The sequence below is a fragment of the Oceanobacillus limi genome (assembly GCF_900111445.1).
GTDB lineage: Bacteria > Bacillota > Bacilli > Bacillales > Amphibacillaceae > Ornithinibacillus > Ornithinibacillus limi.
In genome coordinates this window covers 172,288-229,958 of record NZ_FOHE01000004.1, presented here as the reverse complement: position 1 = coordinate 229,958, position 57,671 = coordinate 172,288, and the positions used below count along the sequence as shown (strand labels likewise).

63 protein-coding genes, 1 pseudogene and 1 riboswitch (2 of these 65 only partly in view) are annotated in these 57,671 nt (G+C 37.1%); of the genes and pseudogenes, 44 read left to right on the top strand and 20 right to left on the bottom strand.

Annotated elements, in window-relative coordinates; genetic code table 11:
- Both BMX40_RS06800 and copZ read left to right on the top strand, forming a co-directional pair.
- Positions 1-2,262 carry the 3' portion of a heavy metal translocating P-type ATPase gene (locus BMX40_RS06800; RefSeq protein ID WP_090868166.1) on the top strand. The gene continues 123 nt to the left of window position 1, outside the view, so the window shows 2,262 of its 2,385 coding nt (coding positions 124-2,385); its start codon lies off the left edge, out of view; the stop codon is at positions 2,260-2,262.
- 73 nt (positions 2,263-2,335) lie between these two features.
- Entirely contained in the window at positions 2,336-2,539 is a 204-nt protein-coding gene (copZ, locus tag BMX40_RS06795) for a copper chaperone CopZ (RefSeq protein ID WP_090868163.1), read from the top strand.
- A gap of 36 nt (positions 2,540-2,575) precedes the next feature.
- On the opposite strand, the gene BMX40_RS06790 is transcribed toward copZ, so the two are convergent.
- Together BMX40_RS06790 and BMX40_RS06785 are read right to left on the bottom strand one after the other, a co-directional pair.
- Positions 2,576-3,022, bottom strand: coding sequence for a hypothetical protein (locus tag BMX40_RS06790; RefSeq protein ID WP_090868161.1), 447 nt, complete (start codon positions 3,020-3,022; stop codon positions 2,576-2,578).
- 101 nt (positions 3,023-3,123) lie between these two features.
- On the bottom strand, positions 3,124-3,561 hold the full coding sequence (locus BMX40_RS06785; protein WP_342028673.1) for a YugN family protein: 438 nt from the start codon (positions 3,559-3,561) through the stop codon (positions 3,124-3,126).
- A 111-nt stretch (positions 3,562-3,672) separates the two neighbouring features.
- Here BMX40_RS06785 and BMX40_RS20135 point away from each other — a divergent pair, with 111 nt between their 5' ends.
- The 3 genes from BMX40_RS20135 to BMX40_RS06775 all read left to right on the top strand — a co-directional run bounded on the left by BMX40_RS20135 (position 3,673) and on the right by BMX40_RS06775 (position 5,466).
- On the top strand, positions 3,673-3,813 hold the full coding sequence (locus BMX40_RS20135; RefSeq protein WP_170840682.1) for a hypothetical protein: 141 nt from the start codon (positions 3,673-3,675) through the stop codon (positions 3,811-3,813).
- A 411-nt stretch (positions 3,814-4,224) separates the two neighbouring features.
- On the top strand, positions 4,225-4,842 hold the full coding sequence (locus tag BMX40_RS06780; protein WP_090868157.1) for a class I SAM-dependent methyltransferase: 618 nt from the start codon (positions 4,225-4,227) through the stop codon (positions 4,840-4,842).
- A gap of 21 nt (positions 4,843-4,863) precedes the next feature.
- A complete protein-coding gene (locus tag BMX40_RS06775) occupies positions 4,864-5,466 on the top strand; it encodes an SAM-dependent methyltransferase (RefSeq protein ID WP_090868155.1) in 603 nt (200 codons plus the stop codon).
- Between the two features lie 38 nt (positions 5,467-5,504).
- Here BMX40_RS06775 and nagZ read toward each other — a convergent pair whose 3' ends face one another.
- Both nagZ and pdxK read right to left on the bottom strand, forming a co-directional pair.
- Positions 5,505-7,172 carry a beta-N-acetylhexosaminidase gene (gene nagZ / locus BMX40_RS06770; protein ID WP_090868153.1) on the bottom strand — a complete coding sequence of 556 codons (1,668 nt, stop codon included), beginning with the start codon at positions 7,170-7,172 and terminating at the stop codon, positions 5,505-5,507.
- Positions 7,173-7,503: 331 nt separating this feature from the next.
- The gene (gene pdxK, locus BMX40_RS06765; protein WP_090868150.1) at positions 7,504-8,313 is read right to left on the bottom strand and encodes a pyridoxine/pyridoxal/pyridoxamine kinase; all 810 of its coding nucleotides are present in this window, start codon (positions 8,311-8,313) and stop codon (positions 7,504-7,506) included.
- Between the two features lie 302 nt (positions 8,314-8,615).
- Here pdxK and BMX40_RS06760 point away from each other — a divergent pair, with 302 nt between their 5' ends.
- Both BMX40_RS06760 and BMX40_RS06755 read left to right on the top strand, forming a co-directional pair.
- Positions 8,616-9,068 (top strand): MarR family winged helix-turn-helix transcriptional regulator, encoded by a 453-nt coding sequence (locus BMX40_RS06760; RefSeq protein ID WP_090868148.1) that lies wholly within the window; start codon positions 8,616-8,618, stop codon positions 9,066-9,068.
- 132 nt (positions 9,069-9,200) lie between these two features.
- A complete protein-coding gene (locus BMX40_RS06755; protein ID WP_090868146.1) occupies positions 9,201-9,761 on the top strand; it encodes an NADPH-dependent FMN reductase in 561 nt (186 codons plus the stop codon).
- A 54-nt stretch (positions 9,762-9,815) separates the two neighbouring features.
- Here the strand turns inward: BMX40_RS06755 and BMX40_RS06750 are convergent, their stop codons facing one another.
- Positions 9,816-10,730: a patatin-like phospholipase family protein gene (locus BMX40_RS06750; protein WP_090868144.1), complete on the bottom strand. Its 915-nt coding sequence runs from the start codon at positions 10,728-10,730 to the stop codon at positions 9,816-9,818.
- 482 nt (positions 10,731-11,212) lie between these two features.
- Here BMX40_RS06750 and helD point away from each other — a divergent pair, with 482 nt between their 5' ends.
- Positions 11,213-13,516: an RNA polymerase recycling motor HelD gene (gene helD / locus BMX40_RS06745; RefSeq protein ID WP_090868142.1), complete on the top strand. Its 2,304-nt coding sequence runs from the start codon at positions 11,213-11,215 to the stop codon at positions 13,514-13,516.
- Between the two features lie 135 nt (positions 13,517-13,651).
- On the opposite strand, the gene BMX40_RS06740 is transcribed toward helD, so the two are convergent.
- From BMX40_RS06740 to BMX40_RS06730, 3 genes are all read right to left on the bottom strand, one after another.
- Positions 13,652-14,209, bottom strand: a complete 558-nt coding sequence (locus tag BMX40_RS06740; protein ID WP_090868140.1) for a 5' nucleotidase, NT5C type — start codon at positions 14,207-14,209, stop codon at positions 13,652-13,654.
- Positions 14,210-14,366: 157 nt separating this feature from the next.
- Positions 14,367-15,455: a bifunctional diaminohydroxyphosphoribosylaminopyrimidine deaminase/5-amino-6-(5-phosphoribosylamino)uracil reductase RibD gene (ribD, locus tag BMX40_RS06735; RefSeq protein ID WP_090868138.1), complete on the bottom strand. Its 1,089-nt coding sequence runs from the start codon at positions 15,453-15,455 to the stop codon at positions 14,367-14,369.
- Positions 15,448-16,203 (bottom strand): GTP cyclohydrolase II, encoded by a 756-nt coding sequence (locus BMX40_RS06730; protein ID WP_090868136.1) that lies wholly within the window; start codon positions 16,201-16,203, stop codon positions 15,448-15,450. Before BMX40_RS06730 ends, ribD begins: the two co-directional genes overlap by 8 nt.
- Positions 16,204-16,442: 239 nt before the next feature.
- Between BMX40_RS06730 and BMX40_RS06725 the strand changes: the two genes are divergently transcribed.
- From BMX40_RS06725 to BMX40_RS06700, 6 genes are all read left to right on the top strand, one after another.
- The gene (locus BMX40_RS06725; protein WP_090868134.1) at positions 16,443-16,799 is read left to right on the top strand and encodes a PadR family transcriptional regulator; all 357 of its coding nucleotides are present in this window, start codon (positions 16,443-16,445) and stop codon (positions 16,797-16,799) included.
- A complete protein-coding gene (locus BMX40_RS06720; RefSeq protein WP_170840681.1) occupies positions 16,780-17,295 on the top strand; it encodes a DUF2812 domain-containing protein in 516 nt (171 codons plus the stop codon). The genes BMX40_RS06725 and BMX40_RS06720 overlap by 20 nt, the downstream gene beginning before the upstream one ends.
- A 146-nt stretch (positions 17,296-17,441) precedes the next feature.
- Positions 17,442-17,756, top strand: coding sequence for a PadR family transcriptional regulator (locus BMX40_RS06715; protein ID WP_090868130.1), 315 nt, complete (start codon positions 17,442-17,444; stop codon positions 17,754-17,756).
- A gap of 1 nt (position 17,757) precedes the next feature.
- Positions 17,758-18,318 (top strand): HAAS signaling domain-containing protein, encoded by a 561-nt coding sequence (locus tag BMX40_RS06710; protein ID WP_090868128.1) that lies wholly within the window; start codon positions 17,758-17,760, stop codon positions 18,316-18,318.
- A complete protein-coding gene (locus tag BMX40_RS06705) occupies positions 18,311-19,120 on the top strand; it encodes a DUF4097 family beta strand repeat-containing protein (protein WP_090868126.1) in 810 nt (269 codons plus the stop codon). The genes BMX40_RS06710 and BMX40_RS06705 overlap by 8 nt, the downstream gene beginning before the upstream one ends.
- A 132-nt stretch (positions 19,121-19,252) precedes the next feature.
- Complete coding sequence (locus BMX40_RS06700; protein WP_090868124.1) at positions 19,253-19,471, top strand: hypothetical protein; 219 nt, start codon at positions 19,253-19,255, stop codon at positions 19,469-19,471.
- A gap of 65 nt (positions 19,472-19,536) precedes the next feature.
- Here the strand turns inward: BMX40_RS06700 and BMX40_RS06695 are convergent, their stop codons facing one another.
- Complete coding sequence (locus BMX40_RS06695; RefSeq protein ID WP_090868123.1) at positions 19,537-20,124, bottom strand: TetR/AcrR family transcriptional regulator; 588 nt, start codon at positions 20,122-20,124, stop codon at positions 19,537-19,539.
- A gap of 218 nt (positions 20,125-20,342) precedes the next feature.
- Between BMX40_RS06695 and BMX40_RS20760 the strand changes: the two are divergent.
- The 6 genes and pseudogenes from BMX40_RS20760 to BMX40_RS06670 all read left to right on the top strand — a co-directional run.
- Positions 20,343-20,510: pseudogene (locus BMX40_RS20760) on the top strand (TetR/AcrR family transcriptional regulator); the annotation flags it as partial.
- A 42-nt stretch (positions 20,511-20,552) separates the two neighbouring features.
- Positions 20,553-20,975, top strand: coding sequence for a hypothetical protein (locus tag BMX40_RS06690; RefSeq protein WP_244513400.1), 423 nt, complete (start codon positions 20,553-20,555; stop codon positions 20,973-20,975).
- Positions 20,976-21,023: 48 nt separating this feature from the next.
- Positions 21,024-21,938 carry an ABC transporter ATP-binding protein gene (locus BMX40_RS06685; protein WP_090868119.1) on the top strand — a complete coding sequence of 305 codons (915 nt, stop codon included), beginning with the start codon at positions 21,024-21,026 and terminating at the stop codon, positions 21,936-21,938.
- Complete coding sequence (locus BMX40_RS06680; protein WP_090868117.1) at positions 21,938-23,539, top strand: ABC transporter permease; 1,602 nt, start codon at positions 21,938-21,940, stop codon at positions 23,537-23,539. Before BMX40_RS06685 ends, BMX40_RS06680 begins: the two co-directional genes overlap by 1 nt.
- 228 nt (positions 23,540-23,767) lie before the next feature.
- On the top strand, positions 23,768-24,895 hold the full coding sequence (gene yfkAB, locus BMX40_RS06675; RefSeq protein ID WP_090868115.1) for a radical SAM/CxCxxxxC motif protein YfkAB: 1,128 nt from the start codon (positions 23,768-23,770) through the stop codon (positions 24,893-24,895).
- A 315-nt stretch (positions 24,896-25,210) separates the two neighbouring features.
- On the top strand, positions 25,211-26,947 hold the full coding sequence (locus BMX40_RS06670) for an ABC transporter ATP-binding protein (protein WP_090868113.1): 1,737 nt from the start codon (positions 25,211-25,213) through the stop codon (positions 26,945-26,947).
- Between the two features lie 62 nt (positions 26,948-27,009).
- Here BMX40_RS06670 and BMX40_RS06665 read toward each other — a convergent pair whose 3' ends face one another.
- Positions 27,010-27,792 (bottom strand): TerC family protein, encoded by a 783-nt coding sequence (locus BMX40_RS06665; protein WP_090868111.1) that lies wholly within the window; start codon positions 27,790-27,792, stop codon positions 27,010-27,012.
- A gap of 554 nt (positions 27,793-28,346) precedes the next feature.
- On the opposite strand from BMX40_RS06665, the gene BMX40_RS06660 reads away from it, so the two are divergent.
- From BMX40_RS06660 to BMX40_RS06585, 16 genes are all read left to right on the top strand, one after another.
- Positions 28,347-29,423, top strand: a complete 1,077-nt coding sequence (locus BMX40_RS06660; protein ID WP_090868109.1) for a hypothetical protein — start codon at positions 28,347-28,349, stop codon at positions 29,421-29,423.
- On the top strand, positions 29,410-31,578 hold the full coding sequence (locus tag BMX40_RS06655; protein ID WP_090868107.1) for a molybdopterin oxidoreductase family protein: 2,169 nt from the start codon (positions 29,410-29,412) through the stop codon (positions 31,576-31,578). Before BMX40_RS06660 ends, BMX40_RS06655 begins: the two co-directional genes overlap by 14 nt.
- Positions 31,579-32,142 (top strand): 4Fe-4S dicluster domain-containing protein, encoded by a 564-nt coding sequence (locus tag BMX40_RS06650; RefSeq protein ID WP_090868105.1) that lies wholly within the window; start codon positions 31,579-31,581, stop codon positions 32,140-32,142. It begins immediately after the preceding gene.
- A gap of 11 nt (positions 32,143-32,153) precedes the next feature.
- Positions 32,154-32,678: a Rieske (2Fe-2S) protein gene (locus BMX40_RS06645; protein WP_090868103.1), complete on the top strand. Its 525-nt coding sequence runs from the start codon at positions 32,154-32,156 to the stop codon at positions 32,676-32,678.
- On the top strand, positions 32,668-32,874 hold the full coding sequence (locus BMX40_RS06640; protein ID WP_090868101.1) for a hypothetical protein: 207 nt from the start codon (positions 32,668-32,670) through the stop codon (positions 32,872-32,874). Before BMX40_RS06645 ends, BMX40_RS06640 begins: the two co-directional genes overlap by 11 nt.
- Positions 32,864-33,172: a hypothetical protein gene (locus tag BMX40_RS06635; RefSeq protein ID WP_090868099.1), complete on the top strand. Its 309-nt coding sequence runs from the start codon at positions 32,864-32,866 to the stop codon at positions 33,170-33,172. The genes BMX40_RS06640 and BMX40_RS06635 overlap by 11 nt, the downstream gene beginning before the upstream one ends.
- Positions 33,165-33,437 carry a hypothetical protein gene (locus tag BMX40_RS06630; protein ID WP_090868097.1) on the top strand — a complete coding sequence of 91 codons (273 nt, stop codon included), beginning with the start codon at positions 33,165-33,167 and terminating at the stop codon, positions 33,435-33,437. The genes BMX40_RS06635 and BMX40_RS06630 overlap by 8 nt, the downstream gene beginning before the upstream one ends.
- Entirely contained in the window at positions 33,438-34,928 is a 1,491-nt protein-coding gene (locus BMX40_RS06625; protein WP_090868095.1) for a nitrate/nitrite transporter, read from the top strand. It begins immediately after the preceding gene.
- A 53-nt stretch (positions 34,929-34,981) separates the two neighbouring features.
- A complete protein-coding gene (locus BMX40_RS06620) occupies positions 34,982-35,650 on the top strand; it encodes a sensor histidine kinase (RefSeq protein WP_090868093.1) in 669 nt (222 codons plus the stop codon).
- Positions 35,651-35,735: 85 nt separating this feature from the next.
- Positions 35,736-36,389, top strand: a complete 654-nt coding sequence (locus BMX40_RS06615; protein WP_090868091.1) for a response regulator — start codon at positions 35,736-35,738, stop codon at positions 36,387-36,389.
- On the top strand, positions 36,379-36,837 hold the full coding sequence (locus BMX40_RS06610; protein ID WP_090868089.1) for a GAF domain-containing protein: 459 nt from the start codon (positions 36,379-36,381) through the stop codon (positions 36,835-36,837). Before BMX40_RS06615 ends, BMX40_RS06610 begins: the two co-directional genes overlap by 11 nt.
- 19 nt (positions 36,838-36,856) lie before the next feature.
- Entirely contained in the window at positions 36,857-38,569 is a 1,713-nt protein-coding gene (locus tag BMX40_RS06605) for a PAS domain-containing sensor histidine kinase (protein ID WP_090868088.1), read from the top strand.
- A gap of 41 nt (positions 38,570-38,610) precedes the next feature.
- Positions 38,611-39,627, top strand: coding sequence for a GTP 3',8-cyclase MoaA (gene moaA, locus BMX40_RS06600; protein WP_090868086.1), 1,017 nt, complete (start codon positions 38,611-38,613; stop codon positions 39,625-39,627).
- Between the two features lie 14 nt (positions 39,628-39,641).
- On the top strand, positions 39,642-40,655 hold the full coding sequence (locus tag BMX40_RS06595) for a MoeB/ThiF family adenylyltransferase (protein WP_090868083.1): 1,014 nt from the start codon (positions 39,642-39,644) through the stop codon (positions 40,653-40,655).
- Between the two features lie 80 nt (positions 40,656-40,735).
- Positions 40,736-41,458, top strand: a complete 723-nt coding sequence (locus BMX40_RS06590; RefSeq protein WP_090868081.1) for an EcsC family protein — start codon at positions 40,736-40,738, stop codon at positions 41,456-41,458.
- Positions 41,459-41,519: 61 nt separating this feature from the next.
- Positions 41,520-41,816, top strand: coding sequence for a heme biosynthesis protein HemY (locus BMX40_RS06585; protein ID WP_090868078.1), 297 nt, complete (start codon positions 41,520-41,522; stop codon positions 41,814-41,816).
- Between the two features lie 302 nt (positions 41,817-42,118).
- On the opposite strand, the gene BMX40_RS06580 is transcribed toward BMX40_RS06585, so the two are convergent.
- Together BMX40_RS06580 and BMX40_RS06575 are read right to left on the bottom strand one after the other, a co-directional pair.
- Positions 42,119-42,556, bottom strand: coding sequence for a VOC family protein (locus BMX40_RS06580; protein ID WP_090868076.1), 438 nt, complete (start codon positions 42,554-42,556; stop codon positions 42,119-42,121).
- Between the two features lie 424 nt (positions 42,557-42,980).
- Positions 42,981-44,606, bottom strand: a complete 1,626-nt coding sequence (locus BMX40_RS06575; RefSeq protein ID WP_090868074.1) for a catalase — start codon at positions 44,604-44,606, stop codon at positions 42,981-42,983.
- Positions 44,607-44,766: 160 nt separating this feature from the next.
- Here BMX40_RS06575 and BMX40_RS06570 point away from each other — a divergent pair, with 160 nt between their 5' ends.
- From BMX40_RS06570 to BMX40_RS06560, 5 genes are all read left to right on the top strand, one after another.
- Positions 44,767-45,603 carry a hypothetical protein gene (locus BMX40_RS06570; RefSeq protein ID WP_090868072.1) on the top strand — a complete coding sequence of 279 codons (837 nt, stop codon included), beginning with the start codon at positions 44,767-44,769 and terminating at the stop codon, positions 45,601-45,603.
- A gap of 166 nt (positions 45,604-45,769) precedes the next feature.
- A complete protein-coding gene (locus tag BMX40_RS20130) occupies positions 45,770-45,937 on the top strand; it encodes a hypothetical protein (RefSeq protein WP_170840680.1) in 168 nt (55 codons plus the stop codon).
- A gap of 93 nt (positions 45,938-46,030) precedes the next feature.
- On the top strand, positions 46,031-46,207 hold the full coding sequence (locus BMX40_RS20125; RefSeq protein WP_170840679.1) for a hypothetical protein: 177 nt from the start codon (positions 46,031-46,033) through the stop codon (positions 46,205-46,207).
- Between the two features lie 122 nt (positions 46,208-46,329).
- Positions 46,330-47,427 (top strand): mechanosensitive ion channel family protein, encoded by a 1,098-nt coding sequence (locus tag BMX40_RS06565; RefSeq protein ID WP_090868070.1) that lies wholly within the window; start codon positions 46,330-46,332, stop codon positions 47,425-47,427.
- Positions 47,428-47,659: 232 nt separating this feature from the next.
- Positions 47,660-48,253, top strand: coding sequence for a lysophospholipid acyltransferase family protein (locus tag BMX40_RS06560; RefSeq protein WP_090868068.1), 594 nt, complete (start codon positions 47,660-47,662; stop codon positions 48,251-48,253).
- Positions 48,254-48,295: 42 nt separating this feature from the next.
- On the opposite strand, the gene BMX40_RS06555 is transcribed toward BMX40_RS06560, so the two are convergent.
- Entirely contained in the window at positions 48,296-49,063 is a 768-nt protein-coding gene (locus tag BMX40_RS06555) for a DUF3891 family protein (RefSeq protein ID WP_244513398.1), read from the bottom strand.
- Positions 49,064-49,175: 112 nt separating this feature from the next.
- A complete protein-coding gene (locus BMX40_RS06550) occupies positions 49,176-49,661 on the bottom strand; it encodes a QueT transporter family protein (protein WP_090868064.1) in 486 nt (161 codons plus the stop codon).
- 6 nt (positions 49,662-49,667) lie between these two features.
- Positions 49,668-49,712: riboswitch (PreQ1 riboswitch) on the bottom strand.
- 253 nt (positions 49,713-49,965) lie between these two features.
- On the opposite strand from BMX40_RS06550, the gene BMX40_RS06545 reads away from it, so the two are divergent.
- Together BMX40_RS06545 and BMX40_RS06540 are read left to right on the top strand one after the other, a co-directional pair.
- Complete coding sequence (locus tag BMX40_RS06545) at positions 49,966-50,808, top strand: VOC family protein (protein WP_090868062.1); 843 nt, start codon at positions 49,966-49,968, stop codon at positions 50,806-50,808.
- A 123-nt stretch (positions 50,809-50,931) separates the two neighbouring features.
- Entirely contained in the window at positions 50,932-51,885 is a 954-nt protein-coding gene (locus BMX40_RS06540) for a calcium/sodium antiporter (protein ID WP_090868060.1), read from the top strand.
- Between the two features lie 46 nt (positions 51,886-51,931).
- Here BMX40_RS06540 and BMX40_RS06535 read toward each other — a convergent pair whose 3' ends face one another.
- The 4 genes from BMX40_RS06535 to BMX40_RS06520 all read right to left on the bottom strand — a co-directional run bounded on the left by BMX40_RS06535 (position 51,932) and on the right by BMX40_RS06520 (position 54,758).
- Positions 51,932-52,534 (bottom strand): alpha/beta hydrolase, encoded by a 603-nt coding sequence (locus BMX40_RS06535; protein ID WP_090868058.1) that lies wholly within the window; start codon positions 52,532-52,534, stop codon positions 51,932-51,934.
- Between the two features lies 1 nt (position 52,535).
- A complete protein-coding gene (locus BMX40_RS06530) occupies positions 52,536-52,967 on the bottom strand; it encodes a MarR family winged helix-turn-helix transcriptional regulator (protein WP_090868056.1) in 432 nt (143 codons plus the stop codon).
- A 304-nt stretch (positions 52,968-53,271) separates the two neighbouring features.
- Positions 53,272-54,036: an ABC transporter permease gene (locus tag BMX40_RS06525; protein WP_090868053.1), complete on the bottom strand. Its 765-nt coding sequence runs from the start codon at positions 54,034-54,036 to the stop codon at positions 53,272-53,274.
- The gene (locus BMX40_RS06520) at positions 54,033-54,758 is read right to left on the bottom strand and encodes an ABC transporter ATP-binding protein (RefSeq protein ID WP_090868051.1); all 726 of its coding nucleotides are present in this window, start codon (positions 54,756-54,758) and stop codon (positions 54,033-54,035) included. The genes BMX40_RS06525 and BMX40_RS06520 overlap by 4 nt, the downstream gene beginning before the upstream one ends.
- 183 nt (positions 54,759-54,941) lie before the next feature.
- Here BMX40_RS06520 and BMX40_RS06515 point away from each other — a divergent pair, with 183 nt between their 5' ends.
- Complete coding sequence (locus BMX40_RS06515; RefSeq protein WP_090868048.1) at positions 54,942-56,216, top strand: S41 family peptidase; 1,275 nt, start codon at positions 54,942-54,944, stop codon at positions 56,214-56,216.
- A gap of 48 nt (positions 56,217-56,264) precedes the next feature.
- Here the strand turns inward: BMX40_RS06515 and BMX40_RS06510 are convergent, their stop codons facing one another.
- A complete protein-coding gene (locus BMX40_RS06510) occupies positions 56,265-57,197 on the bottom strand; it encodes an ATP-grasp domain-containing protein (RefSeq protein ID WP_090868046.1) in 933 nt (310 codons plus the stop codon).
- Between the two features lie 244 nt (positions 57,198-57,441).
- Positions 57,442-57,671, bottom strand: the 3' portion of a protein-coding gene (locus BMX40_RS06505; RefSeq protein ID WP_090868044.1) for a universal stress protein. It continues 187 nt past the right edge of the window; 230 of the gene's 417 nt are visible here — the last part of the coding sequence; its start codon lies off the right edge, out of view; the stop codon is at positions 57,442-57,444.

The window sequence follows — 57,671 nt, the reverse complement described above, 5'->3', positions numbered from 1 at the left end:
GAGAAGGCAAGTGTGGATTATGATCCATCTACAGCATCTATTGAGGATATTACAGCAAAAATACAAAAATTGGGTTATGGCGTACAAACGGAGAAAGTTGAGTTTGATGTATATGGGATGACCTGTGCGGCGTGCTCTAATCGAATTGAAAAAGTATTGAATAAACAAGAAGGTGTAAAACAAGCTAATGTGAATTTAGCGACAGAAAGTGCATCAATTGAGTACAATCCAGGGCTGATTGAAGAATTAGACCTTATTGGTAGAATCCAAAAGCTTGGGTATGATGCAAAACGTAAAGTGGAAGAACAAGAAAAACAAACCGAAAAAGAAAAACATTTAAAGCAAATGAAAGTTAAACTTGTTGCATCTGCACTATTATCTACGCCACTGCTTGTGACAATGCTAGTTCATTTGTTTGGGGTAGAGCTTCCACATCTATTCATGAATCCATGGTTTCAATTAGCACTCTCCACACCAGTTCAATTTATTATTGGTTGGCAGTTTTATGTAGGTGCATATAAGAACTTACGAAATGGTGGAGCAAATATGGATGTGTTAGTTGCCTTGGGGACAAGTGCCGCATATTTCTACAGCTTATATGAAGGATTGAAGACAATTGGTGATCCTCAATATATGCCACATCTGTATTTTGAAACGAGTGCTATTATCATAACCTTAATATTATTTGGGAAATATTTAGAAACAAGTGCCAAAAGTAAAACAACCGTAGCTATTTCTAAATTGCTCAATTTGCAAGCAAAGCAGGCGCGCGTATTACGAAATGATGAAGAGGTTATGATTCCAATCGAAGAAGTAACGGTTGGGGAGCATATTATCGTGAAGCCGGGAGAGAAGATACCTGTAGATGGTATTATTATCAAAGGTAGAACATCGGTTGATGAGTCTATGATTACTGGTGAGTCAATTCCTATCGAAAAAGATAAAGAGTCAACCCTTATTGGCTCCACGTTAAATAAAAATGGAACAATTGAAATGGAAGCAACGAAGGTAGGGAAAGATACAGCACTAGCATCAATTATCAAAGTTGTGGAGGATGCTCAAGGTTCCAAAGCTCCTATTCAACGGTTAGCAGATGTTATTTCAGGCTATTTTGTCCCTATTGTTGTTGGGATAGCCTTTCTAACATTTATCATTTGGATTGTATTTGTTACACCAGGAAATGTTGAGCCAGCTCTAATTGCTGCGATCGCAGTCCTCGTTATTGCTTGTCCATGTGCATTAGGATTAGCGACGCCAACCTCTATTATGGTTGGTACAGGAAAAGCTGCCGAAAACGGGATATTATTTAAGGGTGGCGAGCATTTGGAGCGAACGCATCAATTAGATGCAGTGATTTTGGACAAAACAGGAACCATTACAAAGGGAAAACCAGAAGTTACTGATTTTACTGGTGATGAACAAATTTTAAAGCTGTTAGCAAGTGCGGAGAAAGGCTCCGAGCACCCGTTAGCAGAAGCTATCGTTGCACATGCAACAGAGAAAAATATAGAATTAGTGGAAGCAGATGACTTTTCTGCAATACCTGGTCATGGGATCGAAGCATCAATTGCTGGAGAAAAGGTACTTGTTGGTACTAGAAAATTAATGAATGACCATAATATTGATGTAAGACATGTTGAAGATGACCTAAAGAATTACGAGTCAAATGGTAAAACAGCGATGTTAATTGCGGTTAATGATGAATTCAGTGGGATTGTTGCTGTTGCTGATACAATTAAAGAAACTGCTGTAGAAGCAATTGATCAACTAAAAGCTCTAGGACTAGAAGTTATTATGCTAACTGGAGATAATGAACGCACGGCACAAGCAATTGCGAAACAAGTTGGAATAGATCATGTCATCGCACAAGTTTTACCAGAAGAAAAAGCTAATAAAGTAAAAGAAATCCAATTGCAAGGGAAAAATGTTGCTATGGTTGGAGATGGAATCAATGATGCCCCAGCGTTAGCTATTGCAGATATTGGAATCGCGATTGGTACTGGTACAGAGGTTGCCATCGAAGCAGCAGATGTTACGATACTGGGTGGCGAATTGTTATTAATACCTAAAGCTATTAAGCTAAGTAAAGCAACAATTAAAAACATTCGTCAAAATTTATTTTGGGCTTTCGCGTACAATAGTGCTGGAATTCCTATTGCGGCAATCGGATTGTTAGCACCTTGGGTTGCAGGTGCAGCAATGGCATTTAGTTCTGTAAGTGTTGTTTCTAACTCCCTTCGTTTGAAGCGAGTTAAAATATAGGAAAACTTCTTGGGGGTGTCAATTCCCCCAAGTAGTAAGTACAAATATAGAATCTAGAAAGGGGAAATATAGCATGCAAACTACTTTAGATGTAACAGGTATGACTTGTGGCCACTGCAAAATGTCAGTAGAAGGTGCACTTAACGAGTTAGAAGGAGTGTCCGGTGTGGAAGTTGATTTAGGCACTGGAAAAGTACAAGTTACGTATGATGATTCAAAAGTAAACTTAGATCAGCTGAAAGAAGCAGTAGAAGATCAAGGTTATGATGTAGCATAACTATTACCGAGGGGTGCAATCACTCCTCGGTTTTCTTTACTTCGATTGTTGTTCTATACTTCCTTTTTGTTTGGAATAGGATGAATCTCGCTCTTCTAAAATATCTTGAATAATTTGGATATGGAAATTTGCCCAGGCTTGTTCGCGAAAGTGGAGGATTAAACTGAAGGTCAATAGAGTTAGATAAATAAAACTAAATATGATCCAGTTAATGCTGCCTTCTTTGAACAAAAAGTCTTGTAAATGACTAGAAAATAAAAATAGAAGCCAAGGTATTGCGGTTGCAAAGATTGGGATAATCCCCGAACCGTTTTTTTCTTTTATCATTCGGTAATAAATTAGTTTTAATGTAGTACTATCTTGGGTTTCGTAAAAACTCTTAATTTCCTCAGTTTCTTTAATAAAACCAATGTTTCTAATCTTACTAGGTGATTCTTTCACACGTAGATAAATCTTATGTGCATCACCACGAAAAGAAAACATAGCAAAACATCCTTTATGATCATCTGTTATTAATTATTAGGAACTTAACGAAAAAAATACCTCCATTTCGAATTTCTTTGAAGGTATTTTTAGGTATTCATTTAGGAAATAGATTGATTTGCAGGTACATGTGCTGCCAGTTGGTTAACAGCCATTTGTCCTACTTCTTCCCATTTAGTTTTATTGTGAATTTGTCCATCTTTATCAAGTGGTTCTTGGAATTGATTGATCCCAGTTGCAGCTAATAAGGAGTTTTCCCCTTGATCTAACCCAATATGTACAACATGTTTAATAACAAATGGTTTTTTAAATTGAAGCAAGGCATTTGGTCGATCAAGTTCTCCTTTAATGACGTGAAATGGAACCCTTACATAAATGGTTTCCCCCCCTTCTCTCCATATAATTGAATCGAAGAAACCACCATCGTACTCCCAGCTTCCACATAGACCAAAGCCATTATGCTTGGCGATATTCATCATATCGGCAAAATGCGCTGTCTTCCCTTCAATATTTGTTTCTAACTGTAACAAAATCTTCACTCCTCGTGTTCTGAAATTTTATTCCATTAATAGCTTGCACCAATATTGGAATAAAATACCTAATTATTCATTCTGCTTTCTACAGAAAATAGGGGTAAGGAGGAATGGACAATGCCTTATAAAGGAAAAGATCAGTATCGAACGCAAACTGGAGATTATAAGAATAAAACAGGGGAATTAGAATTTGGATATGAATATACGAGTGGAAATCGACTGAAACGAAAAAATAAAAAAGATAATGGGAAACAATAGCTAACAGGCATCTCTTGTATGAGGTGCTTTTTATTTATTATCATATGTATTTCGTCGGTACGATCTCCAAATTCCACAAAAGTTTACTCTTAATAACATGCAATAATTTATAGGGATGTATTATGATATATATTTTTATTTCAAAAGCTTTACTAAGTTGGCTTATTGCTTTTGCATACGATAGGAGTTTTTTTTGGTACTAGTTGATGGTATATGGTGTCTATTCCGTGCAACTTTAATCGTGGTGGATTATGATGTTTGTAGGACGATCTATTGATATTTGGACAACATGCATGGTGGTTTACAATTGGGAAGCTATTTGCATTTATCTGCTTACGAAAAAGTCGGCAAAAGCTTAATTAGCAAGGTAGTCTAACTTAATTTCTTAATTAAGGAAGCGGTGTAGAGAAGATGTTAAGAGATACGGGAGAGCGAGTTATTCCAGAGAGAATGAAAATATTAAACGGATTATTAATGGAGCACATTGCGAGGTATCATTTTGCGACAGAATATGTACATGGAAGGGTGTTGGATTTCGCCACAGGCGCCGGTTATGGGGCGCATATTATTGCGAAGATGTGCAAGAAAAAAATAGATGAAATTGTAGGAATAGATTATGATCAAGATGCGATTCACTATGCAAAGGGGCAGTATTTTCACCCTCTATCTAAATTTGTGGTAGGTGATGTGATTGACCCACTTCTTCCAGAGAAGCTAGGAACGTTTGACTGTATCATGAGCTTTGAAACGATTGAACATATTCAAGAGGAAGAGCGGTTTATGGGTAATGTCTATCAGTTGTTAAAGCCAGGAGGGACTTTAATCTTATCAACACCGTTTGGGGAAGGAAGAGGAAAACCTAGTGGGCAAGAATTCCATGTACATCAATTAACGGTTGAGGAGTTCAAAGCGTTATTTGATAAGTATGAAAATAAATCCTTTTTTTATCAAAAAGGTGTTGTGATCGAACCAAGTGATAGTGCAGAAGAAAAAAATTACCCACTTGGAATCGCGATTTGTAAAAAATAATCTGCTACATGGGAGCTTCGAATGAAAGAATACTATTATGATAAATTATTGAATATCCGTACAAATGGAAAAGGTTCTGCTAATCGTGTGGATCACTATCACCCATATGAACCAACGCCATATCATGCACTAGAGGTTTTATTTCGTCATTATGAGCTTCATTCATATGATCGCGTGGTGGATTTTGGTTGTGGTAAAGGTAGACTGAACTTTTATGTCCATTATTTTTATCACGCAAGGGTTCTTGGAATTGATATGAACGAAAAATTTTATCGACAAGCATTAGAGAACCTTGAACAATATGGAAGAAAAAACAAAAAAGAGTTGGACAAAATTGATTTCCAATGTTGTTTAGCCGAAAGTTACACTATCGACCCGAATGATAATCGGTTTTACTTTTTTAATCCGTTTTCGATAGAGATATTTATGCGAGTAATTCATAATATCTGGAATTCATTTGAAGAAAATAATCGCGAAATTGATGTAATTCTTTACTATCCATCCGAAGAATATATCCATTTCTTAGAACATAAAACAAACTTTGAACAGATCAATGAAATTGTATTACCTAACTTTTATGAGGATGACCCTTCGGAAAGATTTAACATCTACCAAATACGTTAAAACAGGAGGTGCCTGGCACCTCCTGTTTTTTATGCAATTTAGGGGAGTGTTTTTTTGATTAATTCGTTCAGGCTTTTAATGTCGATGCTGTCTTTCGGGTTATCATTAATTTTATAACTTTCTTTTAATGCCAAAATCCTCGAAACACTTTCATCAATTCTTTCTTCCGTTATTTCTCCTGTTTGAACAGCTTGCTTCACTGATTTGATGGTTTCCGTTACATTATGATACTCGTGAGCAACTAGTATCATATCACTTCCTGCTTTTATTGATTGAACAGCAGCTTCTCCTAGCTCATAATTGTTTTCTATTGCATCCATTGTCATATCATCAGTAACAATAAGTCCATCAAAATTCAAGTCGTTTCGTAAAAGGTCTGTGATAATGTTGTGAGATAATGTAGCTGGGTGCAGTGAATCCAGCTCTGGCAATAGTATATGAGCAATCATAACAGCATCTGCACCTTCTTTGATGGCATGGATAAAGGGTTTCAATTCCAAGCTGTAAAGCTCTTGGATGCTTTTATTTACCGTTGGCAATTCTAGGTGGGAATCTACGGATGTGTCACCATGTCCTGGGAAATGTTTGACCACCGAAATGACATTCTTTGATCGGATTCCTTTCATCGTTTGTATACCTAGTTCTTTAACAACAGTAGGATTATCTCCAAATGAACGATTATTGATAACGGGATTATCTGGATTGCTATCAATGTCAAGCACTGGTGCAAAGTTAAGGTTCAATCCAAAAGCGGATAATTGTTCACCTAAAATTTGACCAATTTTATAGGAAAGCTCCGGATCATTTATATCGCCTATTGCTTGATTGGTAGGTAATTCTTCTAAGTTACCAGGAAGCCTTGTTACCCTTCCTCCCTCTTGATCTACGCTTAAAAAGAGAGGGATTTTATTTTCAGCGTTTTCTTCTTTAATTTCATTTATAAGTTTCATTGTTTGGTCCACATCTGTTATATTTTCAGGATAAAAGATGACTCCACCTACTTGGTAGTCTCGGATCAGACTTTGGGTGTTTGCTGTCATCTTTGTTCCGTATATTCCCGAAATGATCATCTGACCAATCTTTTCTTCTAGAGTCATTGAATCAATCTGTTTCACACTATCTAAATGATTATTAGAAACTAATGATATATGATGAACCGTAGGGTTGGGATCTTTATCTGTTGGTTTTGGTAATATCCATTTTAAATTATAGAATGCATCTATATGGTATTCGAGAATGACTTGGTCATATTTTTCATCCTTATAATAATGCGTTTCATCTGGCTCGCCTTTATAGTTTAATATATCTTTAAGATGAATTTGATTCAATTCTTCCTCGTAAGAACGGATATCTCTTATAACCGTATCCGTATATCCAACCGTTATATTTTGTTTTGTATAATCATCATAAATGAAATTATCTACCGTAGTAGTATAGGTAGATTTTCCCCATTGATCGATTACTTGATTGATTTCTGTTTTTCCGACTACAAATGGGACATTATTTAATCTGCCTTTTGTTGCTTCTTGAAAGATATTCTTCACTTCTGCTTGAAACCATTGAGGCTTTGTATCCTTGAAATGAATGGTATGAAATGATTTCGGGTTATTTGTTGCGAAATATGGTTGAGATGGAGTCCCCAAATAGTAAATTCCTAAAATAATAAGAAAACAAATTGGGAGGCCAATAATTACATACTTTTTCATTGAAAATCTCCTAAACAATTATGTATTTAACCCGCATATGACTGGCAAGCCGACGTAACGCAACGTCCTGTGCATCAGAAGACCTCCATTCAACCTGCGAGTTAAAATCAGGAGGTAAAGTGCGGATCAACTGAAGGCCAAATGTCTGATTCGCTCTTCCAACTATAAGTGGGGAATGAAGAAAACCCACTTATTGGTATATCCACTTTATTATATTAGACGAAAGGTGAATTAATGATGTTTCAGAACTAATTAATGGGAATGGAGTAGGGGTTTTATTAGAGGGAAAATATGGAGAACAAATATAAAAATTGCTCTCCATTCATTAAATTTATTGAGTTTTTTGATTGTACGCACCATGCATAACTGGTCCAACATATTCATTAAGCTTCCAGCCATGAGTGATGGCCGCAGTGACAAACTCTTTTGCTAACTTCACGGAATCTTGGACGGACTTACCATGCGCTAGATTTGCAGTGATTGCAGCTGCAAACGTACACCCTGCACCGTGGTTATAGGTTGTATCTACTTTTTCTTTTTCCAATAGAACAAATTCACTACCATCATAAAACAAGTCAATGGCATTCTCGTGTTCTAATGCCTTGCCACCTTTTATGACAACATTTTTTGCTCCAAGTTCAATGATTTTTTCAGCAGCTTCTTTCATTCCATCAATTGACTTGATCGGACCAGTTTTAGCTAACTGACCAGCTTCAAAAAGATTTGGTGTAGTGATGGTTGCACGAGGTAGTAAATATTCTCTCATGGCGTCAGTGTTTTCGGGTTGTAACACTTCATCTTCACCCTTACAGACCATCACTGGATCTAACACATACTTTTCTAGCTTATATTCATCAATTTTTTTTGCACCAAGCTGTATTATATCTACTGAACCAAGCATGCCAGTTTTCATTGCATCAATACCAACAGATAAGATTGTATTTAATTGTTTTTCCACGATGCTTACATCAATTGGGTCTACGTTATGATTCCAACCATTTTTTGGGTCCATCGTTACAATTGATGTTAATGCTGTCATGCCATAAACGCTATGTTCTTGAAAAGTTTTTAAGTCTGCTTGTATACCTGCACCACCGCTCGAGTCGGAACCTGCTAGGGTCAATGTTTTTTTCATTGTCATGATGTTACCCCCCATACGGAAATTTTGAATTCCTTTATAGAATATACTAAAAGACATTGAAATAAAAGAATTAAAGCTTACTTGTTTACTCGGAATTCAACTTTAGAAGTGATCTATCCATAATAGAAATAAAGGTATTGGAAGATGTAAATTATTTGTTGTTTGAAGAAATCGTTCTAAGCAATATATTGGACACGTTTGTCCATGCAAGCTTATACTTAATTTATCTCGAATTCGAGATAAACTATTTGTGGAGCTCAAAAGCATGTAAGTCAACGAATATGGGGGGAAGGTTGGTCCTAATGAGTTCATTGGATAAAGTAACCGATGGTGAGTTGTCGGTAAAATTATTTGTTGTTTTAACACGTGCATTGCAGTCAGTAGAGAAACAGGTTATTCAAGATATTAAAAGTCATGGGCTAAACTTAACAGAGTTCTCTGTTTTAGAGTTGTTATTTCATAAAGGGGATCAACCGATACAAAAAATTGGACAAAAAGTGTTACTTGCTAGTAGTAGTATCACATATGTTGTCGATAAATTGGTAGAAAAGCAATACCTTGAAAGAAGGGCATGTCCGAATGACCGTCGCGTTACTTATGCCACGATTACAAAAAAAGGTAACGCATTAATGAATGAAGTTTTTCCAAAACATATGGAAGCAATGCGTGAAATTATGGGCGGACTAACGATGGAAGAGAAGGAATTCGTTATTACACATCTAAAAAAATTAGGTCACTATGCGAAAGAACTCTAAAATTTTTTATTCCAATATCTCTATTTCGAGATAATTGACTTCAGTATATTGAGCAATACAAAAGGTTTATTCTTCTATGGAAAATTCTATTTTCCACCAAATTTAATGATCACACTGAGGAGGAATTATAGTATGTTAAAAATAGGAATTGTACTAGGAAGTGTACGTCAAGGAAGAAATGGGGAGGCTGTTTCGAATTGGATTTATGATTTTGCTACAAACCGAAATGATGATGTAGTATATGAAATCGTAGATCTAGCTAACTATAACTTACCAATGTTAGGTGCAGAAGTACCTGAATCTCAAAAAGAAGAAGCGGAAGCTGCTATAAAAGGCTGGTCTGAAAAGATGGCTTCTTTTGATGGTTATATTTTCGTCGTTCCAGAATACAACCATGCTGTAGGTGGAGCATTCAAAAATGCTACTGATTATCTTAATGCAGAAGTTAATAATAAAGCGGCAGGATTTGTTGGTTATGGAAGTTTAGGGGGTACTCGTGCACATGAGAACCTACGTTTAATCCTAGGTGAATTACAAGTTGCAGATGTTCGTACAGCTGTTACATTCTCATTAATGTCTGATTTTGAAAACTTTAGTGAATTCAAACCAGCGGATTACCATGAAAATAATGCAAATGAGATGCTTGATCAAGTAATCGCTTGGAGCGGAGCATTGAAAACAGTAAGAGCGTAGAAAATAAACAATAAATGATAAAAACCTCACGTAACTCGTGAGGTTTTCTATGTTTTAAACTGTTTTAATAGTTTTGTTGCCAGAAACTTGTTCTATTGGATTTCTTGGTACTTCTGTCTCATGTAGAAAATGTTTTAAATCTAAAAAGCTATTTTCTGCTTCTTCGTACCCTTGGTTATACAGCAACCGGAGCTTCTCGCGGTTTCTTTCTATTCTACTTCCTTTTAGTGGCTTCTTGGGCTGTATAATAAATACCTCTCCACGTTTTTCCATGTCGAGAATTTGTTGCATCGTTTCGTTGTAAAGTTCATGGCGATTGCTTAGTAATTTTAAAAATTCCGGATGATTACGATATACGCGTTTGAATAACCAATTGAGTTTAGTGGCTTTTTTGATATAACCTTTATTCCGAGTCAAAACGACGACATGTTTTGTGTTTCCGCTTTCTATAGAAGGCTTGATAGGAATATTATCTGCTATTCCTCCGTCCATTAGTTTTGTTTGGTTATACGTGATACTAGGGGCAAGTATAGGTAACGAACAAGAAGCACGAATAATAGTTAAAAGATCTGATTTAGACATAAAGGTTTCATGGTAATTTGGTTTTCCAGTGTCTAGATCTGTTGTACCAACAACAAGTTTCGAAGGAGAAGCAAGAAAATCTTCAAAGTTTAATGGTATTAATTCCCCTGAAAGTTTTTGGAAGATAAACTCCATATTAAATAATTCTTTATGCCGAATCATTCGCGAAAACGAAATGGAATGTTTATTACTGCTGATTTGTTCTAAAATCTTGTAATTTCTCCCTCGTTGATTAGAGACATAGGAACTTCCGATTATTGCTGCAGAAGAAGTAGTGGAAATAAGTGGAAATTTAATTTCTTTATCATGGAAGAAATCAAGTACACCAGCAGTATAGGCTCCTCGCATTCCACCGCCTTCTAATACAAGATTTGCCTGATGCTTCAATTCATACACTTCCCTTTTTATTCAGTGTTATTATTATAGCAATCTAGGGTTATATTTAGTAGTATAGGTACTTGTTTGGTAGGATGGTTACGTTTTCTCGTGTAACGGGAAATCCCGCTTGCTAGCTTATTATCAATGTGATGAAGTGTGAGAAAGTGTCGTCGTACTACAATCAGCGTAAAATAGGAGGTCCTACTGATTGATAATTCACATTATGAAGTGTATGAAGATTATAGAACCACTAGTAATGAGAAGGGCGTTTTGTATTTCACTCATAAAAAAAGTACGAAAGATATATACTATCAAAATAATAACCCACTAGGCTAGATATTATACAAGCTTAGTGGGTTGTTATACATAAAGAAACATGATAAACTATATAAGTTACTGGAGTTATACGAAAATAATGTATAACTATCCAATATAATTATATCATACTTACTTACAAAAAGTCAAACAAAAAGTGAAATGGGGTTGATGGAATGAGTGAAGTGGCAACTAATCGTGATCGCGAGGATGAACAAAAGCGAGTAAATTATGTTATTGAAGAAATCAACCAAAAAGCAGAAGATCTATATTCCAAATCCAAAGGGTTAAAGGAAGATGTTATTCATTTGCGAAAAACCTTTTGGGAAGATGTCACTGTGAACTTAGACGAACCAGATGACGTAATTGAAACGCAAGCAAGTATTAAGCAACAAGCGGAATTATTGACCGAGCGAGAGCAAAGTCATGGAAAGATAGATGAACAGTTGAAAACATTGAAACGTTTAAAAGACTCTCCCTATTTTGGCCGAATTGATTTTATAGAAAGTGGGGAACAGGATGCCGAACAATTATACATAGGTATTTCTTCTTTAATGGATCGGGATGAAGAAAATTTCTTAGTATATGATTGGCGTGCACCTATTTCTAGTCTGTATTATGATTATTCACCTGGAAAGGCAGCATATGAAACGGCCGAAGAAACTGTGACTGGAGAAATCTCTCTAAAAAGACAGTTTATTATTCGACAAGGACTTATTAAAGGGATGTTTGATACTGGGATTACAATAGGTGATGAACTATTACAGCAAGCACTTGGAAATAATGCCAGTTCGACAATGAAAAGTATTGTTGCGACAATACAGAAAGAACAAAATAAAATTATTCGAAATGAACGTAGCAATTTATTAATCGTTCAAGGTGTTGCTGGTAGCGGGAAAACATCAGCTGCTTTACAGCGGATTGCTTATTTGATGTACAGGTATCGGGAGGAATTAAATCCAGAAAATGTTGTAATGTTTTCACCGAATCCACTGTTCTCAAGTTATATATCCAACGTCCTTCCAGAATTAGGGGAAGCGAATGTCAGGCAAACTACATTCTTAAATTATTTACGGGACGCGATTAGTGAAAAAATTACGATTGAATCTCCGTTTGAACAAATGGAATATGTATTAACAGGAAAAGCGGATGCTAACTATTCGGCTCGGATGGAGAGTATGGATTATAAATCGAGTGTAGATTTTATGCAAGTGCTGGATAACTATATTGTAGAACTAGAAGATGAAGGGATTCGGTTTAAGAATATCACGTTTCAAGATCGAATTCTTATTTCGAAGGAAGCGATATCGAAATACTTCTATTCACTTGATCCAGCTATTTCTATTCCAAATAAAATGGAACATGTTTCAAAGTGGTTGTTAAAGGAATTACGTATTCATCAAGAGGAAGAAAAAGAAAAAGATTGGGTTATGGAGCAAGTTGAGTTATTAGATAAAGAAGATTACCTTCAAGCGTATTATCAGGACCAAGATCAAGATGAGGATATAACGATGGAGGAAGACATCCTTCGAAAGGAGATTGTGAAACGGTTTTTTGCACGTATTAAAAAGCAAGTCAAGCAATATAAATTTGTAAATGTCTTGGCAACATTCTATAAAATGTATACGGATTGGCATCCAGTTGGAAGTGTTCCTGCAAATTGGAAGCTAATCTCTAATCTAACTGCAGAAAGTTTGTCAAAGAGATATCTCACTTGGGAAGATGCAACACCTTATGTGTATTTTCGGGGACGTATTCTAGGAGATAATTCTGATCGTTCCGTAAGACATCTTTTTATTGACGAAGCACAGGACTATTCTGCATTTCAATATGCGTTCCTAAAGCATATTTTTCCTTACACTCGAATGACGTTATTAGGGGATATTAATCAGGCAATTTATACACAGGTAACCAAAGAAAATCCTTTAGTTCCTCAGAAAGAGGTACGAAATTATGAACGGATCACATTAACGAAAAGCTACCGGTCTACGAAACAAATCGTCGAATTTACGTCAGACTTTGCACCAGGAGAAGAGCTTATTGAACCGTTTGAACGAGAAGGTAGTTTGCCTAAGGTTGTGCAGGCAGACCATTCGGAGATAACTTCAATGCTTGTACATCAGGTTGAAAAAACTCAAGAAAAAGGGAACGAAACAATAGCGATTATTTGTAAAACATTGAAAGAAACTGAGGAAATATATAATGCAATAAAGGAAAACATTTCGGTTACGATGATTGATGAAGAGACATATTCCTTTCAAAAGGGGATATTAGTTCTCCCTACTTACTTAGCCAAGGGGATTGAATTTGACGGGGTAATCATTCCAAATGCTTCCGATCAATTTTATCGTGCAGAATCCGACCGGACACTTTTTTATACGGCCTGTACTCGTGCAATGCATGAACTAATTTTGATTGTGGAGGGAGAACCTTCTCCTTTTATCGGTGAAGTAGATGAAAACAAATATGAGGTGCAGTAGATTTCGTGGTAGATCTCTGGATTTCGGTTGGGAGCTCCTTTTAGACAGAGTGTTATTTGGGGTATATCGAATAATCAAGTGAGATCCCGAATTCTCTCGTCTAAAAAAGGCGTCCTATTTATATGGACGCCTTTTTTAGATGAGTCTCTGGAAGTCTAACCAATTAGTTATTCTTGGTATTTCTATTTTACGGTTATACGACTGGTCTTTTATAAATAATTTCACGGAGGTATCCAAAAGTGTCTCGAGTACACCGGGCTTATCATCCACATAATAGTCTAAATCTAGGTCTTTAATAATATGGATTTTTTCATCATCTTTCATACCGTAATAGAAACGGTCTTCATGGATAGGGAAGCCTTGGTCTCGCATCCATTGTTTTGTCCTTTCTCCGTGTTCTTTAGGCCTTGCGGTGATATAGAAGATCTCATGTCCTTGTTTTTCCAGGTTGTTTAAGGTTTCGATAGCTCCTGGAAAAGCGGGGCAATCAGTGAAATAAATTTCCTCTAGTGAACGATTCCACATTTCTTTCCCTTCGTCATCCGAAAGGCCGAATGGTTCGTGGATTTCCACGCGATCAATTGCCAAAAAGTCCTCGTGTGACAATTCTTTACCAAGTTTGGTTTTATACAAATTGAACGCGTGTTCCCGTAAATTGATTAATGTATCATCAATATCAAAACCAAATTTCATAATATCCCTCTACTTTAATAAGGTTGTAGTTATGATTGTGCTAATTTTCATAGATTATCAGCGTATTATTTGTATTATAAGCGATAAGTAATGATGACTTTTTCCGTTATATATCATCTGGCAAACAAAAGAATGAGCGCAATCAATAAACATTATGCTAATACGTCGGATACCCAATAAATTTAAAGTCTTCACCAATTTTTTCGATACTAGTATCTCGTAAATTGATGGCATCCTTCATCTGCTCAAATCCTGTCCCTTCCAGAAAAGTAGGGGCATCCTTTCCTCCGACTAATTTAGGAGCAAAATATAATACGACTTTATCTACTAGCTTTTGCTCTAAAAAGGAGGCGTGGATGTTTCCGCCACCTTCAATAAATACAGAAGAAATCTGTTTCTCAGCTAAAATGTGAAGAACCTCTTTTGGATCGACAGAAGACTGGCTATCCGTTACAAATACAGAGGCACCAGCATTTTCTAGGGTTCTCTTTTTATCATAATCGATATTTTGACTAGTGAATATCCATGTTTCTGCTTTATTATCGTTTATGAGCTGTGCATCTAAAGGTGTTTTTAACGAAGAATCCATAACGACACGTATTGGGTTGCGCCCATTTGGAATTCGCGATGTTAATGCAGGATCATCTTTTAAAACGGTGTTTATTCCCACTAGTATTGCCATATTCTCACTTCTAAGCTTATGCACGTCTAATCGGGACTCTTCGGAGGTAATCCATTTGCTGTCAAATGTTCTTGTTGCTACCTTTCCGTCTAGTGTTGTACCAGCTTTTAGTGTGACGAATGGTTTCTTTTGTACGATAAACGTATTAAAAACTTCATTCATTCGAATAGCTTTATCTTCACAAATCCCAACGGTAACTTCAATTCCTGCATTCTGTAATATCTTTATTCCATTCCCTGCGACAACTGGATTCGGGTCCAATGTTGCAATCACAACTTTCTTTATGCCGGATTTTACGATTGCTTCAGCACAAGGACCGGTTCTACCGTGGTGAGAGCAAGGTTCTAGAGTAACATAGATTGTTGCGCCTTTGGCCTGTTCACCAGCCATTCGTAATGCATGGATCTCTGCGTGTGGTTCCCCGGCCTTTAAATGGGTGCCGATGCCAACAATGCGATTATCATTAACAATTACAGAGCCTACCAAAGGATTAGGTTCTGTTTGCCCTTTCATCGCTTGGGCATTTTGAATAGCAAGATCCATATAAAATTCATGGTTAGTCATTCGAGCAGGTCCTTTCTTCTTTTAGGTGACCTGACTTTGTGATTTTAGTTTGTAAGTATTTCTCATTGTACTCAGAGAAATCTCCCCATAGTGGGACACGACCTGAGACATGAAGCCCAGCACTTTTTAGCGCTTCTAATTTAAGTGGATTATTTGTAATCAGTGTAACTGGTTTTGAACGTAATCGTTGAAGTACGTTAATGGCATCATCATAATTTCTGGAGTCGTTTACGAAACCAAGATTTTCATTTGCTTCAACTGTATCATAGCCATTTTCTTGTAATAGGTAAGCCATTGCTTTAGAGAATAATCCAATTCCTCTACCTTCATGGTTTGCTAAATAAAAAATGGCACCTGAACCATGTTCTTTTACCTTTTTCATTGATTCTTTTAATTGGTATCCACAATCACAGCGCTTGCTACCAAAAATATCTCCTGTATGACAGATGGAATGCATGCGTATTAAAGCATCCTCACTATTCTCAAAATCTCCATAAACAAGCACACTGGATTGTTGGTATTCTGCCAGGTTTTGAGAAGATAAATTATCAATTATTTGTTGATAATCATCCGTAACTTCCTCGCCATTCATCCAGCAGTACCATTTGAATTCTATCGTTTCTCCATATAGATTAACTGGAAGTTTGATTGGCCCTACCAAATATATTGCACCTTCAGTAGTCTGTATGGATTGTATTTTATCTTTTAATATCGAAAAAACTTTTGTTTCAAGTTTCATTTGTCCCATTTTGCTTAACTCCTTTCATTGAATTAAGTATAAAGAAAAATAAATGTATCATCAATTGATCTTTCTCGACAAATTATACTTTTATCATTCTATGTATTTTGCGCTGAAAAAGAGACTTTGCCAGTTAGTATAACCAAATGTGTTCATTGGAGTAAAAACTTTATGTTGTCATTTAATAAAGTATATGGTACTATATCGACATACGATATATCGATAGGTGATACAAAGGTGGTGAATAGATGTCCAAACAACCAGAAGATTACATACCGCTTTCACAAGCAACGTATTATATTTTGTTATCTTTACGGGAAGTTCGACATGGTTATGGAATTATGCAGGATGTTGAAATGGTTAGTAAAGGTGAAGTATCGATGGGGGCAGGAACGTTATATGGCGCGTTAGGTAAGCTGGAAAAGCAACTAATTATTAAGAAGGTTCATAAAGAAGGTACCGATCGACGCAAATATTACACGTTAACAAGCCTTGGAAAGTGTGTTCTACAGCTTGAATATAGGCGATTAACATCATTAGTTGAAAATGCGCAACAAATTATCAATGAACTGGGGGAATGTAAGGATGACGGTGAAAAAATTTAAATTATTTCTTGCTTCAAGTATTGAGAAAGAAGAACAGTGGCTAACGGAGATGTCACAGAAGGGGTTGCATTTTACTAGGTACCGATTTGGAATGTATTTTTTTGAAGAGAATTCGAATATATCCTATATATTTCAAACTGATTTTCGTCCTAAAGCAGATGATGATTATTTTCAATTTTATCGAGATGCAGGGTGGAAGCATGTGGACAACGCATTAAATTTGTTTCATTATTTTCGTACAGAAAAGGATTGTACTGGTGTTAAGAAATTATATTCTGATGAGGAGTCTATTAAGGACGCTTATAATCGAATGATAACTTATTACATGTCTTTATTTATCTTACTTATTATCTCTCAAATCGGAATCGTTGCAACTTGGGAAGGTTATGTTATGCAATATGTTTCTTTGTCCATTGTTAGTATTGTGGTGGTATTATACCTTTATATGTTTCTGTCCTTTCGCAATAAAATGAAATTTTTTCGAAAGGAGCGATAGACACCGATTATCCATCGGTGTTTTTTTATTTATAGTACCTTGCAATAAACAGTACTGTATGATATCTTATATCTGAAGGTACTAAAAGTAAATCAGTACTATATAATGTATAGTACCTTATCCTTTTCGTGAGGTGATTATCAACAATGAATGTGCAATTTAAAAAAGGTGTTTTAGAACTATGTGTCCTCGTCTTATTGGCTAAACAAGATCATTATGGATATGAATTAGTTAGAAAAATTTCGGATCGAATTGCTATTTCCGAAGGTTCTGTCTATCCACTGTTACGCCGTTTAAATAAAGACGGATATTTTTCAACGTACTTAAAGGAATCAACGGAAGGGCCATCACGTAAGTACTATAAGTTAACCGATGAAGGACGAACGTATTTAAACGACTTACTCCAAGATTGGCAGGCTTTTACGGATGGGGTAAATCAATTGATAGAGGAAGGTGTTTGATGTGACAAAGGAACAATTTATGAAAGATTTATCAATTGCTTTAGAAAAATTTCCCCAAGAGGAAAGAAGTGAAATATTACGGGATTTCGAGGAGCATTTCACACTTGGATTGGAAGAAGGGAAAACGGAAGAACAGATAGCTAAGTCGCTAGGTTCTCCTAATCATATTGCCAAGGAAATGTATACAACTTACCGCATCGAGCAAGTAGAGGGAAAAGCAACTGCAGGAAATATCCTCCGTGCTGTATGGGCGGTAATTGGGCTAGGATTTTTCAATGTAGTTATTGTATTAGGACCATTTATAGGGCTAGTGAGTATCGTATTGGCAGGTTGGGTTGTAGGTGTTACATTTATCGCAACTCCAATACTCGTATTATTAAAAATAATTGTTGCACCAGAAACATTTATCTTTTTTGATCTGTTCTTTTCAGTTCTAATAGCAGGTCTCGGAATACTTGTAACGATTGGTATGTATCACGGTACAAAATTGTTCCGTAATGGGCTTGTTCGTTATTTGAAATTCAATGCCAAGCTCGTAAAAGGAGGTATGGCACATGCGTAAGCAGAAACTATTAATATGGGTAGCTGTCATTCTAATTGTAATAGGGGGCTTGGGTAGTTTGTTAACATTTAAATCGGTATTTGCGGCGGAGCAAATTAAGGAAGAAAAAGAATTCGACCAACAGGATGTACGAAGGTTTCATGTAGTTTCAGATAATGCTAGTGTTGAATTCATCCCAACAGAAGATTCTACAGCTAAGGTTGAGATGACTGCATCTGAGAAAAGAAATAACAAATATACATTCCATACGGAACTAGATGATGGAACGCTTTATATTGAATTAAAAGAAAAACGATTATTTAAACTGTTTAGCTTTGACTTCAGTTTCAAAGGTCCATCAATAAAAGTTTATGTTCCTGCTAAGCAGTACGAGTCGTTAAATATTGATCTGATCAATGGGAAAATGAATGTGAGAGATATGCAAGTAAAACATGCAGAAGTAGGAAGTACAAATGGAGCAATTAACCTAAGTAACATGGAAACAGTTTCAACTAGAGCAACGTCTGAAAATGGAAAATTGACGATAAACAAAGTGAGTGGTGAAATCTCTGGTGACGTAACCAATGGTAGTATTCATCTTAATGTGGAGCAGATAGATCGAATGATTGATTTGAAGTCTGTAAATGGGAAAATAATGATTCGCACAGATGAAGAACCAAGTAATGTTACCATTGATGTGAGCGTAGTAAATGGAAAATCAGAGGTATTTGGCAATGAAACAAAACACACTGTAATTGGAGACGGGGAGAATAGAATTAATTTGGAGACGATCAATGGAAAAGTATCTATTGATAAACAATAAAATAGAAGTTTTCAAGGTGTCGTTCTAGCGAATGGCACCTTTATTTTTTGGAGCCCTAGTTAGGAAATTGAAACCAATGATTATCTCTTAGCGTAATGAAGGTTAGTTAACAAATAGAATGGAGTGGATAAAATGAATGTTGCGATGAATAATGCAGATTTAGTTCGGGTTGTCTTTGTTTTTCAAAAAAGTGAACAAACCGAGGAAGTACTGCTAACTATGGCTGAGCTGACAGCTTTGTTGCATTCGAAACAGGTTTGGATTGAAAAATTTAGCGCTAACTTAAAAATAGAGAACACAGTTTGGTCGTACGCAAATCACAAGGTTTCACTACAAATTTATTTAAAATAGTTCCTTTCTGTTGGGAGGCTGTCACTAAGCAATCTTCCATAAAGACGCGTAATTGCTCGAACTAATTACGCGTCTTTATTACCTACAATCCCATAAAATAATAGCTTAGATAAGTCTTCGCTTAGAGGAAGTGCTTGTTTTTGTACCTCTTCTTTGGATAAATAGTCATTAAACATTTGAATATAGAACATGATGGCTTCATTGGAAATGGACGAATCAATATAGCCTTGCTCTTTTCCAAAGGTGAAAAAATCTGCTAGGCGGGGAAGAGCCTTTTCTGCATAGAATTTTTCAATGTAGTTATTACCGGTAGCGTATTCTCTCATAATGTATTGATAGAAGTCTTCATTGATTTCATTGGCAGTTGTTGAACTTTGAAATATAATTTGCTTTATTTTCTCTGAAAAGTCAATGTCACTATCCAGCAATTCTTCCGTCTCCGACCAAACTTTTTCTACATAATACATGATCACTTCACGAATTAATTTTTCTTTACTTTCAAAGTAATTGTAAATAGTAACTTGAGATACCTTAGCCTCTTTTGCGATCTCCGATACAGCTACTTTTTGTATTCCGTACTTCATAAACAAAGTCAAAGCAGCTTCTAATATATTTGTTTTTTTCATTTCTTTTCTACGTTGAAAGCCATCCATCTCGTTCACCTCAACTTAAATTTTATATAAAATTTTGTAATAAAACAATTAATATAGTTCAAAAATATATTGCAAATCATCATACCTTTGTATATTATGAACTATAATAGTAAAAATAGTTCAAAACTAAACGCAGAAACATATATTGACCAAGGTGGTCTATGGTGTTATGCTAAAATCGACCAAATCGGTCTAACCATTGAAAGAGGTGATTAGATATCAACGAAACATTTAATAACCTTGATATAGAAAAGCAGAGTCGCATTATTAATGCCGCTTTACATGAATTTGCAGAAAATGGGTATGAGAAGGCTTCAACAAATCGAATTGTAAAAGAAGCGGGAATTGGAAAAGGGATGCTCTTTTATTATTTTAAGAATAAAAAAGAGCTTTGCTTATACTTGGTTAGCTATAGTCTAGACATCATTGTGAATGAGTTTCTTGGACAAATTGATACTAAGGAAACGGATTTTATTGAACGTTTAAAACAGATAGCTGAAGTCAAGATGGAATACTCTCAAAAACACCCGAATGTGCTTAATTTTCTAGGAAGTATTTTTATTCAGGAGGATATAGAGGTACCAGATTCTCTAAAGCATAGATATGAGGGAATTATGCAAATGCGAGAGAAGATTATGTATGAAAATATTGATACTACTCTGTTTCGTAAAGATGTGGATACGGAAAAGGCATACAAACTAATTCAATGGTCGCTTGAAGGTTACCAAAATGATTTAATTAGGCAACTTAAACACCAAAACTTAGTAAACACGAACATGGATCCATATTGGGATGAGTTTTATGAGTATTTAGGTACATTGAAGACGCTTTTTTACAAAGGGAGTAAGTAGTTGTTTTTATAATACGCAGTACTTCAAATTAGATGAGGAGGGGACGGAATGAGTGTATTAAAGGTAAGTAATTTAACAAAAGAATTTGGGAAGTTTCGTGCATTGGATGGTGTAAATCTAGAGGTAAAAAAAGGGGAGGTCTTTGGTTTTATAGGTCCAAATGGTGCAGGGAAATCAACAACCATTCGTATTTTATTAGGAATATTGAAAGCAACAGAAGGGCAAGCGCAAATATTTGGTAGAGATGTTTGGACAGATGCGGTGGAAATTCATAAAAAAATTGCTTACGTACCTGGGGATGTCAATCTTTGGCCGAACCTTACTGGAGGAGAAGTAATTGATCTCTTTGTGAAGCTGCGTGGAGGGAATAATAAACAAAGGCGCGAGGAACTAATACAACGTTTTGACTTAGATCCATCTAAAAAGTGTCGTACGTATTCAAAAGGGAACAGACAAAAAGTTGCTCTAGTAGCTGCTTTTACCTCGGATGCAGACCTTTATATTTTAGATGAACCAACCTCTGGATTAGACCCTTTGATGGAGCATGTTTTCCAAGAGTGTGTCATGGAAGCGAAGCAAGCTGGAAAAAGTGTATTGCTGTCCAGCCATATTTTGTCTGAGGTAGAGAAGCTGTGTGATCGGGTAGGTATTATTCGACAGGGGAAAATCATAGAAACTGGTTCATTATCAGAGTTACGTCATTTAACTCGGACAAATTTGCTTGTTGAAACGAAGAATCCAATTACTGGATTACAAGAATTACATGGAGTACATGAGGTGGAGAAGAAGGAACAGGCGCTATCATTCCAAGTGGATACGGAGGAGCTAGATGCTGTTATTAAACATATTAGTCAGTTTAACATTGTAAAATTGGAAAGTGCACCACCAACATTGGAGGACCTATTTATGCGTCATTATGAAGGGAAAGAGCAAGCAGAGTCAGGAGCAGGGGGGAGATCCTAATGTCCAATACGATGATAAAACGAACGAGTCGACTCTCTGGGCTAATTTTAAGGCGGGATCGAATTCGAATCCCAATATGGCTCATTGGCATCTGTTTTTTTACTTTTGTAGTTCCGTTGTCGTTTTTGGAGTTATACGGTTCGCAGCAAGATAGAGATGTAATGGCAGAGACAATGGAGAATCCAGCAATGATTGCGATGGTTGGTCCGGCTGATTTAACCAACTATACCATTGGCGTTATGACTGCTCATCAGATGCTACTTTTAACTGCTGTAGTAGTTGGGCTTATGAGCATATTACTTGTTTCACGTCATACAAGAGGTGATGAAGAAGATGGCCGAATAGAAATGATCCGGTCATTACCTGTGGGACGTCTTTCTAATTTACATGCTACTTTAATGGTATATACGTTTGTAAATATATTATTAGCATTAATTGTTGGATTTGGTCTGTATGCCCTAAATATAGAAAGTATGGATTTAGAAGGGTCCCTTTTATATGGTGCGACTTTAGGGGCAACTGGAATAGTATTTGCGGGTGTAACAGCATTATTTGCGCAACTATCCGAAAGCTCTCGCGGCACGATAGGTTTATCTATTGCAGTACTTCTAATTGCTTACTTGATTCGAGGCATTGGAGATGTAAGTAATGAAGCGCTAAGTTGGGTTTCACCATTGGGCTGGGTCACGAAAACGGAAGCTTATGGTGCGAATGATTGGTGGCCAATCCTTTTAATGCTAGGTGTATCTATCTGTCTATTTTTCTTAGCATATTATTTAAATGCAATTCGTGATTTAGGGGCTGGTTTTTTACCATCAAAACCTGGTAAAAAACACGCATCGGCGTTTTTGCAATCTCCAATTGGGCTATCATTAAGGTTGCAGCGTACGGGAACAATTGCATGGGCTATAGGAATGTTTGTGATTGGAGCTTCCTATGGATCTGTTTTAGGTGATTTGGATTCCTTTTTTGAAGGTAATGAAATGATGATGCAAATGCTAGCATCTGAGGAAGGGTACTCCTTTACCGAGCAATTTTTACCAATGTTAATGATTGTTATGGCAATACTAGCTGCAATTCCTCCAGTGATGGCAATGAATAAGTTATATGGAGAAGAAAAGAAAAACCGAATTGAACATTTGCTTGGGAGAGCTGTTTCACGTACGAAGTTAATGGGGAGTTTGTTGATTATTGCTGTTGTAAATGGTTTTGTTATGATTTCTCTCGCTGCAATTGGGCTTTGGGTTGCCGGTGTTTCTGTAATGGAAGAGCCATTTGAATTTGGAACGGTCTATGGGATGGCAGTGGCATATTACCCAGCTATTTTAGTTATGATTAGTGTCGCTGTACTTCTAATAGGTGTATTGCCAAAACTAACGAGTTTTACCTGGCTTTATTTATTTTACTCGTTTGTGGTTCTTTATTTGGGAGGTATTTTTCAATTGGATGAATGGGTTGGTGATCTATCTCCATTCGGTCATGTACCACAGCTTCCAATTGAAGATATGGCTTGGGTGCCTATTGGAAGCTTAACAATCGTTGCAGTAATGATTACGGTAATCGGTTTTGTTGGCTATAATAAAAGAGATATGGAAGGATAATCGTTGATTGGCGGGAAGGCTTTTAAGGTAGGAAGGGCGATAAAACCGGATGAAGGTTGATTTCCGAAGTTGATTATCAGATTCAAACCCCTGAATTTAATGGAATTCGGGGGTTTTTAATCTCGGTACAAGTAATAGTATTCGTAATAATGAGTGCATGTTAGAATAATAGATATATATCATATAATAATTCAACGATGAATGACAACTAGCGAAAGGGAGTTACCAATGAATATGAATTTAAAGGATAAGGCATTATCCCCAAACTATGATCCGTGGGAAGCTTATATGGATGTAGAAGAACATGGTAAAATGACGTTATCAAATGTTGAATTTACTACAACATATATGTGTAACATGCGCTGTGCCCACTGTGCCGTTGGCTATACCCTACAGGATATGGATCCAGAGGCTTTACCTATTGAACTAATCTTGAAACGGTTGGAGGAAATTCCCCATCTACGCACGTTAAGTATTACAGGTGGAGAACCGATGATGAACAAAAAATCAGTAAGAAACTATGTTTTACCACTCCTAAAATATGCCCATAGTCGAGGAGTAAAAACTCAAATTAATTCCAATTTGACTTTACCCTATCAACGATATGAAGCAATTATTCCTTACTTAGATGTTTTACATATTTCCCATAATTGGGGTACTGAAGATGAATTTGCGGAAACTGGATTTGCGCGTATGGAACGGAAGCCCTCAGAGGAAAATAGGAAAAAGTATTTTGAGAAAATGGTCGAAAATTCACAGGCTCTTGCTAAGGCAGGGGTGATGGTTTCCGCAGAGACCATGCTAAATCGGCGGACGTTTCCCTATTTAGAAAAGATTCATGATCATGTCTTGGAGATGGGCTGTGCGCGGCATGAAATTCATCCGATGTACCCAGTGGATTTTGCTAGTAATCTAGAAACGTTAGACCTTGATGAAATTAGAGCGGCTATTACAAGATTACTTGATCATCGAAACCAAGATAGTTGGATGTTGTTCGGGACGTTACCTTTTTATCCATGTAGTTTGAATGAAGCGGATTTGAAGTTGCTTCAGCGTCTATATAAAGAAAAAAATGTAACGGTAAGAAATGATCCAGATGGACGGTCGCGCCTAAATGTAAATATATTTACCGGCGATGTTATCGTTACAGACTTTGGCGATGAGGAGCCTTCTGTAGGGAATATTCAGGATACCTCCTTACTTGATGCGTATTCACGCTGGATGGATACGAATACGGCAAAACAACTCAATTGTCACTGTCCTGCCGTTAAATGCCTAGGTCCAAATTTATTAGTGAAAAATACGTATTACAAAGATGTTGATTTTCAAAGTAGAAGAGCGAATATCCGTTTATGATAACAAGATGGAACCACCGAGCATTATTAATAAGATGTACGGTGGTTTTTTTCCTGCTTACCAGGAAATTATATCCCTGTGGATAATTTTATTGATAGAAACAGCCACGTCCAGCTCGTATCCAGCCACTGATTGGAAATTCGCATTATCCGTGTGTAGGATTGGCTAAGTCTTGTCCGGCCGTGATGATAAATATATAGTTTAACTAGTACCATGTAGGACTGAATGCAGGGGAAAAGGTGGCAGGTGTATAGGTATAGTTACTACTGCTTGTCTAAAAGGAAATACACTTTCTGAAAAAGATAGGAGAATAAAATGAAGAAAACGAATCAAGATGGAATTAAGCCTTTTATTAATCTGATTTTATCCACGAATATTCCTAAATTAGCATTAACTTTCGGCTCGATCGGAAGTATTCTGACAATGCTTGTAGGTCTTTCCATCCCACTGTTAACAAGAGAGTTGGTGGATGGCTTCTCTGTTGAAGCATTAAGTACTACTCTTGTAGTTAATATTGTTATTGTGTTTATTTTACAAGCGGTGGTAGATGGTGTGTCTACCTATTTACTAGCTGCAGTTGGACAGAAAATTGTTGCTCGATTACGGGAAATGATGTGGTTTAAACTGATTCGACTTCCGGTGGGGTACTTTGATAAACAAGCTAGTGGGGAGTCGGTTAGCCGTGTTGTTAATGATACGGGTATTGTAAAGAATCTAATCTCACAACATTTTCCACAGTTTATTACCGGTTTGATTACCATTTTCGGTGCAATCGTAATCTTACTCATTATGGACTGGAGAATGACATTATTAATGTTAATTGCAGTACCAGTAACATTCATTATTATGATTCCACTTGGGACGAGAATGTCCAAGATATCAAAGGGTCTGCAAGACGAAACGGCTAATTTTACGGGAAATATTCAACAGACTCTAAGTGAAATACGGTTAATGAAATCATCGACAGCAGAGAACGTGGAAGAGAAAAAAGGGATGACTGGCATCGTAAATTTATATAAATATGGGCTAAAAGAAGCGCGGATTTTTGCTTTAATAGGGCCATTTATGTATACGGTGGTTATGTTTGTTATTGTCGTTATTATTGGCTATGGTGGAATTCGTGTAGCAGAAGGATCGATGTCGACTGGTTCACTAGTAGCTTTTTTACTTTATTTATTCCAAATTATCTATCCGATTACATCCTTTGCTATGTTTTTTACGGAGTTACAAAAGGCTAAAGGAGCAACAGAACGTATTATTCGTATTTTGGAAATTCCTGAAGAATCAGGACAAACAGGGATTGATAAAGATATTTCGAATGAAGAGATATGTGTATCGAATGTATCTTTTGCCTATGATGAAGCACATCCTGTATTGAAAAACGTTTCCTTTACGGCGAAACCTGGTGAAATGATTGCATTTGCTGGACCGAGTGGCGGAGGGAAAACAACGCTGTTTTCTTTGTTAGAAAGGTATTACGAACCAACTAGCGGGGAGATACGAATTGGTAATACTCCAATTCAGGATTTCTCATTACGTTCTTGGCGGGGGCAAATTGGCTATGTATCCCAAGAAAGTGCAATGATGGCAGGGACGATACGGGAAAATTTAACCTATGGGCTACCAAATGCTCCAACCATTCCAGACGAGAAACTATGGGAGGTTACGAAGATGGCCTTCGCAGATGAGTTTATTCGGTCTTTTGATCAAGGTTTGGATACGGAGGTGGGTGAGCGTGGTGTTAAGCTTTCTGGTGGACAAAGACAGCGTATCAATATTGCACGCGCCTTTTTACGCGACCCTAAAATTCTGATGATGGATGAAGCAACAGCAAGTTTGGACAGTCAATCAGAAGGAATTGTCCAAAAGGCATTAACCCGTTTGATGGAGGGAAGAACAACTTTTGTTATTGCACACAGGTTATCCACAATTGTTGACGCAGATAAAATTATTTTTATCGACAACGGGGAAATAACAGGTAGTGGGACGCATAAAGAATTAATAGCATCTCATGCGCTTTATCAAGAATTTGCAGAACAGCAACTGACGTAAAATAGAACATTAAAGGCGTATGGAAAAAAACAGGGAGGTGCCAGGCACCTCCCTGTTTTTGTTTAGGAAGTTTCTCGAATTTGTTCTTTTTTGTTTGATGCAGATCTTCCTGAAAGGAACCATCCAATTACGGCAACACCTAGGAGAATGGTCCAGAAAGTAATTGTCCAACCGGTGCTATGTGCAAAATGCTCATCTAAAATTCCTACTTCAGGGTGACATAGCGTAATTACAGCAAGCTTAACTCCAACCCAAGCTACGATAATGTAAGCAACTGTTTCAAGTGAAGGACGCTCGTCTAGAAGCTTCACAAACCAAGTTGCAGCAAATTTTATTAATATCAGTCCGGAAATTCCAGCCAATACAACGATTAAAAATTGCCCGCCGTCCATACCACCAAATGTAGGTAACGAGGTTTCTGGAAGAACGATAGCTAGTGCGACAGCCGCTAATATGGAGTCAATAGCGAAAGCTAGGTCGGCCAATCCTATTTTAGCTACGGTTGGCCAAAAGCCTTTACCAGAACCCTTCACTTCTGCCTCCTCTTCTTCTTTTGCAGAGCTGAAGTGGTCGGAAATGACGTGTTTTACACCTAAGTAAATCAGATATGCTGCACCAATTGCCTGGACTTGCCAAACATTTGCAATAAAAGAGATAGTAAATAATGCAGTAAACCTAAAAATAAATGCTCCCAATAATCCGTAATTGATTGCTCTCTTCTTTTGATCTTCCGGAAGATGCTTCGCGATAACTGCCAATACAAGTGCATTATCAGCTGATAATAGCCCCTCTAATCCAATTAAAATGAGTAATGTCCATGCATATTCTAGCCAAATTGATTCCATAGATTCTGTTCCCTTCATTATAAAAATAGTGGCCTTCACCACGCAATGTGGTAAAGGCCACTAACATAGACCTTTACCACATTGGCAAAGGTCTTGCTAACAACACCGGTAGTTGCCAGTAAAACCGAGAGTATAAAATACTCTGAATTGACGACTTTACTGTAAAAGCTACTCCCCTTTGAAACTAGTTACTATATAATCACTAATCTTAAAATATGTCAATTCTTTGAACCGAGTGATGGAGTCGGATATCACGTTTATCGTATGGTCTCCAGCACCCATAGATTGCTAGATAAACGAATCGGGTATTTCACCTTCAGTTAATCCCCGCTTAGCCTACTTAGTTACTTCGTAGGTTGGAAGTGGGAAGTTACGACGTACAGGACGTGATCGTTCCGACATGATTTAACCCCCACTGATGAAGCTTCACTAGAGTTAGGGGAATTTCCCCTTAAAGATAAGGAAGTTCCCTAATTCCGACTTAGCAATAGTGTACCTATAATAAAGGGAGAAGAAATTCGTATGAAAAATATGCTCAGATAGGGAGATTCATAATGGAAGAAACTAATGTAAAGGTAAGCAAGAATTCGATCAATAATGCATTTGCATCGCATTTTGCTAAATCAATGTTCTTGGCAGTGAGCGGTATTGTCATTCTATCCTTTATTGGAACAAGAATGTTTACGCACGTCGACCTAAATCTTTATGGCTATATGGTAGGAACAATTGTGTTTTTAGGAGGCTTCTTTTATCGCTTTATTGCTTGGGGAGAACGGCCACCAACCAAAATAATAATTAAAAAAGGCATAAAACTATTGTTTCGGAAATCCACTCCGAAAACGTCTGCAGAGCATTTAGCTACATACCGGTTTATTTGGAATAGGGGAATTTACCGATGGACCCAGCATGTTCTGATTGGGTGGGGTTGTATTGTTTCCTGTTTCGTTACTTTTCCGCTTGTCTTTGGTTGGATGTATTTTACGATGGCAGAAAGCGGATATTATACCATCGTGTTCATGGGTATTAATCTCATGACTGTCCCTGCGGATGGAATCATCGCCTTTTTCTCATATAATGCATTAAATTTCAGTGCGATCTCTGTAATCATTGGGGTATGCATGGCGCTGTATCGTCGACTAAAAAATATGCAAGCTAGGGCTGACCAAAATTTCTTGTATGACTTTATGCCGTTATATCTCTTATTAATTATTAGTGTTACCGGATTAATTTTGACATTTATGAATGTATTTTTACATGGAGCGGGACATTATGCGATGTCGTTGATCCATCAATACTCCGTTATCGTTACTTTAATCTATTTACCTTTTGGAAAACTAGCACATATTCCGTTTCGCCCACTAAGTGTGTTTGCGCGAAACTACCGTGAGCATTATGGGGAGAAATCGATGAAAGAATGCAAGGTTTGTGGTACAGGGTTTGTTTCAACAGAGCAGTCCAATGACGTCATCGATGTGTTAGGAAAAAATGATATGGAATTCAATATGAAAGACGGTTTTAATCTAGCAGAATTATGCCTTCCTTGCCGTAGGAAATATCGAATTGCTAGGTTCTCAGGATTTGAAACTCATAAGGTGCCAGTTAAGGAGGCTAACCAAAATGCAAAGGGATAAATTTTTTCGTGAAATAGAGAATGTAAGACACCCAAATGAAACACTCGTAAAGACACACTGTAGCTATTGCGGTATGCAATGCGGAATGAATCTACGAGTAGATACGTCTACGAACAAAATCATTGGGGTAGAACCACGGTATGACTGGCCTGTTACGGTTGGGAAAATGTGTCCGAAAGGGGTTACTGCATATCAGCAAACAAACCATGATGACCGAATTCTTAAACCACTCATTCGGGACGATGCTTCACTAAAAGGAACGCAAGAAGGATTCCGAGAGGCGAGCTGGGAAGAAGCATATGATCTGATTGCGGAAAAGTTTGGTGAGCTACAATCGAACTACGGAAAAGATAGTTTATCTGTATTTAGTGGAGTATCCATGACAAATGAAAAATGTTATTTAACTGGAAAATTTGCCAGGGTTGGATTGGGTACGCGATATATCGATTATAACGGTAGGTTCTGTATGTCCAGTGCAGCAGGAGGTTTTTTGCGGTCGTTTGGTGTGGATCGTGGCTCAACGTTACCGTGGACAGATGTTCATGAAACAGATTGCCTATTTATTGCGGGAAGTAATACTGCAGAATGTCACCCAACATCTATGTTCCGTGTTTGGGCAGTGCAGGAACGAGGCGGTTATCTGATCGTTGCTGATCCGCGAGAAACGCCAGTCGCTAGAAGAGCAGATGTTCATTTAGATTTACGACCGGGAACAGACTTAGCTTTAGCAAATGGAATCTTACATTTGCTAATAAAAAATGGATATGCCGATGAGGAATTCGTCAATAAACACACAAATGGATTTGAAGAAACAAAAGAACTAGTAAAAGACTTTACTCCAGAAACAACAAGTATGATCACAGGAGTAGCAGTAGAAAAGATTGAACGTGCTGCAGAAATCTATGGGAAAGCTCCAAATGCAATTGTGATGTTTGCTCGGGGAATTGAACAACAGCATAAAGGTGTTGATAACGTTTCTGGATATACGAATATGGCGCTTGTAACTGGGAAAATTGGCCGGCCAAAAGCAGGAGTTGCTACATTCACTGGTCAAGGGAATGGTCAAGGTGGTCGCGAACACGGGCAAAAATCGGATTTACTACCGGGTTACCGGAAAATTACCAACCCAGAACATGTAAAAGCTGTAAGTAAAGTCTGGGGAATTGATCCAGAAGAAATGCCGAAGCCAGGTGTTTCTGCTTATGAGATGTTTGAATTGATGAATGAAAAAACGATCCGTGGATTGTACTTGCTTTGCTCAAATCCTGCTGTTTCTGCTCCGAATTTAAATGTTGTTAGAAAAGGATTAAAGAGCCTTGATTTCATGGTTTGCTCGGACTTCTTCCTCTCTGAATCAGCAGAATATGCAGACGTTATATTACCTTCTGTAACATGGTCAGAGGACGAAGGGACTGTTACCAACTTAGAGGGAAGAATTATTAAAATTAACAAAGCCCAAGAGCCGATTGGTGAATCCAAACCGGATTGGCAGATCCAAGTTGAACTAGCCGAACGTTTAGGTAGAGGGAAATACTTTTCTCATTTAAAAACAGCTAAAGACGTAGCGGAAGAGTTTCGACTAGCATCCAAAGGTGGGTATGCTGATTATTATGGTGCAACTTGGGATAAAATCGATAAACAAGATGGTGTGTTCTGGCCATGTAAAGATGAAGATGACAAAGGAACACCACATATGTTTTTGGATAAAAAGTTCTATCATCCAGATGGAAAAGCAAAAATATGTGCACTACCATACCGACCACCAGCTGAAGAGCCGGATGAAAAATATCCATTGCGATTAACGACAGGACGCGTGGTATACCATTATTTATCAGGTAACCAAACGCGAAGAATCAAATTTTTAAAGGATATGTGTCCTGATCCATATGTGGAAGTTCATCCTGTTACTGCAGCTAAATACGGTATTCAACATGATGAAAATATCCGCCTCTTTACAAGAAGAGGAAAGGCGTACTATAAAGTAAAAATTACCGAGGCCATTCGAGAGGATACTGTTTTTGTACCTTATCATTTTGGTCATGATGAATCAATTAATCTATTAACAATAGCAGCGCTGGATCCTATATCAAAAATGCCAGAGTTCAAAGCTTGTGCTGCCGAAATAGAGAAACTCGATTCCGGGAAGGTGCTCTAAATGGAAAAAAAACGATTATATATTGAATTAGAAAATTGTATTGGTTGTCGATCATGTCTAGCTGCCTGCACACAATGTGGAGGACATGAGCAAAAAAATAGAAACTATGTTTATGATGTGAATCCATTAGTAAATCGACAAACGATGCCACTTATGTGCTTACACTGTGTTGACCCAGCATGTGCAAGAAGCTGTCCAGCACAAGCAATTCAGATTCATGAAACAGGAGCAGTATTATCTGCTCTAACTGAAAAATGTATTGGCTGTCAAAACTGTACAATAGCTTGCCCATATGGAATACCTAAGTTTGATGAAGAAGAAAATCTTATGTACAAATGTGATTTATGTATTGATCGTACCAAAGATGGCATCCCTCCAATGTGTGCTAGTGTTTGTCCATCGAACACATTGCAGTGGCTAACGGAAGAAGAGATTGCAGAGAAACAACAAATGCATGATCTTGGAAACGATAAATGGGTGACAAGTATGCCTTATTTAGAAGGAGAAACGAATGTAAAAGTCAATCTTCCGGGCATATTGCAAGGAACAACCAAACTGTTTTAGGAGGATATACGATGGCAGATCGAAATAATAAAGTTCCGATTAAGGACGATAATTATACGAATAATATTCATAAAAATAATGAACGAACATTAGACCGACGTGGGTTTATGAAAACACTTGTAGGCTCTGCGGGTGTGTTTGCGATTGCTTCTCTACCATGGGGAGCAATTGCGGCTAAAGAACTTATGGGGTTGGCGGATAAGGAGTATCCTCATCAAAAAATTGCAAATGTCAAAGATGTTGCAGTCGGTGATTCCGTTGAATTTCACTTTCCTAGTGAACATGATAGTGCAGTATTAATTAGGCTAGAAGAAAATAAATATGTCGCGTATCAAAATGCTTGTACGCATTTACAATGTCCAGTTTATTGGGTGAAAGAAGACCAGGAAATGGTTTGTCCATGTCACCACGGAATTTTTGATGCGAATACAGGAGCGCCTACAGCAGGTCCACCAAGAAGACCTTTACCGGAAATTGTTGTTGAGATTCATGATGGATCCATTTATGCAGTAAGGGTGAAGCGTTATGAAGCGTAGTTATGTCGGGGTTATTGGATTATGTATTGTATTAGCATTAAATATTGTATTCTTGCAATTACTGGTTCACCAATTTAAGTATCAAAATTATGAACTCGTCCTTTTATACATGGGCATTAACCTTATTTTATTTCCTATAGCAATTATGATTTACCGGAAAGAGATTCACAAAGGAGGCGATGACAATGCTAAGTGAGACATTTTTGGATTTTTGCTTTGTAGAAAAAGAAACAGGGAACTTATCCAATAAAATTGAGTCTACCTTCGAAGGGCTTTTTAAACATGAGCGTCGCCTCCACTGGTATTTGAATAAAAAAGTAGAAAATGGATTAGAGATTATCGTTGCTGAAGTAAAGGGCATTAGTAAATGGCAAACGGAAGATGAAGTGATTGATTACTTAGAAAGTAATGCTGAGGAAGGCTTTTGGAATAGTTTACAAGGATATCAATTGCAAGTTCTGCCAGTTTCGAGAGGGTGTTGCAAAAGTGGTTAAAGCGGAAGATTTAGAAAAATTCATCGCTTCATCTGTAGAAGTATGTATCCATGGTAGAGATGATGAAGATCGAGCACCTTGGATTAAAAGAAAAATACGTAAGGTAGAGCCTTGTCCAGATGCAACACATCTTCGTATTTATTTTGACAAACGTTTCTTTGTTGCAGTCCCTTTTAGTAGTTCTGTTGTACAAAGAGAAACGGAATGGAAAGCATTTGATGAATCGGCATCACTTTATTATGTGATTAGAAGTGAGGGAAAGTAGATGAATAAAAAAGCTCAACTGCCGTTACAAACCATGAATTTAGTTGTTGGGTTTATGGTATGGGTGATTTTGTCTTCGCTGTTATCTTTTATAACAGAAGATATTCAAATTACCGCACAGGAAGCAGCGTGGGTAACGGCTGTACCTGTAATATTAGGTTCATTACTTCGGATTCCGATGGGGTATTTAACGAATCTCTTCGGAGCTAGAGTTCTATTTATGATTAGTTTCTTAGTCTTGTTGTTTCCTGTTTATTTCATAAGTGTTGCAGATTCTCTAGCAGACCTGTTAATTGGAGGTTTATTCCTCGGAATTGGTGGTGCAGTGTTTTCGGTTGGAGTTACGTCATTACCGAAATACTATGAAAAGGAACGACACGGTTTTGTTAATGGGATCTATGGAGCCGGTAATATTGGGACGGCAATTACGGCGTTTGCAGCACCGGTAATTGCTGGTAAGTTTGGTTGGTCATTTACGGTCCAATTGTATATGGGTCTATTAGGAATATTTATACTTGCTAACTTTTTCTTTGGTGATAAAAAAGAAGTTAAGGTGAATACACCATTACTAAAACAAATTAAAAGCGTTTATCGCAATGAAAAGCTTTGGTTATTTAGCTTGTTTTATTTTATAACTTTTGGCTCCTTTGTTGCGTTTACCGTATATCTTCCAAATTTTCTTGTTGATCACTTTGGCTTAGATCAGGTTGATGCAGGACTTAGAACTGCTGGCTTTATTGCATTGACTACATTTTTACGTCCAGTTGGAGGATGGCTTGCAGACCGTTTTCAGTCTCTTATTATATTAATGTACGTGTTTGCTGGATTTACTGTTGCAGCATTATTGTTATCGTTCGCCCCTTCCATTGGGTTGTACACGGTTGGTTGTTTGACGATCGCTATTGGTGGTGGAATTGGAAATGGTGTTATATTTAAGCTGGTACCAATGTACTTCCAAAAGCAAGCGGGTATTGCGAATGGAATTGTTGCAGCAATGGGAGGATTGGGAGGATTTTTCCCACCTTTAATTTTAACAAGTTTATACAGTTTAACTGGACATTATGCCATTGGGTTTATGGCATTGTCTCAAATTGCACTCGCAAGTCTCGTCATCGTCATTTGGATGTATTACCATGATAAGCTAGCTTTATCTGATCAAGTATTAAAAAATACTCCATTAGGAATGATGGTTACAGATAATAAAGGGAAAATTATTACCGTAAACCCAGCTTTCACGAAGCTTACAGGTTATACGCAAAAAGAAACAATCGGTAATAATCCCAATATGCTAAGTTCAAATAAACATACAAATGAATTTTACGATAAGATGTGGGAACGTTTAGATAAAGAAGGATTTTGGCAAGGTGAGATTTGGAACAAGCGTAAGAATGGGGAGTACTTTTTGGAGTGGCTTACGATCAATGCCATAAAAGATGAATCAGGTGAAGTAATGCGCTATGCAGGTGTGTTTAGTGAAATATCGGAAAAATAAAGGGTATTGCCACTAAATGAGCAAAATTACTCTTAAGTTAAAGGCGGATAGAAATGGAAATAAAAAGCATAAAAGATGCAAGTACGTATATCATTCAATCGCAGGAAGAAGAATTAAAACGTATCGCTATAGAGCTTCATGAAGGAGTAGGTCAAAACCTTTTTAGTTTGTATACGGGGTTAGAGTATTTACAAACTTTAATGGAAGACCCGGTCATGAAAAATTATGCAAAAGATTTATCTGCACTGATGAATCGAACCATACAAGAGATTCGATTTCTATCCGTTGAGCTTTACCCAAATACCCTATCGAATTTAGGGCTTTTTGCTGCACTAAAAAGCTATATCAAATTATTCTCCTCCACCTTTGGAATACAGATTCACATTGTATATGAAGGGGAGGAGAAACCGATTGAGGAGTCTTGCAGTTTAAGTATTTTCAGATCTTGTCAGGAAGCGTTAATAAATATAGCCAAGCATGCAGATGTAGATGAAGCGACCTTTCGTTTTACATGGGGCGAAAAATCATTGAAAATAGATATTATAGATAATGGAAAAGGTTTTAATGTCCAAGAAGTAAAGGAAAATAATGATTTAAAAGGACTTGCTGCCATGAAGCACCGAATGGAGTTTGTTGGTGGTGATTTTCTTTTAACGTCTGAATTGGATAAGGGGACGGCAGTTTCACTTATCATGCCGTTTTTGACAATTGGGAAGGGATAAATCGCTTCAATCCTGCATTAGTACAACGTCAGTATTCGCTAAAGGCTTAGGTGAGTATCGAGTTTTCTAAAATAGGGGGGATAACGTGATAAAGGTTTTGTTAGTGGATGATCACGCAGTAGTTCGAATGGGGTTAAGTGTATTATTAAATAATGTACCTGAGATGGAAGTCGTAGGAGAAGCTTCTGAAGGCAATGAAGGAATTGAGAAAGCATTAGAAACAAAACCAGATGTCGTGTTAATGGATTTAAGTATGCCACATGGAAAAGATGGGTTATCGGCAACTTCAGAATTGAAAAAGCAATTACCAGACACTTCGATATTAATATTGACAATGCATGATGATGAAGAATATTTATTCCGTGCGATCCAAGCAGGTGCATCAGGCTGTGTATTGAAAAGTGCACCACATCAAGAGCTGATCGAAGCAATAAAATCGGTTTGTAAAGGGAATGCTTATCTCCATCCAGCAGCAACCAAACGTTTAATGGACGAGTATCTTGATAATATTAAGCAAGATGGCTCAGACCGATACCAGCTACTTTCAGATCGCGAGAAGGAAGTATTAACTTTAATTGCGAAAGGGTATTCCAATAAAGAAATTGGAGAAAAGCTTGTGATTAGTGTGAAAACGGTTGAATCCCACAAAAGTAATTTGATGGAAAAGCTTCAGATGAAAACAAGACCAGAGCTGGTTTCTTATGCATTAAAGAAAGGGCTGCTTGGTTATGGAATGTAGTTCTGAATCTGTCGAAAAAGCGTTTTTGTTGAAATGTAAGGAATTAAGAGAAAGTATACCGGCAGACTTTTCTGGGATTGCTTTAAAAAAGCAATCTGGATTAGACATAACCTGGCCATTTGCGAGTGGAAATCGAAATGAGAAATATAAGTATATTACAGTTCGATACGGAAAAGGGATTGCTGGCAAAGTGATTTTAACAAATCGATGGATGGAAATAGAAGACTTTCCATTAAACATTGATGGAAAATCCACAGATTACCCAATTATGTTAGCAGAGAAGCTCACGACAGCGTTTGCTACGCCAATTTTATGGAAGGGGATGCCAGAAGGAGTTCTATTAATTGGATTCCGTACTCCTTACCGTTTGATAGAGACTGACTACGACAAGGTAAAACAAACAGCACGTCAAATTGAGGCTTTGTTACCTTTATATTTTTCTGAATAGAAAGGAGAAGCCATACTCTATGAAAAGTCCAGAAAGAAATAACCAATTGAATGAAGGGGAAGCTACTATTGTAGTTGATTCAAAAGGGATTATACAGTCTATAAGTGGGCAAGCATGCCAATTGTTTCAACTAGATAACGTGGAATCGGGTATGTTGTTAACTCAAGTAATTCCTAACCTAGATATTTCTACAATCCATCCAGGAAATGTGATCCAGCACTACGGTAGAGATGCTAACGGAGACCAGTTTCCTTTATTCCTACGAAAAAATCAATTCACCCTAAACGGCAACGAATTCGAACTTCTTACTCTACATAAAAATACGAATAATCACTCTATGACCGATATGGAACCTCAAAAGATTGTAAAGGAAATGTTAGATATTAAATATGCACTGGATGAATCTACTATTGTAGCAATAACGGATCAAACAGGGAAAATAAAGTATGTTAATGATAAATTTTGTCAGATTTCTAAATACACAAAAGAGGAATTGATTGGCGAAGACCACCGAATTATTAATTCCGGTCACCACTCGAAGGAATTTATTCGTAATTTATGGCGAACGATTGCGAACGGGAAAATTTGGAGGGGTGAGATAAAAAATAAAGCAAAGGATGGAACGTATTATTGGGTAGATACAACGATTGTTCCGTTTCTTAATGATCAAGGAAAACCACATCAGTATCTTGCAATTCGTAATGAAATTACAGAACACAAGCGTGTCGTGGAAGAACTTGAAAAGTCCATGCAAGAGCTCGTTGATTTGAAATTGGCCCTCGACGAATCATCGATCGTTGCGATTACGGATAAACGAGGCAGGATTACCTATGCAAACGATAGATTTGTACAGATTTCGAAGTTTTCAAGAGAAGAATTAATTGGTAATACGCACGCTATTATTAATTCTGGTTATCATCCAAGGTCCTTCTTTAAAGACTTATGGAAAACGATTGGAACAGGAAACGTTTGGAAAGGTGAAATAAGAAATAAGGCTAAAGATGGAACGTATTATTGGGTAGATACAACGATTGTCCCTTTTTTAGATGAAAAGAGGAAACCATATCAATATCTTGCGATTCGTTCTGAAGTTACGAAACGAAAACGCGTGGAAGAAGAGTTGAAACATACATTAACAAGGATTATCAATGTACAGGAAGAGCAACGGAAAAAGTTATCAAGAGAAATACATGATGGTATTGGCCAAAATTTATACAGTCATTTAATCACCATTAATCGATTAAGTGCAGAATTAGATCATCCTTTGGTTGAACAAATGCTTGAAGAAACCACCGACCTAATACAGGAGGTTCGAGACTTCTCTTGGGAACTTCGCCCGTCTGTTTTGGATGATTTAGGATTAATTCCTGCAATTCGTTCGTTTTTGAAGCGTTTTTCTGAGAATTATCATATTGATGTTTTATTTGACTGTTCGCTGACTCAAAGGCTTCATAACAATACGGAAATAACGATTTATCGTATTATTCAAGAGTCGCTTACGAATGTAAGAAAGTATGCAAAAACAGATCAAGCCTCCGTTGTCATTAGGGAAATGGAAGGGATTGTAAGGGTAACGATTGAAGACAAAGGTATTGGATTTGATGAAGACAAATTGGACTCTGGCGTTGGATTGATTAGTATGGAAGAAAGAGCTCGTTCAGTAGATGGAGAATTGCAAATCAAATCTACTCCAGGGAAAGGAACTTACGTTATCTTAGAAGTTCCGTTATAGTATCTCGCAGATATGAATAGGGTTAGTAGGAGAGGAAATCCATGAAAGAATTTTTATTAATTGATAAGTTTGGTCGTCCTTTACAGGATTTACGGATATCTGTGACAGACCGGTGTAACTTCAGGTGTACGTACTGTATGCCGAAAGAGATTTTTGGTAAGGACTTTAAGTTTATGCCAAAAGATCATTTATTAAGCTTTGAGGAAATCGAACGTTTAGCCAAAATTTTTGTTGGATTAGGTGTCAAAAAGATTCGATTAACTGGTGGGGAACCATTATTGCGTAGAAATTTACCAGAGCTAATCGAAAAACTTGTCGCGATCGATGGTTTGGAGGATATTGGAGTAACAACAAATGGTTCGTTGCTAGAAAGGCAAGCAAAGGCATTAAAAGAAGCTGGATTAAAACGGGTGAATGTCAGCCTTGATTCATTGGACGACGGAAAGTTTCAATCGATCAATGATGTAGGGGTAAGTACGGAACGTGTATTACGGGGGATCCAAAAAGCTCAAGAAGTAGGGCTAGTGGTAAAAATGAATATGGTTGTAAAAAAAGGGTTAAATGATCAGGATATTATTCCAATGGCGACGTACTTTAAGAACCAAGAAATTCAACTACGTTTTATCGAGTTTATGGATGTTGGTCGATCGAATGGTTGGGATTTTCAGCATGTTATAACGAAAAAGGAAATCTTTGAGCAGCTGTCACAGCATTTTGATTTAGAAGCTGTTGACCCTTCTTATCTCGGTGAAGTCGCCAAGCGTTATCGATATGTAGGGACGGATACTGAAGTTGGCTTTATTCCATCTGTTTCAGAGTCCTTTTGTTCGACTTGTACACGAGGTAGAATTTCTGCGGATGGTAAGTTTTATACATGTTTATTTGCCTCTGGTGGCTTTGATCTTAAGGAATTAGTTCGTTCTAATCTATCAGATGAAGAGTTAACCGCAGCGTTTTCTCCGACATGGGAATCGAGAGGGGATCGATACTCGGACGAGCGAACTGCTGAAACGGCAAAAAATAAACCAAAAATAGAAATGTCTTATATTGGGGGATAGAAAGGAAGAGGGTAATGGTTAATGATCGGTATTCACGTCAGGTTTTATTTCGACCAATAGGTAAACAAGGCCAAGAGAAAATTCAGCAAAAACATGTGCTAATATTAGGTTGTGGTGCCCTCGGAACAGCTAATGCAGAAGCGCTCGTTCGTGCTGGTGTCGGCAAATTAACAATAATTGATCGAGATTATGTAGAATCTAGTAACCTACAACGTCAGCAATTATTTTCGGAGTATGATGCAAACGAGCGAATGCCAAAAGCAATTGCAGCACAAAATAGACTACGTGAAATCAATTCCGATGTGGAAGTTGAAGCGCATGTATTCGATGCTAGTGCCAATGCACTTTCCCCATTACTACATAATGTAGATCTCGTTATTGATGCGACAGATAATTTTGACATTCGTTTCGTGATGAATGATTTGTTTCAAAAGCATCACATTCCATGGATTTATGGTTCTTGTGTTGGGAGTACGGGAATGAGCTATACGATATTACCTGAACAAACCCCATGTTTATATTGTTTATTAAACGCAGTTCCAGTATCAGGAGCTACATGCGATTCGGTAGGTATCATTTCTCCAGCTGTACAAATGGTTGTTGCCCACCAAACAGTGGAGGCGATGAAACTATTAGTAGAGGATGATGCAGCATTACGTTCTAAGCTTGTAACCTTTGATTTGTGGAATAACTATTATCAAACGATTCATGTTGAACGTGCTAAAAAAGAAAATTGTCCATCCTGTGGCATGGAACCTAGCTTTCCATATCTTGATTATGAGAACCAAACAAAAACGGAAGTGTTATGCGGAAGAGAAACCGTTCAAATACGAGCAGGGGGAGTGTTTGATCTAGACGGTCTAGCAAAGCGATTCGTAAATATAGGTGATATGAAATCGAATCCATTTTTGTTATCACTTGAATACCAAAATTATCGACTCGTATTCTTTCGCGATGGTCGCACACTAATACATGGAACCAACTCCATCGAAAAAGCAAAAAAAATCTATTACCAACTAATAGGATAAAAAGAAGGTGCCAGGCACCTGTCGTCATTTGTCGATTTTTGTTGGTGCCTGGCACCTGATTTGTGAGGGGGTGAGGGTGTTTGAATGATTATGAGCGTATGGTTTTTGATGAGGTGGAGGTTTGGAGAAGGAAGATATTAAAGCGTTCAGGTTTAATTAAAAACTTGTCAAAAAAAGCCCAAGACAAAGTGAATGGTATGATTCCAGATAAAGCGCATCATGTTATCACCGAAGGTATTAAGAACATGGTAAAGGCTACATTAGTCGGATCCAATATAACAACCAAAAAGCAACAGATTGGAATGAGTCTTTACGAGCGGGATGAGTTAGTGAAGGAGAAATTAGCTGCGTATCGTAAAACCGCAACTGTTGAAGGTGCTGGTACAGGGGCAGGTGGAATTTTTCTTGGTTTGGCTGATTTCCCATTATTATTATCAATTAAGATGAAGTTTTTATTCGATGCAGCAGCCGTATACGGCTATAATACGGATAGCTATGAGGAAAGGTTATTCATTCTACATGTTTTTCAACTCGCATTTTCCAATGATGAAAAACGTAGAGAAACATTTTTTATCATTGATAATTGGGAGGAACAAAAAGAAAAGCTTGTCGATATGGATTGGCGAGTGTTTCAGCAAGAATATCGAGACTATATTGATTTTGTGAAAATGCTACAGCTAATCCCAGGTTTTGGCGCGATTGTTGGAGCATATGCCAATTACAATCTCTTGGATCAACTTGGGGAGACTGCCATGAATGCGTATCGACTTCGTCTGATAAAAGAGGCTCCCAAGGATTATTAATTGTATTCTCCATTTGAAAGTGGAACAATAGAAAGGAATCTATAAGATAGGAGTCAGCAAAATGAAATGTAAAATAAATCGAAATGCAGCTAAAGTACTGAAGAAAATGCTTGATAGTGAAGAAGCAGAAGGGAAAATGATACGTGTTTATGTAACGCATATTCATGGAGATCATGCCCATTACGATATAGAGCTAGATACTCCAACAGAACAAGATGAAGTCGTGCATACAGATAAGGATATTGATATTATCCTTGAAAAAGGCAATGAATATCTAGATGGTATCTGGATACAGTACTTCTATGTTCCACAAGAAGAAATGGTAATTACCAATCCGAAAATGGGTCACCATCATTAAGCATTAAATAGGTAAAGGTAGAAAACTGAAGTAGTTTTGATAACGTGGAGAAAAGTCTAAAAATGCAGGTTAAATAACATACGAATTAGCATTATAAAAATTAATTGTAATAGCAAAAAAAGCTTGAGGATGGTTCATTCAAACCTCCAGCTTTTTTTTACTTTAATCTGGCATGTTGCTTCTCTCATTAAAGCCCCGTTAAAGGAACAACTTTAATGAAACAGATCCACGTGATTACTTATGCACTGGTGATATGTCAAAGCTCAACAATTATCTGCTCGATACCTATTAATTATCTTAATTTATTTTATTTGCTCCGCCAACTCTAAAATAATTCCTTCTGGCCCACGAACATAACATAATTTATAAGTGTTTTTATAGTTTTGTATCTCACCAATAAGTTCCGCGCCATTCTTATTTAACTTGGCAACAAGGGCCTCAATATCTTCAACAGCAAAGGCAATATGCCGGATACCGAGAGTATTTGCCAACGAACGCTGAATCCCATTTTCGTCTGATGGCGTGTGAAATTTAACTAGTTCTATATTTGCCTCGCCGTCTGGAGTTCGCAACATTACAACTTCCTCTTTAACGTTTTGAAGCCCTATTATCCGCTCTACCCACTCGCCTTCCACTTCTCCTTCCCCTAGCATTTCAAGGCCAAAGTCAATAAAAAATTTTTTCGCGGCTGGAAGGTCATTGACAATTATACCCACATGATCGATTCTAGTGATCTTCATATCTCATACCTCCTATGTACCTGTTATTTCAATACCCTGTATTCTTGTTCTTGACTTGATATGTTTGAATTAATTCGCTAAAAATAGAAAATATCCTTCTTAAACTGACTCCTAACCTGCTTCGTCAGTTCATGAACTAAATATGCAAAATGTTCAACTACATTATATCACTTCTTTGATTTTTTATAGCTGGCATTGGTAAGTAAAATAACAACTAAAATAGGATAAAAACGCTTGGATAATAATTTATCCAAGCGTTTGTTGTTAGAAAAAACGATTTTAAACTAAGGGTAATTGACCGAAATCGCTATTGTTACGACAAAAAAGGCGGAATAAGGATCGAGAGGGCATCCGTAGTTTGAATTTCTATTGGGTATGGTTGCACATTGATAATTATTAGCAAGGACTAGATACCCCTTCATTATTAATACGGTTGGGCATCATGCCCTTTTTCAACAGCATCCTTTACCGCTTTATGCGCATCTTTTGCTCCAAGAGGGTGCATTTCCTCGCCGACTTCCATTTCCATATTACCCATTTCTTTGTTCTTTTGCTCTAGGCCTTCTCGTAGGCGACGACCATATTCTTCGTCTGCTTCTTCTGCAAGAGCGATCATTTTATCTTGAAGGCGTTTATCGCATTGAGAAAGATCACCAACAAGGTTATTAATTAATTCATCTTTTTCCCATTGTTCAAATTGGCGATAGGTTTCGCCTGCTTGTTTGGTATTGCTTTGTCGATCAATGGATTCGCGAACAAGGTTTCCTTCCACTTGTGGAGTATGTTCCTTGCCAGTTTGTTCCGCTTCCTTCAAACCACCCAAGATAGATGGTTCGTAATTGACATGAGGATTTTGATCTGGTGCCTTATCGTTTTCGTATCGTAATTGTCCACCTTCTTGATTTGTTGCCACGCGTTTCTTGGCAGCGTTGATTGGTAGTTGTAAATAGTTTGCTCCTACACGATATCGTTGGGTGTCAGAGTAAGAAAACGTACGTCCTTGTAGCATTTTATCATCGGAGAAATCTAAGCCATCTACTAATACTCCTGTACCAAAAGCAGCTTGCTCAACTTCCGTATGATAGTTCTCAGGATTTTTGTTTAATACCATTTTTCCTACTGGTAACCAAGGGAATTGGTCTTCTGGCCATAGTTTTGTATCATCGAGTGGATCAAAGTCTAATTCTGGGTGGGGACCATCCTCCATGATTTGAACAAATAGTTCCCATTCTGGATATTCACCACGTTCAATGGCTTCATATAAATCTTGGGTTGCATGGTTGAAATTCTTCCCTTGAATTTCTTCTGCTTCTTTTACGGTTAAGTTTTTAATTCCTTGTTTTGGTTCCCAGTGGTATTTAACAAGCACTGCTTTTCCTTCACTATTAACCCACTTGTATGTGTTGACACCTGATCCCTGCATCATTCGGTAGTTAGCAGGGATTCCCCATGGGGAGTAAACAAACGTGACCATATGAAATGATTCTGGTGAATTTGCACAGAAATCAAAAAAGCGTTCCGGATTTTGAACATTGGTTACAGGATCTGGGCGAAACGCATGAATCATGTCAGGAAACTTCATTGCATCGCGAATAAAGAAGATTTTCAGGTTGTTTCCGACCAAATCCCAATTACCGTCTTCGGTATAAAATTTTACTGCAAACCCACGTGGATCACGAACAGTTTCCGGGGAATGATTTCCGTGAACAACCGTGGAGAAACGAACAAATACTGGAGTTTGTTTTCCTTTTTCTTGAAACACTTTAGCCCTGGTATATTTAGAAATGGGTTCATCTCCAGCGGTTCCATATGTTTCAAAATAACCGTGCGCACCAGCACCACGGGCATGAACAATTCTTTCGGGAACTTTTTCACGATCAAAGTGACTGATTTTTTCAATGAAATCATAGTTTTCTAACGTTGCAGGACCACGATTCCCGACAGTACGAATGTTTTGGTTGTTGGTTACAGGGTGTCCCTGTCTTGTAGTTAAAGTATCGTCATGTTCAATATTCGTTTCTTTCCTGTTATTCTTTTTATCTTCAGACATGTAAACCATCCTTTTATTTATATTTCCTTATTGTAAACCCTTAAAATTTACTACCATTAAATTGCCCATACACGGTAAAAAATAATCAACTTTAATACCAAAAATTTGGAGGAGTTTTTATAATGGATAGCGAATGGATATGGAAAGAGGGGGGATTTTTATGCAAATTATTGATACATACCCAGATTTTCCGCAGGAGTATACGTTAGAAAACCTAAGAAATTATTATAAAAAATACCCTACGATATTTGATGCTTATTTTGCGAATCATTGTCAAAACACGGATGAACGATTAATAAAAGCAATGAAGCGTTATCCTAGCGATCAGGCTACGATTAAGAAAGTACACTTTCGTATACAGAAAGAATTGAAGTATGTGATCAATGAGTATAAAACAAGATACAAATTGACATTTCCTATCGACGTTAATTTGATCGTTGGTGCCTATGGATCCAATGCTTACACGCATCGACAAATTATTCCCGACATTACCTTTTCGTTGGAAAGGTTACCTTCCGAACAAGAACCATTACGGGTTATTATTGCCCATGAATTTGGGCATGCCTCACATAATATCTTTTCCGACCGGTATCAGATAGATTGGAAACGAATGCAATGGGAGCATCCTTATATTTGGTTATTACAAGAAGGGGCAGCAACCCACTTTTCTAGGCAGGTTATTCCAGATTTAAAGTCTTCCGTTTACTTTTCTTATAATAATGAAGGGGATGATTGGCTTGATTTTGCAAATCAACATAAAAACGAAATCATTCGTAGTTTTAAATCAGACATTTTAGAAGATCCGAGGACTGTATTTAAAGAGTGGTTTTCCATAAATGGAGGTACTAGATTTGGCCATACAAGGTTAGCTTACTATATCGCTGACGCAATGTTTCAGGAATTTGTACATCGCAAAGGTGAATTAGGAGCATTATTATCATGGAAAGAAAATCCATCTTTTTTTCATGAAGTAGAAGAATGGTTGGCGCAATTTTAATAATTATTGGTTTTCATTAGCATGTTTATCAGTCTCAAGAAGGAGGACCCCTACAGAAGTAGTAGGGGTTTTTTGTGTGCGAAATTCAGTCGAAAAGCCGGCGACGGTAAGAGTTTTAGACAGTATGATAAGAAGTGTAAGATAACAAACCGAGGAGGAGAAGTACATGATGAATTATCAAATTGATGTTTATAAAAGCATAGCTGAAAATCGTATGGAAAATATGAGAAAGGATGCGTCATATCAAAGGCTTGTAAAAGCGAAAAAATCACCTAAACAAAAAAAGTCCATTCAAGAGTCGTTATTACATTTCTATAAAAGAAAAGTGAGCTAGTACCGGCTTATTCTAAGGTGAAAAAGTTGGAACGAATAATTTCCGTGCGCATATGATACGGATGTTGAGTGTCAAATAAAGGAGGAAAAAGGAATGTATTATGAATTGGAAATCCGAAAAAGCTTTGTTAATGCAAAAAGGGAGCAGCTGCAACGAATGTCGTATTCGAAAAAGGAAAATGAACCTACGGAGTATAAACAACAGAAAACGAATAAAGCAACGAAAAAGCACTTATCTATTCCATTCTTTCGTGTACGTAAAGCTAGCTAATTATGAAAGAGCCTTTTGAAATGTTAAGGCTCTATACATAAAGAATTGCGGGAAAAGGACTAGAAATTATCACACACTAGAGGAGTATGGTATGATATATTCTAGTCAGGAGGATTGACATAATGGATTGGGAATTTTTATTATCATATGATCATTTAATTGATGTGGGAATTGCAGTAGGGATTTTCCTGCTTTTCTTGTTATTTCGAAAGATTTTTACGAAGTATATCTTTGCAATCATCTTACGACTCGTGACGAAAACAAGAAGTACAATTTTAAATAATATATTATTAGCTTTTGAAAAGCCGGTCCAATGGGTATTTATCATTTTAGGTGTTTACTTTGCAGTCCGTTATTACCCATATTTCCAGCCACAGGCAGATGGTACATTTGAAAAAATCATTCATGTTTTAGCGGTAGTGTTAGTAACGTGGGGATTATTTCAGCTGGCATCAACATCCTCGCATATTTTTAGACAAATTAATGAAAAAACAGATATTCATATTGATGAAATATTAATTCCACTATTGTCTCGAGCATTACAAGTTATCATTATAGCGATAAGCTTCACAGTCATTATCCAGGAATTTGGCTATAATATTGATGGATTGATTGCAGGGATGGGGCTAGGTGGTTTAGCGGTATCCTTAGCAGCAAAAGATGCCCTGTCCAATATGTTCGGTGGAATTGTGATTATTACGGAGAAACCATTTACAATCGGTGACTGGATTATGACACCTAGTGTAGAGGGAACCGTTGAGGATATTACGTTCCGTAGTACTCGTATTCGGACATTTGCTGATGCGCTTGTAACCGTTCCTAATGCAAGACTTGCAGATGAATCCATCACCAACTGGAGCCAGATGGGAAAAAGGCAAATTTCATTCAATATTACACTTACATATGATACGCCTACTTCCAAAATTGAACGTGTTGTTCAACAGATAAATGATTTACTTCATCAACATGAAGGAGTTCATCCGGAAACAATTTTTGTAAACTTTAATCAGTATAAAGAGAACGGAGTAGAGATCTTCCTTTACTTTTTCACAAGTACAATAGTTTGGGGAGAATACTTGAAGGTTAGAGAAGAAATTAATATGAAAATTTTAGATATTCTTGAACAAGAAAGTGTTCAAATTGCTGTTCCAAGTAGAAGACTTTATGTAGATTCCGATTCGGATCACCAAAACGGTTTGCGGATGAAAGAAGATTCCTAATACGATGAGAGAAAAGCTGCAGCTAGCTTTTCTTTTTTTCATAACAGAAAAGGGATGTTGAATATCCCGTTGAATGTTTAATTAGAACGAAGGTTGTGACTGTTAAGACTTCCGAACACCAAGTTGCTTTAGAAATAGAAGTTTGTTACAAAAATTAGTACTAGGTTCTAATACTTTATGGTAAAATATAAATAACTAGAAATTGAAGTGATTCAAAAAGGAGACATAGCACATGTACAATTTTGCGGCTAATGTTCTGAAAATGATATTAAGTTTATTTGGCAGAATAAAAGTGTATCAAAAAGAAAACTTACCTGATTCCGGTGGTTATGTGATAGCCTGTACGCATACGGGGTGGGTTGACATCCTGTGGTTAGGTATTGCTACATTGCCAACGAAAATTCATTATATGGCGAAAAAAGAGCTCTTTCAATCTCGTTTTCTAAAGTGGCTGATGGAAAGCTTACATGCCTTTCCAGTTGATCGCGAAAATCCAGGACCAAGTACAATAAAAATACCTCGTCGACTGTTAAAAGAAGGAAAAGTTGTTGGCATCTTTCCAAGTGGAACGCGAACGAGTGAAGAAGTACCATTGAAAAGAGGAGCTGTAACGATAGCTGCCAACTCAAAGGTGCCAATTATCCCGGCTGCCTATGTTGGGCCGAATAATTTTAGTGATTTATTTAAACGAGTGAAGCCGAAGCTTATTTATGGTGAACCAATTCATTTACCAGATGCTGAATCAAAAAAAGAAGCGATGGAACTTATGATGACTCGTATTAATGAAGAATTTATAAACTTACAAGAAAGATTGAATAAGATGTAGAAAAATCACCCATGGGGTGATTTTTTAATTTAGTTAGCTAAGTTAATTATAGGGGATAAGTTGTACAGGGAATTCTTCCATTGCTTCTTCCTGATAGGCTTGTATCAATCCTTTCTTTGCTATTTCATCTTTGTTTACTATCTTTTGCTTGATGGTTACTGTAAATGGTTGTTCAAATGGGAAGTCCTGAAGTGAAACCGTATTTTCATCTGTCCAAGTTAATTCTAGGTGTGAGTTAGTTGTTATTCCTTCTGGAAGTGGAATTCCATTTTTGAAAAAGGGATGGATATCTTGATTGGTGACTCCAGGTTCATTTAAACAAAGATACAAAGATAGGTTATCCCCAAATTGAAGTAAGCGGTAATGGAAATCGAACAGGTCTTTGTCTACGTTTTCAAGTCTATGCCTAATACATTGTTGCCTGCGGTTCTCTTCGTTAACAAATGACTGAGCTTCTATAGAAGTATGCTGTATCAGAAATCGTTTGTAATGCTCGCTACATAAAAGGGCTGCATACAGATCTCTTTTTTCGACTTCATTGATGCCGTGTTGATAAAGAACAATCTTAGGATGGATTGGGAAGTCGGAAAATGTATAAGGTGCTTGTACCTTATCATTCCAGAAGGGCTGCTGATCAAATTCCTTCCAACCAATGTCGTGTAGGTAGTTCGCAAGCTCAACAGATTTACGATAGGATTCCCCTTGAAAAAGAGTGCTTTTCCAATTGGATAAGATCATTCCTGATAGCTGTGCATGGTTATGTTGTTCAATCATCACAAATTCCTTTTTTCGTTCTCGAACAATCATCATATCCACCTTCCTTATAAAGCGCACACGTCATATAGTAGAAAAACTCCACGATTGCTAAAACGTGAAGCAGATCGTGGAGTTTTTTGGCTTGTGAAAAGACGTGTAACACTATTTAAATTAATTTATCAAACTGTAGTCGTTTGTTTAATGCATACATAATTGGAATACCTACTGCCAAAACAGCTAATTCTCCAGCAGCAGTCGTTAACCAAGTGAATAAGAATGGGAATTCAAGTGCTAGGTTTAGTTCAAAAGCAATGATAAACATATTAAATGAAAATACCAACGTATTCGCTATAAGAAGAATGAGTACATTTTTAATATAACGTGAGAGTACTATAATGATTCCTAATGAGATAACCGAATGTCCAACTCCGAACACCATGTCATACCAACCAAGTGGTGAGAACATAACATTATACAAAAATACCCCGATAACAATTCCGAAAAAATATTTTTTGTTAAAAACGATCAGATGATTAAACATCTCGGAAATGCGAAATTGGATATTCGTAAATCCAAAAGGAACAATAAGTGCAGATACAGCAATATATAATGCTGCAATGAGTCCATTAATGACCAACGTTCTAACTTTCATATGAATCTCTCCTTAGTTTTTTATCGTGGGATGGTTTCGAACCACGTGCTTTCCGATTAAGCCATTACTAGTATAGCTGTTAATGGCGATTTAAGAAAGCAAATAATACAGTGAAGATCAATTCGTGAAAAAATTGTGTTCGAAATAATATATTGTTGTCCCACAATAACTATGAATGAATTTGATGTTGAATTTAGTTTTCCTAAAGACTCAATCATTACTCATTGACAATAATTCTTGGATATCTTTATAATAATTACTATAAGTAACCTAATTTAAAAATGTAATAAAAAGGAGTTCAACTATGGAAAAACAATTCTTTCAACAACCAACCATATTTGTAAAAGATATAAGTATTAATGTAACGAATCTAACTCAATCACTAAATTTTTATCAAAATGTGTTGGGATTTCACGTGTTATCGCAAACGAATTCGAAGGTGGTATTAACTGCGGATGGTGAAACGCCAATCTTATCCATTGAGCAGCCAGATAATGTTACTCCAAAAGAACCACGAACAACTGGTCTTTATCACTTTGCCATTCTTTTACCATCACGTGCTGATTTATCTGCTTTTTTGAAACATATCATTCAACAAGGTGTTCAACTAGGTGCATCAGACCATTACGTTAGTGAGGCATTATACTTCAATGATCCAGACGGAAATGGTATTGAAGTCTACCGGGATCGTCCATCTACAGAGTGGAATTGGAAAGATGGTCAAGTAGCTATGGCTACGGAACCTTTAGATGGGGATAGCTTAATTAATGAATCTGAAAAATCATGGAATGGTATGCCGAAAGAAACGGTGATGGGACATATTCATTTGCATGTAGCGGATTTAAAAGAAACGGAGAATTTCTATGTCAATGGATTAGGGATGGACATCGTAACGAACTACCCAGGAGCTTTATTTGCTTCATATGGTGGCTATCATCACCATATTGGCCTCAATGTGTGGAATGGAGTAGGTGCCAAATCTCCAGCTGAAAACAGTGTGGGCTTAAATTGGCTCCGTCTAGTTATTCCGAATGAAACGACCCGTGAAAAAATAATTCAACAGTTACAGGATATTGGTGCAACCGTATCGAATGAAAATACAGTGGAGGATCCAGCAGGCAATAGAATAAAGCTTACGGTTCTTTAATTTGATTGTGTATGAGTATCTTTCTGCCTATCCTACGTAGTACTATAATAGTGATCCTTGAATGTGAAATATATTCAAGAACACACTATAAGATAAAGATTATGTAGATAAAGGAAGGAAGTTATGACGTACATTTTATTGGTTGTTGGATTTGCCTTATTGATTAAAGGTGCAGATTTTTTTGTGGATGGTTCCTCTAATATTGCACGGTTGTTACGAGTCCCTTCCATCTTAATTGGACTAACAATAGTATCTTTTGGAACGAGTTCACCGGAGGCGACTGTCAGTATTATAGCTGCTGTAGAGGGAACCGCTGGAGTGAGCTTAGGGAATGTAGTAGGAAGTAATATGTTTAACCTTACTTTAGTTGTTGGAATTGCTGCTATAATCTTTCCATTAAAGGTTGAGAGTGCAACAATACGTAAAGAGATACCATTTACATTATTAGCAACTACGGTACTTTATGTTTTAATTAGTGATGTTTTTTTACAGGACTTCGACGGAAATTTTATTACGCGTAGTGATGGGATAATCCTCCTTTTATTTTTAGTAATATTTATGTCGTATGTGTTTGAAGTTGCGATGAAAAGTAGAAAAAGTAATGCAGATGAGGTTGTTCCACAAGACATTAAGTGGGGTAAAAATATAATTTTTACTATACTTGGTCTAGCGGGGATTATTCTAGGTGGGGAATTAGTTGTTCGGAATGGTACGGAGATTGCCTATTCATGGGGAATGAGTGAAACGCTTGTCGGATTGACCATTATTGCAGTTGGTACATCCCTACCCGAGCTTGTCACATCAATTGTTGCAGCAATGAAAAAAGAGAGTGAGATTGCCCTTGGGAATATTGTAGGAAGTAATATATTTAATATCTTATTTGTCTTAGGTGCTACATCCGTAATTACGCCATTGCCTGTAGAGGGAAAAGTGTTTTTTGATATTAAAGCAATGATGGTTCTAACAATTATGTTATTAATTTTTTCACGAACGAAATATAAGGTTGGAAAATCGGAAGGGTATGTCCTCGTGTTGGCGTATGTAATTTACTTAATATATATTATTATAAGAAATTAATGAAAAAGAAAACCCGTTCAAATTTAATTGTGAACGGGTTTTTGATTTATATATTTTGATACCATTTTCCTGCTGTTTCTACTTCATTTAAAGTTAATTGATGACCCATATTCTCCCAATGAAGAACTACATCAGCTCCTGCATCTGCTAATAAGTTTTTCAGATCCTCCGATTCTTGTGCGGGACAGATCGGGTCATTCTTGCCAGCAGCAATGAATACCCGTCTTCCAGAAAGATCGGGTAATTCAATTCCTCTTCTAGGTACCATTGGATGGTGAAGAATAGCTGCTTTTAATGCTTCTTGATAATGGAACATCAAGCTAGCTGCAATGTTGGCCCCATTGGAATAGCCGATTGCGATAATATTACGACGATCAAAATCATATTTTTCCGCAGCCTCATCGAGGAATTCATTTAATTCTTTCGTGCGAAAGATTAAGTCCTCTTCATCAAAAACACCTTCGGCTAGACGCTTGAAATAACGAGGCATGCCATTTTCAAGTATGTTGCCACGTACACTAAGAATATTTGCATCTGGGTCAATTTTTTCGGCAAGTGGAAGAAGATCCTGTTCAGTTCCACCTGTTCCGTGTAGTAATAATAAAGTAGGTTTTGCTTGGTCGTTCCCTTTTTGGAAAATATGCTTCATTTTATTGCCCTCCCATTTGTTTGCCTGCTCGTTTTAATATATCAATTAATTGGTTCTTCTCTTCATCTGTCACGTTGGCAAATATATTATCGATTACTTTTTGATGCTTTGGAAAAATTTCATTCATTAAGTTTTTGCCTTGGTCTGTGATTTGGATATATACAACCCGGCGATCTTCTTTACAATTGCTTCGTTCCAAGTATCCTTTCGTTTCTAGTTTGTCTATTACATACGTAATAGATCCTGTATTTATCAACACGGCTTCTGAAATCTCTCGGATGGTTTGCCTACCTTTATGGTACAAAGCCTCAAGTACAGCAAAATCCGAACTCTTCATTCCATGATCACGAATATCTTTTTTTACTTGTTCTTGAATCGACTTAGAAGCTTTCATTAAGACAACAAAGGCTTTTAATGATAAATTCTCACTCATCGAATCGCACCTCAGTTACGAATGTATTTTGAATTAAAATATCTTGAATTAAATGTAATTTTACCGTGAGATAGAGGCGTTGTCAAATAGAGGGGGGATGTAAGGCTGAAATGATTCAGTAAAGTTATGAGCATGAACTTGTCGATTTTGAGCGAAAAAATATAAATATGAGCAAATAAGGAAATAAATGAGCCAATTATTTAATTTATGATCAATTTTATGTCGAATATGATTCTTTTAAGAGACAGCTGGCATCATGGAATGTTCCATTTCTGTAAAAGCGAAAAGCACCTATACGAGGTGCTTAGCTATCATTATCCTCCCATTTTAAAAACTGCATTCGTTCATTGAATAAAGTAGGGTAGGATAAAAATCCAAGGGCAATACTCGTGACGACTGCTGTTGTTAAAAGTATGAAGAGAATGAGCAATTGAAATTGAACCGCCTGTACGGGATCTGCTCCGGCAATAATTTGACCACTCATCATACCAGGTAGTTGGACGAGGCCAATGGTTTTCTGGCTTTCAATAGTCGGAATGGTACTAGCTTTAATGGATGCAATGAGTTGTGAATGAATAGCCTGTTTTGGCGTTCCTCCAAGCGATAAGATAAGTTCAGTTTCGTCTTGATGTGACTCGACTTCTGCGGTGAATCTATTTAAAAACAGAATGCCAAGTACCATTGAATTGCCAATAACCATACCACTAATGGGAATAATATATTGAGCTGTAGGTGGTGTAATATTTAGTCCAAGTAAAATGCACTGTGTTAATACTTCGATAAAAATGAAAGTGACGATTAATTTCCATGTGATTCCTTGAATCGATGCTCCTTTTCTCCGTGCATTTTGCGTCGCGGCTGCGATCATGAGTAGGATCATCAGTCCAATGAAAATGTAATGCTCTGCATCAAATACATACTGAAGAACATAGCCTACTGCAAGTAGTTGAATGATCGACCGTACTGTCGCGATGATTGTATCTTTTTCCAAACCTAATTTTAGTGTTTTTGATAGGGTTAATGGGATCAGTACAAATATCAGGGTAATGGATAATGTTAGGTAACTCAATCTAATTCCCCCTTTACAAACTGTAGGACGCGTTCATTTTTGGGGGAATGTAGGAAAGAGCTTTCTCCTGTTTCGATTACTTCCCCGTTCATCATAACCCATGTGTAGTGGCCGATTTCTAAGGCCTGTTTCAAATTATGTGTAATCCAAATTATGGTTGTTCCATATTTTTTGTTAATTTTTACGATTAATTCCTCAATATCGTGTTGTGACACTCGGTCTAAAGATGATGTAATCTCGTCTAATAATAAAATCTTTGGGTAGTTAACAAGTGTCCGCGCAATCGATAGTTTTTGTCGTTGTCCACCGGATAGCTCCTTGGCACTACGGTTTAGAAATTCACTACTTAGTCCGACATCGTGAAGTAATTCCTCAGCAAAACCCTTTTCAATATTTTTACCCTGTAATACTAATGGAAGCTCTAGGTTTTCAAGCACGGTTCCTTTTATCATTGTTGCACTTTGTAGCGCAATTCCAACGTTTCGTCTTAATTCGACTGGATCATAGTTATCGATTGATTTTCCTTTGATAAGAATTTCCCCTGATTGTGGGGATTTCAACGCATTACAAAGTTTAAATAGTGTGGATTTACCTGCGCCTGAAGGACCAACAAGGGTAGTAATTTTCCCTTCTGGAAAGGATCCGGTAACGTTTTTTAATATATGTAACCCATCAGCAGAGTAGTTTACATCCTTAAATTCAACGATAGCTTGGTTGCTCATATCTCTCACATCCTTGAGTTTCTTTCTATAATTAATGTTCCATGTATAAAGGATACAATTCTAGTTTATTTTAACATCGACTTTTTTTGGCTTGAAGTAGGAAGGATTAACCAAAGGAGGATGTTCAAAAGAACTAATCTACGTTAAGATTAAATCAAGAATATTTAGATAAGAGGTGTAGCGATGTATCTGGAAATATTTGATGAGGTAGTCGATATTATGCAGCATGATTATGCAGGGTATATTGATAAAAAGGGGTGGGATGACCCTGAGAAATATAGGAATATAATAAGGGGTTTAGAAAAGGATAATGGTTTAACGGCAGATCAATTTGTTGAAATCGTACAGGATTATCTGTTGGATTTTAAGGATCCACATATGGGATTTAACCTCATTAAATCGGAGCAACAAAAAGAATATAGTAATGGATTCCGAGTAAGAAGGTTTGAGGATAAGTTATATGTAACTAAAGTAGGAAAAGAAGAGCGTTTTTTGCTTGGAGATGCAATTGTTTCTCTAGATAATATTCCTGTTCTTGATTTGGTTCAGTTACATAAGCGAGAATTGATGGAGAAGAAGGCAGAGCGAGAGGATTGGAGAAAAGTTATATCCAAGTATAGAGTTGCTGAGGTTATGGACAAAAAGGGAACTAGTCGTTTGGTAGAGTTGAAAAGATATGAGAAAGAAGAATACAGGCCGATTCATACTATTTCAAGAATAGATGCAAATACGTTATGTATGACATTAACTGATTTTTTTGATGTGGACACCATAACTAAACTAGTTGAAGAGCATAAAAATGAACTAACTCAGACGGACAATCTAATTATAGACGTACGGGTGAACTATGGTGGTAGTACGTTCGCTTATCATAGTTTGGTAAACTATTTATTTCCAAGTCAGCCGATGATGATTAATTACAAGGATTATGCGATGAAATTTAATTGTACAACCCGCAATGCAGAAAGTACAATAAGATCGCTATCGGAAACAATTAAACAAATTAAGGATGAAAAAACGCGGAATAATTTAGTCCTATTTAAACAAGCTTGGGAAGAACATATAGGAAAAGGCTTTGTTGCATTTGATTCTAATGACGATGAAGTGGAAGTATATGGAGATGAATATCCGAGAAATATTATTGTATTATCGGATAACTACTGTGGAAGTGCAGGGGATATATTTGTGTACTTTTGTAAAAAATCACCCAAGGTAAGCGTAATTGGAAGACCAACGATGGGAGTAAATGACTATTCTAATTTAACTGAAATAACTTGGGGTAACCAATTTAAATTTGGTTATCCAACTTCACGATTAGACCAGCTAGATAAACGGGATCCATTTGCAGAACCTGGTATTAAACCTGATGTATATATGCCTTGGACTCCTGAACATATTGAAAAAGATGTTGACATGGAAGAGGCATTACGTATTTTGCATAGTAAGGCAACAGTTTGAAGAACAAAAGCACCTAAATCCATTAATTGGTTTTAGGTGCTTTTTATGTTAATCCAGTTGACTCCCAAGAAATTTAGCCAGCTCCAACATCCCGTACTTTCCTGCCTTTGCTTCAGCATCTGAGTTGTAGTTGGTATTCGTATTGACATCATAGGTGAATATTTCCCCATTATTGTTACGAATAAATTCGATACCAGCTACATCAATGTTATTTTGTTGTAAAAACTTCTCATATTTTTCGATGATTGGATCGTCGAAGTGTTCTATTATCTCGAACTTTGGTTTTTCTTCAGCTTCTTCACCAACCGGGCAGAATAGGTCATCTATTGTACATGCATCTGCTGGACAAAGTTCAAACCCTTCGGATGTATCTACCCGAACAGCATAAATAAATTTCCCGCCAACAAATTCACAACGAGTGATGTATGGCTCTGGTGCTTGTATATACTCCTGAATTAATGTAATCCCATCGATGGAAGGCTCGAAACTTGGTCCTTCTACATATTCCGATAAGGCTTCAATCGAATGGAACAATTGTACACCTAGTCCTTTACCAGCACGGTTGTGCTTCGTAATAAAGGAAGGTAGATTTAATTCCTTCGCCGCCTGAATAATTTCTGCTTTGCCAACGGCAGCAACGGTCTTCGGTGTGCGAATTTGTGAGCCGTTTAGTGCCATGTATTGGTTTACTTTGCTCACTTCAAGCCTTAGTGCATGACTACCATTAAAGACTTTCCTACCATGGCGTTCTAACCATGCGAGAATCGCTTCGGTTAATTCAGGAGCATAGCGGTGATCTCTTGTATGAGAGGATGCGCTAATTCTATTGTAAAAAACACCTTTAGGTGGAGTAGATGTTAAGTCAACCGTTCCTTTATCTAAAAACCATTCTTCATAAGGTAAGTTAAGTTCATCTAACCGCTTAATCAAATGATCCGTCCATTCTTCATTTTCATGAAGGATATATATTTTTTCAGCCATAATGGAGCACCTCGCATATTAATTATTTAGGCTATTATCTACAGAGTGTTGCTTTACATGGTTAGTTTGCTTCGATAAAAATGGTTGCAGTGGAGCGAAAGACAATCTATTTGTTCTTAAAATTACAACCTTCTATGAAATAACCTTTTTCTAAAGTAATCATATCAAATAACTAGGTTTTAAGAAATGTATATGCAATCCTGATACAAATAACGAAATCTAAAAAACTCCCTAATGGGAGTTTTTACTTTACGATGAGTACTGGACAATTGGCTCGTTTTGCAACTTTGTGACTTACACTTCCTAAGACCATTTCTTGAAAAGCATTTAAGCCACGACTTCCGATAACTACTGCATCAAACTCATGTTTATTCGCATAGTTCACAATGGTGGGACCTGGATCCCCATGAAGGAAAACTACTTCAAAATTCACTTTTGATTGCTTTGCCTTTTGAACAATAATCTCCAGTTTTT

Bases quoted from the DNA above. Each gene is read 5' to 3' on its own strand.
- copZ (WP_090868163.1), top strand. From the start codon at position 2,336: ATGCAAACTACTTTAGATGTAACAGGTATGACTTGTGGCCACTGCAAA.
- BMX40_RS06790 (WP_090868161.1), bottom strand. From the start codon at position 3,022: ATGTTTTCTTTTCGTGGTGATGCACATAAGATTTATCTACGTGTGAAA.
- BMX40_RS20135 (WP_170840682.1), top strand. From the start codon at position 3,673: ATGCCTTATAAAGGAAAAGATCAGTATCGAACGCAAACTGGAGATTAT.
- BMX40_RS06780 (WP_090868157.1), top strand. From the start codon at position 4,225: ATGTTAAGAGATACGGGAGAGCGAGTTATTCCAGAGAGAATGAAAATA.
- BMX40_RS06775 (WP_090868155.1), top strand. From the start codon at position 4,864: ATGAAAGAATACTATTATGATAAATTATTGAATATCCGTACAAATGGA.
- nagZ (WP_090868153.1), bottom strand. From the start codon at position 7,172: ATGAAAAAGTATGTAATTATTGGCCTCCCAATTTGTTTTCTTATTATT.
- pdxK (WP_090868150.1), bottom strand. From the start codon at position 8,313: ATGACAATGAAAAAAACATTGACCCTAGCAGGTTCCGACTCGAGCGGT.
- BMX40_RS06760 (WP_090868148.1), top strand. From the start codon at position 8,616: ATGAGTTCATTGGATAAAGTAACCGATGGTGAGTTGTCGGTAAAATTA.
- BMX40_RS06755 (WP_090868146.1), top strand. From the start codon at position 9,201: ATGTTAAAAATAGGAATTGTACTAGGAAGTGTACGTCAAGGAAGAAAT.
- helD (WP_090868142.1), top strand. From the start codon at position 11,213: ATGAGTGAAGTGGCAACTAATCGTGATCGCGAGGATGAACAAAAGCGA.
- BMX40_RS06740 (WP_090868140.1), bottom strand. From the start codon at position 14,209: ATGAAATTTGGTTTTGATATTGATGATACATTAATCAATTTACGGGAA.
- ribD (WP_090868138.1), bottom strand. From the start codon at position 15,455: ATGACTAACCATGAATTTTATATGGATCTTGCTATTCAAAATGCCCAA.
- BMX40_RS06730 (WP_090868136.1), bottom strand. From the start codon at position 16,203: ATGGGACAAATGAAACTTGAAACAAAAGTTTTTTCGATATTAAAAGAT.
- BMX40_RS06725 (WP_090868134.1), top strand. From the start codon at position 16,443: ATGTCCAAACAACCAGAAGATTACATACCGCTTTCACAAGCAACGTAT.
- BMX40_RS06720 (WP_170840681.1), top strand. From the start codon at position 16,780: ATGACGGTGAAAAAATTTAAATTATTTCTTGCTTCAAGTATTGAGAAA.
- BMX40_RS06715 (WP_090868130.1), top strand. From the start codon at position 17,442: ATGAATGTGCAATTTAAAAAAGGTGTTTTAGAACTATGTGTCCTCGTC.
- BMX40_RS06705 (WP_090868126.1), top strand. From the start codon at position 18,311: ATGCGTAAGCAGAAACTATTAATATGGGTAGCTGTCATTCTAATTGTA.
- BMX40_RS06700 (WP_090868124.1), top strand. From the start codon at position 19,253: ATGAATGTTGCGATGAATAATGCAGATTTAGTTCGGGTTGTCTTTGTT.
- BMX40_RS06695 (WP_090868123.1), bottom strand. From the start codon at position 20,124: ATGGATGGCTTTCAACGTAGAAAAGAAATGAAAAAAACAAATATATTA.
- BMX40_RS06685 (WP_090868119.1), top strand. From the start codon at position 21,024: ATGAGTGTATTAAAGGTAAGTAATTTAACAAAAGAATTTGGGAAGTTT.
- BMX40_RS06680 (WP_090868117.1), top strand. From the start codon at position 21,938: ATGTCCAATACGATGATAAAACGAACGAGTCGACTCTCTGGGCTAATT.
- yfkAB (WP_090868115.1), top strand. From the start codon at position 23,768: ATGAATATGAATTTAAAGGATAAGGCATTATCCCCAAACTATGATCCG.
- BMX40_RS06670 (WP_090868113.1), top strand. From the start codon at position 25,211: ATGAAGAAAACGAATCAAGATGGAATTAAGCCTTTTATTAATCTGATT.
- BMX40_RS06665 (WP_090868111.1), bottom strand. From the start codon at position 27,792: ATGGAATCAATTTGGCTAGAATATGCATGGACATTACTCATTTTAATT.
- BMX40_RS06660 (WP_090868109.1), top strand. From the start codon at position 28,347: ATGGAAGAAACTAATGTAAAGGTAAGCAAGAATTCGATCAATAATGCA.
- BMX40_RS06655 (WP_090868107.1), top strand. From the start codon at position 29,410: ATGCAAAGGGATAAATTTTTTCGTGAAATAGAGAATGTAAGACACCCA.
- BMX40_RS06650 (WP_090868105.1), top strand. From the start codon at position 31,579: ATGGAAAAAAAACGATTATATATTGAATTAGAAAATTGTATTGGTTGT.
- BMX40_RS06645 (WP_090868103.1), top strand. From the start codon at position 32,154: ATGGCAGATCGAAATAATAAAGTTCCGATTAAGGACGATAATTATACG.
- BMX40_RS06640 (WP_090868101.1), top strand. From the start codon at position 32,668: ATGAAGCGTAGTTATGTCGGGGTTATTGGATTATGTATTGTATTAGCA.
- BMX40_RS06635 (WP_090868099.1), top strand. From the start codon at position 32,864: ATGCTAAGTGAGACATTTTTGGATTTTTGCTTTGTAGAAAAAGAAACA.
- BMX40_RS06625 (WP_090868095.1), top strand. From the start codon at position 33,438: ATGAATAAAAAAGCTCAACTGCCGTTACAAACCATGAATTTAGTTGTT.
- BMX40_RS06620 (WP_090868093.1), top strand. From the start codon at position 34,982: ATGGAAATAAAAAGCATAAAAGATGCAAGTACGTATATCATTCAATCG.
- BMX40_RS06610 (WP_090868089.1), top strand. From the start codon at position 36,379: ATGGAATGTAGTTCTGAATCTGTCGAAAAAGCGTTTTTGTTGAAATGT.
- BMX40_RS06605 (WP_090868088.1), top strand. From the start codon at position 36,857: ATGAAAAGTCCAGAAAGAAATAACCAATTGAATGAAGGGGAAGCTACT.
- moaA (WP_090868086.1), top strand. From the start codon at position 38,611: ATGAAAGAATTTTTATTAATTGATAAGTTTGGTCGTCCTTTACAGGAT.
- BMX40_RS06595 (WP_090868083.1), top strand. From the start codon at position 39,642: ATGGTTAATGATCGGTATTCACGTCAGGTTTTATTTCGACCAATAGGT.
- BMX40_RS06585 (WP_090868078.1), top strand. From the start codon at position 41,520: ATGAAATGTAAAATAAATCGAAATGCAGCTAAAGTACTGAAGAAAATG.
- BMX40_RS06580 (WP_090868076.1), bottom strand. From the start codon at position 42,556: ATGAAGATCACTAGAATCGATCATGTGGGTATAATTGTCAATGACCTT.
- BMX40_RS06575 (WP_090868074.1), bottom strand. From the start codon at position 44,606: ATGTCTGAAGATAAAAAGAATAACAGGAAAGAAACGAATATTGAACAT.
- BMX40_RS06570 (WP_090868072.1), top strand. From the start codon at position 44,767: ATGCAAATTATTGATACATACCCAGATTTTCCGCAGGAGTATACGTTA.
- BMX40_RS20130 (WP_170840680.1), top strand. From the start codon at position 45,770: ATGATGAATTATCAAATTGATGTTTATAAAAGCATAGCTGAAAATCGT.
- BMX40_RS20125 (WP_170840679.1), top strand. From the start codon at position 46,031: ATGTATTATGAATTGGAAATCCGAAAAAGCTTTGTTAATGCAAAAAGG.
- BMX40_RS06565 (WP_090868070.1), top strand. From the start codon at position 46,330: ATGGATTGGGAATTTTTATTATCATATGATCATTTAATTGATGTGGGA.
- BMX40_RS06560 (WP_090868068.1), top strand. From the start codon at position 47,660: ATGTACAATTTTGCGGCTAATGTTCTGAAAATGATATTAAGTTTATTT.
- BMX40_RS06555 (WP_244513398.1), bottom strand. From the start codon at position 49,063: ATGATGATTGTTCGAGAACGAAAAAAGGAATTTGTGATGATTGAACAA.
- BMX40_RS06550 (WP_090868064.1), bottom strand. From the start codon at position 49,661: ATGAAAGTTAGAACGTTGGTCATTAATGGACTCATTGCAGCATTATAT.
- BMX40_RS06545 (WP_090868062.1), top strand. From the start codon at position 49,966: ATGGAAAAACAATTCTTTCAACAACCAACCATATTTGTAAAAGATATA.
- BMX40_RS06540 (WP_090868060.1), top strand. From the start codon at position 50,932: ATGACGTACATTTTATTGGTTGTTGGATTTGCCTTATTGATTAAAGGT.
- BMX40_RS06535 (WP_090868058.1), bottom strand. From the start codon at position 52,534: ATGAAGCATATTTTCCAAAAAGGGAACGACCAAGCAAAACCTACTTTA.
- BMX40_RS06530 (WP_090868056.1), bottom strand. From the start codon at position 52,967: ATGAGTGAGAATTTATCATTAAAAGCCTTTGTTGTCTTAATGAAAGCT.
- BMX40_RS06520 (WP_090868051.1), bottom strand. From the start codon at position 54,758: ATGAGCAACCAAGCTATCGTTGAATTTAAGGATGTAAACTACTCTGCT.
- BMX40_RS06515 (WP_090868048.1), top strand. From the start codon at position 54,942: ATGTATCTGGAAATATTTGATGAGGTAGTCGATATTATGCAGCATGAT.
- BMX40_RS06510 (WP_090868046.1), bottom strand. From the start codon at position 57,197: ATGGCTGAAAAAATATATATCCTTCATGAAAATGAAGAATGGACGGAT.